Source organism: Dietzia sp. B32 (assembly GCF_024732245.1).
Lineage (GTDB): Bacteria > Actinomycetota > Actinomycetes > Mycobacteriales > Mycobacteriaceae > Dietzia.
The window spans coordinates 3,274,408-3,330,797 of sequence record NZ_CP093845.1; the positions used below are offsets into that span (position 1 = coordinate 3,274,408).

Genomic DNA, 56,390 nt, shown 5'->3' on the forward strand with positions numbered 1-56,390 from the left:
CGTGGCACCGGCTGACGGGCCGTGGATATGCTGACCGACATGGCCAAGGACATCGTCCCGATCGAGCTCGGTCTCCCGGAGGGAGACGTCACGACCCTCTGGGCACCCAGTTGGCGGGAGGACAACGACGACTGGGAGGCGTTCCTCGGACTGGACGAGGACCTCTACGCGTTCGACTCGACGGCCGAGCTCCTCGCGCTGGTCCGCAGCGGGGCGGAGCACGATCTGCAGGACCACCCGTCGTGGGAGGAGTTCGCCGGATCGGACGTGCTCGCCTTCCGCGCCGCCGAGGAGAACTGCTACGACCTCGTCGGCGTCCTCGAGCTCCTCGGGGACGATCCGACCGAGTCGTCGGTCGACGAGATCGACCAGTCCTTCGCGATCGCCCGCTCGATCGGCGAGGTGTGCGAGCTGGACACCGTCACCAAGTTCTTCAACGGCAACCCCGTACTCGCGTCCGTCACCCACGGCATGGACGAATTCTACGGCCGGGACGGACTCAAGCTGTGGAAGTCCATCCGGAAGACGGTCGCCAAGGGCTGGGACGACGTCCTCGACGCCATCCAGGACGTCATGACCACCCCGGAGATCGACCGCGCCGAGGTCGAGCGTGCCCGTCGCGACCTCGAGACCGCGGAGGCCGCACTGCCCGAACCCGAGCCGGAGCCCGAGCCGGAGCCCGAGCCCGCCCCGACCGGTTACCCCGAGGGCTCGCTCTGGGAGAGCGTGGGGATCGACCCCGTCAGGATCGTGTTCGCCGACCAGGAGTACCTGAGCCTGCGTTGCTACCTCGGCGACCGGCCGGTCTTCCTCGGCGACGGCGACCAGGTGTACGTGTTCACCAGCGCGCGCGGCCTGTCGCGCTTCCTGGCGGACAACGACGACGCGACGCTCAGCCGGGTCGCGACCTACGAACGCGTCAAGATGGCCGCGACCGACGGCAGCCTGGACGTCCACGTCACCGACGACAACGCCTACGTCCTGGCCGGCCTGGACCGCGACATCGAGGTCGGGCCGGACATGGTGGACTCCGAGCAGCTCGGCCTGGCGGTGGAACTCGTCACCGACCTGGCGAACTACGTCGGCGACGCCGAGCTCGAAGCCGCGGTGACCGGCCGCGGATCATCGCTGCGGCGGTACCTGCACTACGTGCTCAATCCCGACGACGCCAAGCTGCTCGAGCCCACCGCGCCGTACGACGACGAGGCGTCCGAGTGGCGAGATCTGGTCGACGACGTGGAGAAGCTCGTGACGACGCCCGACATCGCCTGAACCACGCGGGCCGCGCGGCGGCCGCGGGCAGCGCCGCGCGCAGGGTCATCCGCGCGGATACGACCGCGGCGCGCGCGTCACCAGCCGCGCCGGCGCCCGGTCACCGCGCCGGCGGGTCCGCGATCAGCGCCCGTCCCCAACGCCGCCGCCAGCTCGTCGAGCGCGGCGGGTAGACGTCCCTCGTCGCCGGCGTGCACGGTGGCCACCACCTCGCCCGCGTGGACGTGGTCGCCCTCGACGCGGTGCAGCACCACCCCGGCGGCCGGGTCGATAGCCTCCCCCGGGCGGGTCCGACCCGCCCCGGAGAGCCACGAGGCTCGCCCCACCCCGAGCGCGTCCCACCGGAGCGGGCCCGTCGTGGCGGCCCGGATCTGCTCGGTGTGGGCAGCCCTGGGCAGCGGTGCGTCCGGGTCCCCGCCCTGGGCGGAGATCATCGCCCGGTAGGAATCCATCGCCCGACCGTCGCCCAGCCGGGCCCGCGGGTCGGCGTCCGAGATCCCCACCGCCGCGAGCGCCTCGCGCGCCAGCTCACAGGTCAGATCGACCATGTCGTCCGGCCCGCCGCCGGCGAGGATCTCGAGGCACTCGGCCACCTCGAGCGCGTTGCCCACCGCCCGGCCCAGCGGGGTGTGGTTGGCCGTGACCAGCGCGCTGGTCCGGACCCCGGAGGCGGCGCCGATCCCCACCATCACCCGTGCCAGCTCGGCGGCCTCGGCGGGGTCGGGCAGGAACGCACCCGAGCCGTATTTCACGTCCAGAACCAGGGCCCCGGTGCCCTCGGCGATCTTCTTGCTCATGATGGACGCGGCGATCATCGGGATGGACGCGACGGTCCCGGTGACGTCCCGCAGCGCGTAGAGCGCGCGGTCGGCGGGCGCGAGATCGGCCCCGGCCGCGCAGATCACCGCCCCGGTCCGCGACAGCACGGACCGCATCTCGTCCGTGTCAAGGTCCGCTCGCCAACCCGGGATCGACTCGAGCTTGTCCAGCGTGCCACCGGTGTGGCCGAGACCTCGTCCCGACAGCTGGGGAACGGCCACGTCCCAGGTGGCCAGCAGCGGCGTCAACACGAGCGTGATCGCGTCGCCCACCCCGCCGGTGGAGTGCTTGTCGACCGTGGGAACCACCACGCCGCCGCGCGTGAGGCCGGACAGGTCCATCCGGGTCCCGGAGTCCACCATCGCCGTGGTCCACCGGGAGATCTCCCGGTCGGTCATCCCCCGGAAGCAGATCGCCATCGCGAGCGCCGACATCTGCTCGGGTGCGACCACCCCGCGGGTGAACCCGTCGACCATCCAGTCGATCTCGTCGTCGTCGAGCTCCCGCCCGTCCCTCTTGGCCTCGATGATCCGCACGGCGTCGTGGCGCGCGGTCACCTCAGGTCCTCCGGTCCGAAGGCATCCGGGAGGAGCTCGCCGAGACGCACCGCGCCGCGCGCGGTGTGGACCACGAGCCCGGGGCCGCCGTGTTCGTGGAGCAGTTGGCGGCAGCGCCCGCAGGGCGCGAGGGGTTCCCCGGTGTGGGAGACGACGACGAGCTCGAGCAGTCTCCCGCCGCCGGTGCGGTGGAGGTCGGAGACGAGAGAGCACTCTGCGCACAGGGTCAGACCGTAGGAGGCGTTCTCGACGTTGCACCCGACGACGATCCGCACCCGCCCGTCTGCTGCCCCGGCGGGTGACCCCGCGTCCGGGCCGATCGCCAACGCGGCCGCACCCACCCCCAGCCCCGAGTACGGACGGTAGGCGCCCCGGGCGGCCCCCACGGCGGCCTCGGTGAGGCTGTCGACAAGCGCGTTGCGTTGTGCTGCGGTTTCGTCGTCAGGCACCCTGTCCTACCCTTCGGTAACATCATTTAGGCTTCCCTAACTGGGAGAACCCGCTCGGATCACGGTACCCACCCTGCTTTCCCCCGGTCAGATCTCAGGTCTAAAGTCCTAGTAGGCGCCCGCTGTGCTCTAGGGCCGGAACGCGCGCCGATGGCATCAGGCCCAAGCGATTCGGAGGCACGACAAGCCCATGAGTACTGCGCAGGCGCCGGCGCGTCCGGCCCCCACAAAGAAGCTCAACCTCTACAAGGGTGACCCGGGGATGTGGTCCTGGGTCGCGCACCGCATCTCGGGCGTCGCGATCTTCTTCTTCCTCTTCGTCCACGTGCTCGACACCGCTCTCGTCACGGTGAGCCCGGAGAGCTACAACGCGGTCATCGACACGTACAAGTCCCCGATCGTCGGCCTCATGGAGATCGGCCTGGTCGCGCTCGTGCTCTTCCACGCACTCAACGGTCTCCGGATCGTCCTCATCGACTTCTGGTCGAAGGGTGCCAAGTACCAGCGCCAGATGCTGTGGGCGGTCCTGGCGATCTGGGTCGTGGTGTTCGCCGCGGCCACCGCCCGCCTCCTCTTCCTTCTCTTCCAGCACCTCTAAGGGGAACGATCACCATGGCAGACGCACCTGTTCTCCAGACGTCCTACGACCGGCCGGCCTCCCTGGCGCAGCCGCGCTCGCCCCGCCTGCGCTCGCGCGGCAACTTCGAACGCTCCGCGTGGATCTTCATGCGCTACTCGGGCGTCGCGCTGGTCATCCTCACGATCGGCCACCTCACCGTCGGCCTGATGATCGACGAGGGCGTCCACCGGATCGACTGGGCGTACGTGGCCGACCGCTGGCAGAGCCCGTTCTGGGCCGTGTGGGATCTCCTCATGCTCTGGCTGGCCATGCTCCACGGCGGCAACGGTGTCCGCACCGTCATCGCGGACTACTCGCGCAAGGACTCGACCCGGTTCTGGCTCAACTCGATCCTGTTCGTCGCCACCGGCCTCGTCCTGGTCCTGGGCACCTACGCCATCTTCGGCCTCGCCTACGACATCTGATCGCGGCTGAATTCGTCCGCGGACTTCACTTCTCCGAAAGCGAGCACTGAGTAACCCATGACCGATCGTCAGGTCCACCAGCATCAGTACGACGTCGTGATCGTCGGCGCCGGCGGCGCAGGCATGCGCGCGGCCATCGAGTCGGGCCCGCGTACCCGTACCGCGGTCCTCACCAAGCTCTACCCCACCCGCTCCCACACCGGCGCCGCCCAGGGCGGCATGTGCGCCGCCCTCGCGAACGTCGAGGAGGACAACTGGGAGTGGCACACGTTCGACACGGTCAAGGGCGGCGACTACCTCGTCGACCAGGACGCCGCGGAGATCATGGCCAAGGAGGCCATCACCGCCGTCATCGACCTGGAGAACATGGGCCTGCCGTTCAACCGCACGCCCGAGGGCAAGATCGACCAGCGGCGCTTCGGTGGCCACACCCGTGACCACGGCAAGGCGCCCGTGCGTCGCGCGTGCTACGCCGCCGACCGCACGGGTCACATGATCCTGCAGACCCTGTACCAGAACTGCATCAAGCACAAGGTCGAGTTCTTCAACGAGTTCTACGTCCTCGACCTCTGTCTGACCGAGACCCCGGAGGGCCCCGTGGCCACCGGTTGCGTGGCCTACGAGCTCGCGTCCGGCGACCTCCACGTGTTCCACTCCAAGGCCACGGTGTTCGCCACCGGCGGCTCGGGCCGCATGTACAAGACCACCTCCAACGCCCACACCCTCACCGGTGACGGCATGGCCGTGGTGTTCCGCAAGGGCCTGCCGCTGGAGGACATGGAGTTCCACCAGTTCCACCCGACCGGTCTGGCCGGCCTGGGCATCCTCATCTCGGAGGCCGTCCGAGGCGAGGGCGGCATCCTGCGCAACGCCGACGGCGAGCGCTTCATGGAGCGGTACGCGCCCACCATCAAGGACCTCGCGCCGCGTGACATCGTCGCCCGGTCGATGGTCCTGGAGGTCCGCGAGGGCCGCGGTGCAGGTCCGAACAAGGACTACGTCTACATCGACGTCACCCACCTCGGCGCCGACGTGCTCGAGGAGAAGCTGCCCGACATCACCGAGTTCTCGCGCACCTACCTGGGAGTCGACCCGGTCACCGAGCTCGTCCCGGTGTTCCCCACCTGTCACTACGTCATGGGCGGCATCCCCACCAACATCCAGGGCGAGGTGCTCCGCAACTCGAACGACGTGGTCCCGGGCCTGTACGCCGCCGGCGAGTGCGCCTGCGTGTCCGTGCACGGCTCCAACCGCCTGGGCACCAACTCGCTGCTGGACATCAACGTGTTCGGTCGGCGCGCCGGCATCGCCGCCGCCGAGTACGCGGCCGCCCACGAGTTCGTGGAGCTGCCCGACGAGCCCGAGAAGATGGTGCGCGACTGGATGGAGAGCATGCTGGCTCCCCACGGTTCGGAGAACGCCGCCGACATCCGTAGCGAGATGCAGGCCATGATGGACGACAAGGCGTCGGTGTTCCGCAACGAGCAGTCGCTCACCGAGGCCCGTGACGAGCTGCGCGCCCTCAAGGCCCGCTACGCCGACGTCACGGTCAGCGACAAGGGCAAACGTTTCAACACCGAGCTCCTGGAGGCCGTCGAACTGGGCTTCCTCCTCGAGCTGGCGGAGGTCACCGTCGTGTGTGCCCTCAACCGCGAGGAGTCCCGCGGCGGCCACTCCCGTGAGGACTTCCCGGACCGTAACGACGCCGACTACATGAAGCACACGATGGCGTACAAGGAGACCGGACTCGATCTGCTCTCCGAGATCCGGCTGGATTGGAAGCCGGTTGTGCAGACCCGCTACGAGCCGATGGAGCGTAAGTACTGATGAGTTCCGCAGTCGACACCACCAAGTCCACGGACGGCACCACCGACCGCCCGGTCCCCCCCGGCTCGACCATGGTCACGCTGAAGATCGCCCGGTTCAACCCGGAGGATCCGGACTCGGCCGGCTGGAAGGAGTACGAGGTCCCGGCCCTGCCGTCCGACCGCCTACTCAACCTGCTGATGTACGTGAAGAACTACATCGACGGCTCGCTCGCGTTCCGTCGGTCGTGCGCCCACGGCGTCTGCGGGTCCGACGCCATGCTCATCAACGGCGTCAACCGACTGGCGTGCAAGGTCCTCATGAAGGACATGCTCCCCAAGGACGGCAAGTCCATCACCATCACGGTTGCCCCGATCCGCGGGCTGCCGGTGGAGAAGGACCTGTACGTCGACATGGAGCCGTTCTTCAAGTCGTTCCGTGACGTCATGCCGTACCTCATCACCTCCGGCAACCAGCCGACCGCCGAGCGCATCCAGTCGCCGACGGACCGCGCCCGCTTCGACGACACCACCAAGTGCATCCTCTGTGCCTGCTGCACGACCTCCTGCCCCGTGTTCTGGGCCGACGGGTCGTACTTCGGGCCGGCGGCGATCGTCAACGCGCACCGGTTCATCTTCGACTCCCGTGACGAGGGCGCAGCCGAGCGGCTGGAGATCCTCAACGACGCCGAGGGCGTGTGGCGCTGCCGCACCACCTTCAACTGCACCGACGCGTGCCCCCGTGGCATCCAGGTGACCCAGGCGATCCAGGAGGTCAAGCGCGCACTGCTGTTCGCGCGCTGATCGACCAGACTGCTCACCCGTGGCGTTCCGGCGCCGCGACGCAGCACCGACAGGGGCCGCACCCTCCACTCATGGGGAGTGCGGCCCCTTCGCCATGTGCCCGGTTCGCCGAGCTGTGGCCGACCCCGAGCAGCCCCATAGCGCACCACCCCGCAGATGCGCTGCGTCGTTGTACGCCGTCGGCTGACGGGACCGGGCACCGCCGCCCGCCAGCAGGCCCGGACGCCTCGTCGACCAGCGAGTCCGACCTGACCCGGCGTCGGCCGGACGTAGACTCGACACCCGTGACCAGCATCCGACGACGGCCCGCCCAGCGAGCGGCCGGTCTCGTGATCGCAGCCCTCGTCGCTCTGGCGCCGCTGGCACTTGCAGGTCCCGTCACGGCGGTGGAGCCCGCAGCGGACCTCCCGCTGACCGAGCCGCCGCCGGCCGCGGTGTTGCCGTCGACCACGTCGCCCGAGTACTTCGACACCCCACGCGACCTCACCGGGTGCCCCTACCGCACCACGCCTCCCGCCCCCGTCGACGAGTCCGAGGTCCCGCTGCCCGGCCGGACGGCCCCGGCCCCTCCCCCGGTGCCCGACACTCCACCGGGTGGTGACGCACTCGCGGGCTGCGAGGTCGTGGCGCCCGACGGCTTCCGGATCCCGCAGGACGTCACCGCGAGCGCGTGGCTGCTCTCCGACCTGGACACCGGCGAGATCGTGGCCGCGAAGGACCCGCACGGCCGATACCGTCCGGCCAGCCTGATCAAGACGCTGCTCGCCGCTGTCGCCCTCGACGCGCTCGACGAGGACCGGATCGTCGAGGTCGCCGATGCGGACCTCGAGGGCGCCGAGGGCAGCCTCGTGGGTGTCGGTCCTGGGGGCGAGTACACCGTGGGGCGGCTCGTCAGCGGCCTGCTGATGGCCTCCGGCAATGATGCCGCCGTGGTGCTGGCGCACCAGATGGGCGGCATCGAGCGCACGCTCGCCGCGATGAACGCCCACGCCACCGCGCTGGGGGCGCGCAGCACCCATGTCGCCACCGTGAACGGGCTCGACGGCCCGGGGATGATGTCCACGGCCTACGACATGTCGCTGATCTTCCGCGACGCGATGACCCGCCCCGCGTTCGCCGAGATCGTCGCCACGCAGTCCACCGGCTTCCCCGGGTACCCCGCCGGGGAGGGTGCGGAGCCACCGGATCCCGCGGCGGCCCCTGCGAACACCGGCCCGACTCTCCGTGCGGACGGCGTCATGATCAATCCCGGATTCGTGCTGGGCAACGACAATCAGCTGCTCTTCAACTACCCCGGTGCGATCGGTGGCAAGACCGGCTTCACCGACGACGCCCGGCACACCTTCATCGGCGCGGCCGAGCGGGACGGGCGGAGGCTCGCGGTGGTCCTGCTCGACGGCACGCGCGTCCCCAGCTCGCCGTGGCAACAGGCGGCGGCACTTCTGGACGCGGGCTTCGCGGCGGGTGACGCGGACCCGGTCGGCGTACTCGAGGCCGGCCGACAGGACTCGACCGACGACGCGACCGAACACCTGGCGGGCGGGCTCGGCACGGTGGAAGGGCAGGAGGTGGCGACCGTCGGCGGCTCGGTGTTCGAGCGCTACGGCACCGTGCTGGCTCTGGGCGCGGCGGGACTCGTCGTGGTGGCCGGGGCGGCCCTCACGCTGCGGGCGCGAAACTGACCGGCGGGACCAGTCGCCGTCCCCCCGCCCCTCACGCTCCGGCTGCGGCTCCGGCCAGGATGACCCTCAACCGCCCGGAGCACTCGTCGACCGCGGTGCGGGGGTCGTGGCCGTCCGCCATCTCGATGAGAGCGCGGAGGAGCACGACGACGACGAGGTCGGCCGCGATGTCGATGGAGGCGCCGTCCGCTCCGGCGAGCGTCTCGAGCCGGCCCAGGCTGATCCCCAGCCGTCGGCGGGCGGAGTCGACGGCGGCCGCGAGGACCCGGTGGTCGGGGTGCCCGGTGTCGACCAGTCCGCGTGCGAGCATCGCCCAGGTCTGCGGATCCCTGGTGGCGGCGACCGAGGCGAGGCGGGGCCAGTCGTCGGCCGGGTCGCTGGTCGCTGGGGAGATCAGCTCGTCGATGAACGACCCGAGGGTGTCGGCCGCACCGGACGCGAGTTCCGAGGCGAGGTCATCGACTGACTCGAAGTGCCGGTAGAAGGCCGTGGGAACGATGCCCGCCTCGCGCGCGAGCTCACGGACGACGAGCCCCGTGAAGCCGCGCGTGGCCACCCCGTTCCGGCCCGCCTCGACGATGAGTGCACGGGTGTGCCGTTTCTGTTCCGCGCGGGTCCTGGAGGTCGTCACAGTCGTCATCCTATCCCCGAGCAGCACTTACGGACGCCCATCACCCACCGACCGGGTGTAACCGCGGCCACAAACCGGCCCTCTTCCCATTTGAGAGAACAGCTGTACACTCAGAAACGTCCGGTGGTCGAACCGGACGGACGCGGATCCCGACACGCGACGGCACCGACCCGGTGCGAGGCGCGACGAACACCACCGAGTGACCGCGTCCGACGGCGTCCGACCACACCGACCCACATCCTCATCGGAGGTCCCCATGACCGCTCCGCCCGTTCGCCGACTCTTCTCCCGCCGGCTCACCCGCACCCTGCTGACGCCCCACCCGGTCGAGCACTACGTCCGCTCCCTGGGCGTGGACTGGTCCGACGACCCCACCGGGGCGACCGTCGTGGCCGTCGACCGGCCGGTCCGCGACGTCACGGTCCTCACCCTGCGGCTACCCGCCGGGGTCGACCGGCCCGCACCCGGCGCCGCGCTCGAGATCGGGGTCGTGGTGGACGGCGTCGTCCACCGCCGCCACTACTCCCCCGTCGATCCCGCGTCCCGCCGTGACGGGCTGGCGACCATCGCCGTCCGCCGCCACCCCGACGGCGTGGTCTCGAACCACCTCTGGGACCGGGCCGAGCCCGGGATGCGGCTCCTGCTCGGCAACCCGGTGGGTGAGATGGCGCTGACCGAGGCCCGCCCGGCCGACGTGCTGCTCGTCAGTGGCGGCAGCGGCATCACCCCGATGCTGGCGATCGCCTCGACTCTCGCGGCAGACGGCCACTGCACCGGCACCGGCACCGGCACCGGCACCGCGCCCGGCCGCGTCGCGTGGCTCCACTACGTCCGTCGCGTGCAGGACGCCCCGTTCCGTGACCAGCTCCGCGACCTGGCCCGGGCCGGCGTGTCGGTCCGCGTGATCCCCACGGCCGAGGGGACGACCCCGGATGGTCTGGCCGGCCATCTCACCCCGGACCATCTCGAGGCGGCGGCACCCTGGCACCGGGACGCCGCGGTCTTCCTGTGCGGCCCCGAGCCCCTGGCCCGTGGCCTCGAGGAGGCCCTCGGTGCCGAGCGGTTCTCCGGCGTCCTGCGCGAGCGCTTCACCTCCGCGACCGGGCCGGTGCCCGACGGCGACGGCGGCACCGTGACCCACCTGCGCAGCGGCGTCACCGCCCGGAACGAGGGCACCACCTTGCTCGAGGGTGCCGAGGCCGCCGGCCTGAGCCCCCAGCACGGCTGCCGGATGGGCATCTGCCACACCTGCACGGCCGTGCGCGTCTCCGGCGCCACCAGGGACCTGCGCACCGGCGAGATTGACTCCACGCCCGACTGCCACGTCCAGATCTGCATCAACGCGCCCGTAGGCGACGTCGAGATCGAGCTCTAGACCTGCCTCCCCACCCGCCCGGAACGACCCGGAAGGACCCCGTCATGACACTCCTGCAACTTCCCAGCCTCCGCCCGAAGAAGAAGTCGTCCACCGCGAAGGCCGCGAAGGCCGCGAAGGGCACCGGCCCGGACCCGATCGTGTTGTCGGCCGAATCCGTCGAGATCATCGGCCGCGAACTCGATGCCATCCGCGACCGCGTGGTGGCCGACCTCGGCACCGCCGATCGCGACTACATCCTGCGCGTGGTCCGCACCCAGCGTCGCCTCGAGCTGGCCGGCCGCGGGCTCATGTTCCTCGGCTTCCTGCCCCCGGCCTGGCTGGCCGGCGTCGCGGCGCTGAGCGCGTCCAAGATCCTCGACAACATGGAGATCGGCCACAACGTCATGCACGGCCAGTACGACTGGATGCGCGACGACATGCTCCACTCCTCGAGCTTCGAGTGGGACAACGTGTGCCCGTCCGACCAGTGGCGGCACTCGCACAACTACATGCACCACACGTACACCAACATCCTCGACCTCGACCGCGACATCGGCTACGGCCTGCTGCGGATGGAGTACGAGCAGAAGTGGAACCCGCTACGTCTGGGCAACCCCTTGTACGCGTTCGCGCTGATGATGCTGTTCGAGTGGGGCGTGATGATGCACGACCTCGAGTACGACAACGTCCTCAAGGGCAAGCGCAAGTGGTCCGACGTCAAGGGGCTGCTGACCGGCTGGTGGAACAAGGTCCGCGGCCAGGTGGCGAAGGACTACATCGTGCACCCTGCGCTGACGGGGCCGCTGTTCCCGCTGACGTTCGCCGGCAACCTCACCGCCAACCTCGTGCGCAACGTGTGGGCGTTCTCGGTGATCTTCTGCGGCCACTTCCCGTCCGGCGCCCAGGTGTTCACTCAGGAGGAGACGGCCGAGGAGACCCGCGGCGAGTGGTACGTCCGGCAGATGCTCGGTTCGGCCAACATCTCCGGGAGCCCGTTCATGCACCTGGCCACAGGAAACCTCTCGCACCAGATCGAGCACCACCTGTTCCCCGACCTGCCCGCACACCGCTACCCGGAGATCGCGGACGAGGTCCGCGCGATCTGCGAGGAGCACGGTCTGCCGTACACGACGGGCCCGTTGTGGAAGCAGGTCGCGAATGTGTGGTCCAAGATGTTCCGCCTCGCGCTGCCGCTGCCCCCCAAGGCGGAGGATGCACCGGCCGTCATCATCGAGCGCAGGAAGACTCCCGTCGCCGCCTGAGCCGCGGGTACCGTCTAAGGGCATCACCGACGAAGGGAGCGGTCCATGAGCGACTTCGAACGCAATAAGGACCAGGTCCAGGCAGGTGTCCAGGCGGGCGCGTCACTGGTGGGACGCATCGCGGTCATCATCACCGACGCGATCGGGTCGATCGCCAAAGAGGTCGGAGACTTCGTCACCGAGGGCATCGAGATGCGCGAGGCGGCCAAGATCTCCCGGCGCGAGGAACAGCAGCGCGGCGGTCGACCCGGCGGCGAGAAGGACTCCTGGCCGATCGATCTCGACGACATCGAGGACGGCGAACTCCAGGGATAACCGCCTCCCCGCGAGCCGGATTCGGGCGCCCGGGCCGTGGCCGGTGCCGTGTGGCGCCGGCCACGGTGGCAGGATCGTCGACCGTGACGATCATCGCCGCCGCGGACGGCTCCGCCCTCGGAAATCCCGGCCCCGCCGGCTGGGCCTGGTACATCGACGACTCCACGTGGCGTTGCGGCGGGTGGAAGCGCGGCACCAACAACCAGGGCGAGCTCACCGCCGTGCTGGACCTGTTGCGACAGACCGCGCACACCGACGAGCCGTTGCACGTCCTGTGCGATTCGCAGTACGTCATCAACTCCATCACCAAGTGGATGGCGGGGTGGAAGCGCAAGGGCTGGAAGAAGGCCGACGGCAAGCCCGTGCTCAACGTCGGGGTGATGAAGGCCCTCGACGAGGCCATGCAGGACCGCACCGTGACGTTCGAGTGGGTCAAGGGCCATGCCGGTCACGACCTCAACGAGAAGGCCGACGTCCTGGCCAACGGCGCCGCCAAGGCGCACTCCGCGAAGAAGGAGCCCGAGCCCGGGCCCGGCTTCCCGGGCGCGCAGGATGTCGGTGCGGGTGAGGACCCGGCCGCTCCGCCCGCCGCGGGTGGCGCGGGTCAGCGGTCGGCGTCCGCATCGGGGTCGGCGTCCGCCCCGGCACGCGAGGGTAGGACGAGGACGACGACGAGGGCCTCCTCGGCCGCCGAGCCCGATCTGTTCTCCCTCGACGACGACGCCGACGAGGCGCCGGGGCGGACGGACCTCGATCTGGTCGTGGAGCTCGAGAGATCGCTGCTCACTCAGACGGTGCGCGGAGACCGCGCACGGCTCGAGGCGCTGCTGGATCCCGAGTGGAGCCACGTGTGCGCCCGGGGCGAGGTGTGGTCCCGCGCGGACAGGCTCGCCGCGGCCGGAGCATCCGGTCCGTCGACGGTCGAGCCCACGATGGACCTCATCGAGGCCCGCCGGATCGGGGCGGATTCGATCCTGCTGGTGTGGCGGGAGCGGTCGGGTGACGGCGCCACGCTGCGCAGTTCCGTCTGGGTCCGCTCCGGTGGTTCCTGGCGTCAGACGTTCCAGCAGGGGACGCCGGAGGCCTGAGCCCCCTCCTGCCACAGAGATGGTGCCCCTCACCGCGTCCGGTGAGGGGCACCATCTCTCGGCGCAGTTGCGCGCCTACAGGCCACCGAGAAGCAAGTGGAGGAGATCGCCGACAATTCCGATCAGACCGGCAACTAGACCCATGAGTGTGACTGCTTGTCAGGTGGTGGGATACGACTGCTCGTCGGTTCTTCCTGTCCGATGAGCTGGGCCCGACTCTAAGGACGTAGTGTGACGCTGACGTTTCTGTCGTCGATCGAGATCGTGAACTCGGTCGCCAGCGAATTACTACACCTGACTAGATGTTTCTCAAGCTATCGTCGCTGGTCAGCCGCGGCGCGGTGCGGTGAAGCCCACGGCCTGGTAGACCTGCGAGAGGACCGGGCTGGCCACCGCGCGGGCACGGTCCGCGCCGTCGGCGAGGATCCGTTCGAGCTCGGCGCGGTCTGACATGTACTCGTCGAACCGGCCCCGCAGTGGGGTCACGAACGCCTCGAGCGCATCGGCGGTGTCGGTCTTCAGCGCCCCGTATCCCGCGCCGGCACTCTGGTAGTCGGCCACGATGTCGGCGATCGGCCGGCCGGTGAACGCCGACTGGATCGCCAGCAGGTTGGACACGCCCGGCTTCATCTCGCGGTCGTATCGGATGCTGCCGTCGGAATCGGTGACCGCGCTGCGGATGCGCTTGGCGGAGACCCTGGGATCGTCGAGCAGGTTGACGATGCCCTTCGGGTTCTCTCCGGACTTGCTCATCTTGGCGGAGGGGTCCTGGAGGTCGTAGATCTTGGCCGAGCCCTCGAGGATCTTGCCCTCCGGCACCACGAAGGTCTTCTTGTATCGGGAGTTGAACCGCATCGCCAGATCGCGGGTCAGCTCGAGGTGTTGACGCTGGTCCTCCCCCACCGGCACCAGGTGCGGGCGGTAGAGCAGGATGTCGGCGGCCATGAGCACCGGGTAGGTGAACAGGCCCACGGTCGTGCCGTCGGTGCCCTGCTTGGCGGCCTTGTCCTTGAACTGGGTCATCCGGGCGGCCTCGCCGTAGCCGGTGATGCACCCCAACACCCATGCCAGCTCGGCGTGCTCGGGCACGTGCGACTGCACGAAGAGCACCGAGCGTGCGGGGTCGACGCCCAGCGCGAGCAGCTGCGCGCAGCCGCGGTACACGCGCTCGCGCAACTCCTTGGGGTCCTGCTTCACGGTGATCGCGTGCAGGTCGGGGATGAAGTAGTACGCGTCGTAGTCGTCCTGAAGCTCGACCCACTGCCGCACGGCACCCAGGTAGTTGCCGAGGTGGTACGAGTCGGCGGTGGGTTGGATGCCGGACAGGACACGCTGGCGCTTGGCGGGAACTGCGGAGGAGGACTGCTCAGACATGGCGTTCATCTTCCCACGTCGCCGACCACCCACCGCTCACGCCCTCGCGCGGGCGGTCGCCGCGGCGTCAGCGGCCGGAGGGCGGCGCCATCTCCGGCGGAAAGCCTCCCGTGGCGATCGGTCCCCAGTCATCGATGGCCACGCGGATGAGGCACTTGCCCTGCCGCACCATCGCCGCCCGGTACTCGTCCCAGTCGTCGTGCTCCCCGGCGATGCTGCGGAAGTACTCCACCAGCGGCTCGACGGCCTCGGGCAGGTCGACGATCTCCGCGGTGCCGTCGAGGTGGACGTACGGGCCGTTGAAGTCATCGGAGAGCACGCACACGCTCACGGCCGGGTCGCGGCGGATGTTGGCCACCTTCGCCCGCTGCGGATAGGTGGCCACGACGAGTCTGCCCTCGGAGTCGACACCGCAGGTCACCGGCGAGGTCTGCAGACCGCCGGACGAGCGGCGCGTGATGAGGACGGCGCGGTGCCGGGGGCGGACGAAATCGTCGAGGCCGGCTCGATCGGGACGTTCGGCGGTCGCATACTTCGGCATGGTGCCGAGGTTACGGACCCGTCCCCCTCGCGGCATCCGCGAACGCGGGCCCGGACGCAGTGGTCGACCTCGTCGTCGTCGTCGCCTTCTCGCCCGTCCCTACTCGTAGACGACGGTGACCGGCGCATGGTCGGACCACCGTTGGTCGTAGGCGCCCGCCCGGTCGACGCGATCGGACACCGCCCGGTCGACGAGCCCGTCGGAGACGACGTGGTAATCGATGCGCCAGCCCGCGTCGTTGTCGAACGCCTTGCCTCGCTGACTCCACCACGAGTACGGGCCGATCTCGTCGGGGCGGCGATACCGCACGATGTCGGTCCACCCGCTGCCGTCGGCGAAGACGTCGGTCATCCACTCCCGCTCGTGCGGCAGGAAACCGGAACTCTTGTGGTTGCCCTTGTGGTTCTTCAGGTCGGCCTCACGGTGGGCGATGTTCCAGTCGCCACAGATGATCATCTCGTGACCGTCGCGCCCCTTCAGGTGCCCGGCCCGCTCGGCGAGATACTCGCGGAAGGTCGCCAGGAACCGGTCCTTCTCGTCCTGCTTGGGCGTGTTGGCCGACCCGGACGGCAGATAGAGGCTGGCGACGGTGACGGTCTCACCGTCGACGGCCCCGGGGTAGACGGCCTCGATGTACCGGCCGGACTCGTCGAACTCCGGGTCCCCGTGGCCGATGCGGGTCTCCGACGGTTCGTGCCGGGACAGGATCGCCACGCCGGCCCGGCCCTTGAGCGAGGACGGCGCCCCCACGAGATGCCATCCGGCGTCGAGGGCGGGAGCGAGCGCCTTGCGGGTCTGGTCCTCGTCGGCGCGCACCTCCTGTAGTGCGACGACGTCCGCCCCGCTGCTCTCCAGCCAGGGCAGGAACCCGAGGTTGGTCTCCGACCGCTGCTTGACGGCGGCGCGGATCCCGTTGACGTTGACGGTGCTGACGGTGAGGCTCACGGCCCACAGGCTACCGATCGCCGGGAACGTGACCGTTGACACACTCGGCCGCCAATCATACATTTGAACGATCAATGTATGAATGAAGGGAACTCGGGATGCACGGAGCGACAGCGGTGGTCCTCGGCGGGAGCGTGGCGGGCCTGTGCTCGGCCGGCGTCCTGGCCCCGCACTTCGACAGGGTGATCGTGCTCGAACGCGACGAGCTGCCGCCCGGCGCCGAACACCGGCGGGGGGTCCCCCAGAGCAAGCACCCGCACTTCGTCCTCAACGCGGGTCGCCGGGCGATCGGCGCGATCTTCCCCGGGTTCGAGGAGTCGCTCATCGAGGCGGGCGGGATGCTGCTCATGCCCTCGATGGAAGCCGCCTACGGCGAGATGGACGGGTGGGGACCCCGCAAGGCCAGCACCATGACGATGATCTACTCCTCCCGGATCCTCATCGAACGCGTCCTGCGGGACAAGGTCCGCGACCTGGCGAACATCGAGATCCGTGAGGGCGCGACCGTGTCCGGCCTGTCCACCAGCGGCGGCGGGACGGCCGCCGGGCGCGTCACCGGGGTCGAGTACCGCGATGCCGGCGGCGAGACCCGGATCCTCGACGCCGATCTCGTCGTGGACGCCCTCGGTCGCGGGTCCTCCGTCCGGGACTGGCTCGCGGCCGCCGGGTGGGCCACCGTGCCCGAGAAGACCCTCGATGCGAAGGTCACCTACACCTCCCGCTGGTACCAGCTCCCGGACGCCTCGGAGCGGCCGGCGCACTGGTGGTGGAAGCACCTGGTCCTCACCCCCACCCAGGACACCGGGCCCCATCCGCAGGAGCACGAGTTCCTCTCCAACTTCTTCCCCGTGGAGGGAGACCGCGCGATCGCGTGCATGGGCTCGTGGGGACTGGAGATGCCGCGCAAGCCCGAGACGTTCGAGGCGGCCGCCGGCCGCCTCCGCGCACCCACCTTCGCCGCCGCCATGAGGGCCAGCACCCCGATCTCGGAGGTGCACCTCACCCGCGCGACAGGCAACAAGTGGCGCCGCTACGACGAGCTCGCGCACCCACCGTTGGGCCTGGTGGCCATCGGCGACGCGGCCTGCGCATTCAACCCGTTCTACGCGCAGGGCATGAGTTCGGCCGCCCGCTCGGCCGTCGTGCTCTCCGACGTCCTCGCCGAGCGCCGGGCACTCGACTCCTCGTTCACCCGCGCCTTCCTCGACCGGCAGCGCACGTCCCTCGAGGTGCCGTGGATGCTCGCCATGGCCCGCGACCAGGGCTACGACTTCGCCGAGGGCACCGAGGTCGCGCCGGCCTGGCGCCGCAAGATCATGGCGAAGGTGTCGTGGCCGGTGTTCAACGCCATCACCTCCGCCTCCCGCGAGGACGACTACGTGGAGCAGACCTTCACCGCGGTGTTCAACCTCGACAAATCCCTCAAGGAGATGATGACCGACCCCCGGTTCGTCACCGGGCTCCTCCGGCACAAAGTCCGCGAACTGTTCGGACGCACCCGCGTCCCCGGCGGGTTCGACATCCGCCTCGACCCGCCCGGCACCGACTACTCCGACCCGGCCAACCCCGTCGAGCTCGCGGCCTCCCCGCAGGGCGCGACCCGACAGAATCTGGGCTGACCCATGGCGTACACCTGTGAACCCCACGCCCGGCAGGTGGCCGACTTCCTCGGCTTCGTCTGCGACGACGCGAACCCCGTGGGCGCGGTGCGCTCCCCGTTCGCCCTCGAACACTGGACGATGCCCCTGCTCGAGGTGCTCATCATCGCCGGCGCCGTCTTCGCCCTCGTCCACGCGTGGCGGCGCTGGCGACGCGACGGCGACCCGATCAACCTCGGTCTGTGGTTCGCCTCGCTGGTCTACCTCGCCGTCATCGAACCACCGCTGTACTTCCCCGAATGGTTCGGTCTGCAGGACTACGTGGGCTTCATCTTCTCCCACAACGTCTTCACCGTGCAGTTCATGTTCGACCGGCTACCGCTGTACATCGTGGCGTTCTACCCGGTCATCTCGCAGATCACCTACGAGCTCGTCCGCGCACTGGGGATCTTCGCCCGACGCGGTGCGGCGATCGGCGCGATCGCCACGGCGTTCGCCAGCCAGGTGTTCTACGAGATCTTCGACCAGCTCGGGCCGCAGCTCAAGTGGTGGGCCTGGAACCCGGAGAACATGATCAACACACCGATGTTCGCTTCCGTGCCGATGAACAGCATGTGGGTGTTCGCCTCGGTCTCGTTCGGCGTCATGGTGTGGCTTGTGGTCAAGCTCCTCGGCGGCCCCGCGCGCACCGGGACCCCGATGGGCGGCGGCTCGGTGGCCTGGCGGACGCTGCTGGCGGGCGTCCTCACCCCGGTGCTCATGGTCATCCTGGCCGCGCCCACCAGGGTGGGGGTCGACGCCGAGGGGGAAGGCACCCTCCAGAAGGTGATCCTGTGGACGTTCCTCGGAATCCTGTGGCTCGTGGGCCTGTGGTTGCTGGCCGAGGCCACCCGCCGGACGTGGCGGGGCTCCACGCAGCCGGTCGCCTCACCCGCCTTCGTCCGCCTCTACCCCGCCGCCTACGTGGTGGTGCACGCGGTGTTCTGGATCGCGGCACTCCCGGCCTTCGTCGGCGCGACGGGGGGCGTCACCGAGGCGGGCACGCCGATCGGGAACGGGTGGTACGCGCTCGCCTGCTTCGCGGTGGCCGTGTGGTTCGTCGTCGCGGCGATCCGGGCGACCCGCTCCCCGGCCCGGTCCGGGAGGGTCCCGGGCGGCGCTCCCGCCGCGACCGAGGGGCCGTCGACCCGCGAGGCCGATATGACACCCTGACCTCATGGCCAGACACGGGTGGGGCGGCCGGCCCCCGGCGGACGAGGAGGAGGCGCGTCAGCGCATCATCGACGCCACCGCTGCACTCATCGACCGTCAGGGGGTCGCCAAGACGACCCTGTCCGACGTGGCGGCCGAGCTCGGTGTGACCCGCCAGACCGTGTACCGGCATCTCGGCAACATCAGCGAGATCGTCAGCGTGGTGGCCGCGCGCGGGGCCGAGGACTTCGTGGACCGGCTCGTCGTTCACCTCGAGGGCAGCAGGTCCCCCGCCGAGGCCGTGGTCGAGGGCATCCTCTACTGCCTCCGCACGGTGCCGCACGACCCGCGCCTGAATCTGCTGCTCCAACTCGGGGACACCGCCACGTTCAACCGCGCCGCCACCTCGCCGCTGATGCTCGGGTACGGGTCGGCGATGCTCCGCCGGTTCCCGGTGCGGTGGTCCGATGCCGGGGTCGACGATGCCGACCTCGACGGTCTCGCCGAGGTCATCATGCGTCTGCTCATCTCGCTTCTCGACTCGTCCACCGATGTCCCGCGGCCGGAGGACGAGGTCCGTGCGCTGGTCGAGCGCTGGCTCGTGCCGGCGCTCACCCCGTCGTGAGTGCACACCGCGCTGAGTTCCCCGAGTCCACGCCGCGCTGAGTCCCTACTGTCCCGGGCTCACACCGTCCCCGGCTCACACCTGTTCCGACTGGTCCCGCGCCGTCCGACGCGCCGCCCAGACCGCGCCCACGAGAATCGTCAGACCGGCCGCCGCCAGCGCCGCGCCCGCGAGGGCCGGGGACGTGTACCCGAAGCCGAGTGCGATCACCGCCCCGCCGAGCCACGCACCAAGGGCGTTGGCGGCGTTGAGCGCCGAGTGGTTGAGCGCTGCCGCCAGGGTCTGTCCCCGGCCCGCGTACGTCATCAGGCGGGACTGCAGCCCCGGCACCAACGCGGACCCTGATGACCCGACGAGGAACAGCCCCACCAGCGCGGTCACGGGGTGCAGTGCGGCGACGGAGAACAGCACCAGCACCACGGTCATGGCGGAGGCGATCACGACCAGGCCCCGGTCGAGGTCCCGGTCCGCCACCACGCCCCCGAGCAGATTGCCGGCCACCATGCCGAGTCCGTAGACGGCGAGTACCGCGGGCATCCATCCGGGGTCGACCCCCGCGACGTCGACCATCGTCCACTGGATGTAGGTGTAGACGGCGAACATGCCGCCGAACCCGACGCAGCCCACGGCCAGCGTGGCCAGGATCTGAGGCCGGGCGAGCGCCGCGAGCTCCTCGCGCGCCCTGACCACGACCGTTCCGGTGGGTTCGGGGACGACGACGAAGATCGCCGCCACGGTCAGTGCGCCGATCACCCCGACCGCGAGGAACGCCGACTGCCAGCCGATCGCGTCGCCGAGCCAGGTCGCCGCGGGGACACCGATCACGGTCGCGACCGACAGACCGAGCAGGACCTGGGACACCGCCCGCGCCTGCCGACCGGGTCCGGCGAGTGAGGCGGCCACCAGGGAGGCCACCCCGAAGTACGCCCCGTGCGGGATGCCGGCGATGAACCGGGCCGCCACCAGGATCTCCGCGGACGGGGCGAAGGCCGCCGCCGCGTTGCCCGCCGTGAACAGCGCCATGAGGACGAGCAGAAGGGTGCGCCGCCGCCAGCGCGATGTCCACACGGTGAGCAGGGGCGCGCCCACCACCACGCCGAGCGCATAGGCGGTGATGACGTTCCCTGCCTGCGGCTCGGTGAGCCCGAACCCGTCGGCGATCGAGCGCAGCAGACCCATCGCCGCGAACTCGGTGACGCCGATGCCGAACCCTCCCAGCGCGAGCGCGAGGATCGCCAGCGTCACTCGCCGGGGGGTGGGAGCGGCGGGCTCGGTCACGGGCTCGGCGGCGGGGCCGGGGGTCGTGGTCACCGGAGCAGGTTACGCCCACCAGCCGGGCGGGCCATGCCGTACCAGCCCGATCAGGGGGCGGTACGCATGAGGCGCCGACCGCCGTAGACCAGCAGGAACGCGGTGACGTACATGACGATGCTGTAGACCGCGGCCGCGAGCCCGACCTCCTCGTCACCGATCACCGTGAAGGCGATGAGCAACGTGAGGGTGGTGTTCTTGATGCCGAACTCCACCGCGATCGCGATCTGCTCCGCGCGCCCCAACCCGGACAGCCACGCCAGGAGGCCGCCGAGGACGATGAGCGCGAGGTTGAGGACGATCACGGCGGGTCCGACCGTGGCGACGAGGTCGACGATCCGGTCCCGTTCGCCGAGGACGATCCCCACGATGAGGAGCACGAGTACGACGAGCCCGACCAACCCCACGAACCGCTCGACCCGGGCGGCGAAACCCGGTGTCCTGGCGCGCAGGACCATGCCGATCGCCACTGGGATGAGGATGACGCCCAGCAGGAGCCCGAAGGTCTGGCCGAGCGGGACGCTCACCTCGGCCTCGGCTGCCCCGGGGATGATCCGCGCACCGATGTCGAACCACAGCGGCAGGGTGAGGATCACGGCCACGGAGGTCAGGGCGGTGAGGATCACCGAGAGAGCGACGTTCCCCCGCGCCAGGTAGGTGATGAGATTCGACGTCGCCCCTCCCGGCGTCGCCGCCACGAGGACGACGCCGAGGGCCAGCATCGGCGAGAGGCCGAAGAGCAGGGCCACACCGACACCGACCATCGGGACCAGGACGAGCTGACCGAACAGACCCACGATCGTCGCCCACGGCGATCTGGCCTGGACCGCGAAGTCGTCCTTGGTCAGGCTCAGGCCGATGCCCACCATGATGATCGCCAGGGCGATCGGCAGGCCGATATCGACCAGGGGACTCTGATCCACGGGAACTCCTGGGGTCGCGTCGCGAGGGAGGTCCACCCCTGTGATGTGGACCACTGTCCGGTTACGCTAACCCATCGCGGTCGCCGCGGCGGCTCCGACGGGACGGGACCGTCGGAAACCCCCGGCGCGGCGTCAGCCCTCGCCGCGGGTGCGCTTGAGGTTCTCGTCCAGCGCGGCGAGGAACTCCTCGGTGGTGAGGTAGTCCTGGTCCTCCCCGACGAGCAGCGCGAGGTCCTTGGTCATCTGGCCCCCCTCGACGGTCTTGATGACGACGTCTTCGAGCTGGTGCGCGAACTCGATCACCTCGGGGGTGTCGTCGAGCTTGCCGCGGTGCTCGAGGCCGCGGGTCCACGCGAAGATCGACGCGATCGGGTTGGTGGAGGTCGGCTTGCCCTGCTGATGCTGGCGGAAGTGCCGGGTAACGGTGCCGTGCGCGGCTTCCGCCTCGCAGGTCTTCCCGTCCGGCGTGAGCAGGACGGAGGTCATCAGACCGAGGGAGCCGAACCCCTGGGCCACGGTGTCGGACTGCACGTCACCGTCGTAGTTCTTACACGCCCAGACGTAGCCGCCCTCCCACTTGAGCGCGGAGGCCACCATGTCGTCGATGAGCCGGTGCTCGTAGGTCAGACCCGCCTTGTCGAACTCCTCCTTGAACTCACGGTCGAACACGTCCTGGAAGATGTCTTTGAACGCGCCGTCGTAGGCTTTGAGGATGGTGTTCTTCGTGGACAGATACACCGGGTAACCGCGGTCGAGGGCGTAGTTGAACGAGGCGCGCGCGAAGTCCTCGATGGACTTGGTGAAGTTGTACATCCCCATGACCACGCCGCCCTCGTCAGGCATGTCCACGATCTCGTGCTCGATCGGTTCGGAGCCGTCGGTCGGCGTGTAGGTGATGGTGACCTTGCCCGCACCGGGGACCCTGAAGTCCGTGGCGCGGTACTGGTCGCCGAAGGCGTGGCGGCCGACGATGATCGGCTTGGTCCACCCCGGGACCAGGCGCGGCACGTTGGAGATGATGATCGGCGCGCGGAAGATCGTCCCGCCCAGGATGTTCCTGATGGTACCGTTGGGCGAGCGGTACATCCGCTTGAGTCCGAATTCCTCGACGCGGGCCTCGTCGGGAGTGATGGTGGCGCACTTGACGCCCACGCCGTGCTTCTTGATCGCGTTCGCGGCGTCCACGGTGATCTGGTCGTCCGTGGCGTCGCGGCTCTCGATCCCGAGGTCGTAGTACTCGAGGTCCACGTCCAGGTAGGGGTGGATCAGCTCCTCCTTGATGAACTTCCAGATGATGCGCGTCATCTCGTCGCCGTCCAGTTCGACGACGGTTCCCTGGACCTTGATCTTCGACATCGGACCCTCTTCTCCCGCCCGGCCCTTGTGGGGCCGACGTGTCGGCTCATACGTGATGTAGGTCTCACTTTACTGCCCCGACACGGTCCGGAGCGGCCTCCGCGACGGGTAACCCCTCGTTGCAGCCGTCGAGCGGCTTAGGCTAGCCTGACCCCAGGTCATGAGTTCCAGCGACAAGCCCCGGCTCGCTGGACGGCAACCCTCCACCGCGGTGGGGTGCCCCGGGAGACGACCTGGCCCCCACCCGACCGGGTGACGGGCAAGCGCGGGTCCGCTGACGGTAAGCGGGCGGACCCTTTTCGATGAGAGGAGGGGCTCCGCCCCTATGACCTACGACAACAGCAACACGGACTGGGCCTTCGAGACCCGTCAGGTCCACGCCGGACAGCCCGTCGACTCCGACACCGGCGCCCGGAATCTGCCGATCTACCAGACCACCTCCTACGTGTTCGCCGATGCCAAGCAGGCGGCCGACCGTTTCGCGCTGGCGGAGATGGGGCCGATCTACACCCGTATCACCAACCCCACCGTGGCGGCGGTCGAGGACCGCATCGCCTCACTGGAGGGCGGCGTCGCGGGACTGCTGTTCGCGTCGGGCCAGGCGGCAGAGACCGCCGTCATCCAGGCAATCGCCCAGTCCGGCGGCCACGTCGTCGCCTCTCCCCGCCTGTACGGCGGGACCGACACCCTGCTGCGCCACACCCTGCCCAAGTACGGCATCGAGACCACGTTCGTCGAGAACCCGGACGACCCCGCCTCGTGGGAGGCGGCCGTGCGTCCCAACACGAAGCTCTTCTACGGCGAGTCGATCTCGAACCCGCTCAACGACATCCTGGACATCCCGGCCATCGCCGAGGTCGCGCACCGCAACCAGGTCCCGCTCGTCATCGACAACACCGTGGCGACCCCCTACCTCATCCGCCCGCTGGAGCTGGGTGCTGACGTGGTGGTCTCCTCCGCCACCAAGTACCTCGGCGGGCACGGCTCGTCCCTCGCCGGCGTCCTGGTCGACGGCGGGAAGTTCGACTGGCGGGTGCAGCGCGACGGCGAGGACGTCTTCCCGTCCTTCACCACCCCGGACCCGGCCTACCACGGCCTGGTCTACGCCGATCTCGGCGCGCCCGCTCTCGCGCTCAAGGCCCGGGTGACCCTCCTGCGTGACACCGGCGCGGCGGCCTCCCCGTTCAACGCGTGGACCCTCGCCCAGGGCATCGACACGCTGAGCCTGCGGGTCGAGCGCCACGTGGAGAACGCGCAGCGGATCGCCGAGTGGCTCGAGGCCCGTTCCGACGTGGCCAAGGTCCAGTACGCGGGCCTGGCCTCCTCGCCCTACAACGAGCTCCAGAAGAAGCTGGCCCCCAAGGGCGCCGGCGCGATCGTCACGTTCGACCTGGCCGTGCCGGAGGGCACGTCCGACGACGACGTCAAGGCCCGCGCCTGGGCGTTCATCGACGCCCTCAAGCTGCACTCGTGCCTGGTCAACATCGGTGACGTGCGGTCGCTCGTGTGCCACCCCGCGACTACCACCCACTCGCAGGGCACCCCCGAGGCCAACGCGATCGCCGGGGTCACCCTCGCGACCGTCCGCCTGTCGGTGGGCATCGAGTCCGTCCAGGACATCATCGGCGACCTTGAGCTCGGTTTCGCCGCGATCTCCTGATCCGTCCCCCATGGTCCGCTCCTCCGATCCGCTCGCGCTGTTGCCCCCGGGCGACGGCACCCTCGGCCACGTCGCCCTCGGCGACATCACGCTGGTCACCGGTGTCGTCCTCCCGGGGGTGACCCTCGCGGTCCAGCGGTGGGGGCGGATCGCGGAGGACCGGTCCAACGTCGTCCTGGTCGAGCACGCGCTCACGGGCGACTCGCACGTCGTGGGTCCGGTCGATTCCCTGCACCCCACCCCGGGATGGTGGAACGGGCTCGTCGGGCCCGGACTCCCCCTGGACACCGACCGCTACTGCGTATTGTCGGTCAACGTCCTGGGGGGCTGCCGGGGATCGACCGGGCCGAGCTCGCTCCACCCTGACGGCCATTACTGGGGAGCCCGGTTCCCCGCCGTCTCGGTGCGCGACATGGTCGAGTCCGAGCGCGTCCTGGCAGACCTCCTGGGGATCGACCGCTGGGCGGCCGTCATCGGTGGATCGATGGGCGGGGCCCGGACGCTGGAGTGGATGGTCACCCACCCCGACCGCGTCCGAGCGGCCTGCGTCCTGGCCGTCGGTGCCCGCGCCTCGGCCGACCAGATCGGCATCCAGACCGCCCAGATCATGGCCGTGACCTCGGACCCCCACTGGCAGCAGGGCGGGTACCACGGGACCGGCCGCACGCCGGTCACCGGCCTGGGCATCGCGCGGCGCATCGCGCATCTCTCCTATCGGGGTGAGGTGGAACTCGACGAGCGCTTCGCCAACCGGCCCCAGCCCGGTGAGGATCCGCGGGGTGAGGACCTGTCCATGTCGGGCCGGTTCGCCGTGCAGTCCTATCTCGATCACCAGGCGGGCAAGCTGGTCTCCCGCTTCGACGCCTGCACCTACGTACTGCTCACCGACGCGCTCAACCGTCATGACGTCGGGCTGGATCGGGGTGGCGTCGATGAGGCGCTGCGGTCCTGTCCCGTCCCGTGCGTGATCGGCGGCGTCACCACCGACCGCCTGTACCCGCTACGTCAGCAGCAGGAACTGGCAGATCTGCTCCCCGGCGCGGACCCGCTCGTCGTGATCGAGAGTCCCGCGGGCCACGACGGCTTCCTCACCGAGGACCACGTGGTGGGACCGATGCTCGAGCGCACTCTCGAACTGGCCGAGCAGGACACCACAGACCGCACCCGAGGACACGCGTGACCGAATTCGACCACACTCCCCGCCCGGCCGTGATGGGCCTCGCCGGCCTCGCGGCGGGCTTCGGCGTCATCGGGATGGCGATCGGCTTCGCCACCCTCCTGGGCCTCACGGCGACAGCGACCGGCGGTCACGACACGATGGGTTTCGGACCCGCCGCCGCCACCGCCGCGTCCTCGTTCGTCATGGGCACACTGCTCGTCGTGGGGGCCGTGCTGTTGTGGCGGGCCCACCGCAGTTCGCGCGTGGTGATCGGGACGGCCGTGGCCCTGCTCGCCCTCAGTTCGTTGGCGCGGATGGTGCTGGACAGCGTCACCTTCATCTCCGTCGTCGGTACGGTGCTGTCCCTGCTCGCCCTGACGGCGATGGGGTATCTCCTCGTCTCCGACTCGGTTCGTGAGCACGTCCGTGAGGGCGTACCGCTCAGGCTCCGCTGACTCGCTCTCCTCCGTCGCGCCGCCCCTCCAGAACGCCACCCATCGAACGTCGCGCCACCCATCGGACATCGCGCCACCCATCGGACGTCGCGCCACCCATCGGGCGCCATGGGCAGCGCGTGATCCGATAGGTGATCCGCACCGGCGCGGAGGAAATCGGGCCGCGGAGGGAATCTGCTCTGCGGCGATGCGCTGGTCGCGAGATCGTCCCCCGTGGATCGCGACAGACGCCGTTCTCGCTGCTCCGCGCGGGGTACGTAAAGGGCGGGCCCTCTTACCCCAGACCCTCCGTTGTCCACAGGCGGCCGTCGTCAGACGGCACTGAGCCGGTCTCCCTGCGAGATGGCCGTGATCATCGGGGTATGAACACACCAGACGATCTGATCCCTCTGCTCCTCACCACCGATCGGCTGCTCAGCCGGGGAATGACGAGCCACAGCCTGAGCCGCGCTGTGAGGTCCGGCGATCTGATCCGGCTCAGACCCGGATTCTTCGTAGAGAAGAGAGCACGCGATCTCTGCAGGCGTGACCGCCACCTCTTGTCGGTTCTGGCCACGAAAACTGCACTTGACTCGCTGGTGTTCTCTCACGCATCTGCGGCTCTCATCCACGGTCTTCCGGACTGGGGTCTGCCGCTGCGAAAGGTCGCGGTGTGCGACGAGGGGGCGTCGCCGCGATCCCGCACCACCGATCTGACGACCTTCCGCTTTGTGCCTGATCTCGCCGGTGAGGTCACGACGGTCAACGGATTGCGGGTCACCACTCCGGCACGAACAGTGACGGATATCGCGATCTCGACGAACAGGGATGCCTGCGTCGCGGTTGCCGATGCTGCGCTCCACGGCGAACTCGTCACCGGGATCGCGCTCGAAGAATCTCTGGAGAAGTCCGCGGGCCGTCGCGGGATCAGGCGCGCCCGACACTCGCTGAGCCTCGCGGACGGGCGGAGCGAGAGCGTGGCAGAGACCCTGAGCCGGCTGACTTTCCGTGACCACGGCCTGCCGGAGCCGGAGATCCAGGTCGACATAGTCAACTCCCGCGGCATCAGAGTGGCTCGCGTGGATTTCCTGTGGCCCGAGTACGGCGTGGTCGGAGAATGTGACGGTTTCGGTAAGTACTTCGAGGGGCTGACCCCCGCAGAGACACGGCATCGATTGGGGATGGAGAAGGATCGCGATGCCGAACTCATGGCACTCGGCTATCGAGTCTTACATTGGCGGTGGCGTGATCTCGAGGAGCCTCATGTCCTGGCTGCGCGCATCAAGCGGGTGCTCTTCTCCGCAGCCGCGTGACCAGCCCACCTGCCCTCGCGTGAGCGGCCTCGGCCCCGACGTGCTTGATCGCCGACCGGGTTGCCGGCCGACGATGGCCAGATGCAACGCCACGTGATCGCCACCTATCGAATCGCCCGTCACCTATCAGATCGCCCGCCACCTATCGGACCCGCTGGGTGACTCGCCATCCGATAGGTGGCGCTGGGGTTCGGCGGATGCGGCAGGGCACGCGCGTGAAGGAACACAGGCGCGCGACGGCTACGGCCCGCGATAGCAACTGCGCGCGACGGCTACGGCCCGCACTAGCAACGGCGCGCGACGGCAGGCCAGTGCAGACCCGGCCGACTCGGCGTAGGCGTCCGCGCAGACCCGGCCGCCGTCAGCCGGTGCCGAGCGAGTCGATCGACGTGGCCAGCCACAGGATGACGGCGCCGAGCGCGGTGTAGAAGGCGACGTCGAACCCCCTGCCGCGAACCCCGAGCAGCCGGGCCCGCTCGTCCGGCACCACCGCCCGCAGGATCGCCGCCGCCAGTGCCACCACGCCGAGCAGGAACGCCCCGCGCCGCCATCGCTCGAGGATCACGAACCCCAGTGCGACCGCCACCCCCGCCAGCACCAGGGCGAGCGGCCACTGCGCCCGCACCTGCGCCCACGTCAGGCGCGAGGGCCGCGTACGGCGGGGCCGCGCGTCGGTCGTGCCGTTCAGGGGCCGGTCGGGAGCCGGGTGTGTCATCGGGGGTCTCAGTTACCGGAGTCGAGCCGCTCGCACCGCTCGACCACGTTGCTCAGCAGGAATGCCCTGGTGAGGGGCCCGACGCCACCCGGGTTGGGAGAGACCGCGCCCGCGACCTCCCACACGTCCGGGTGGACGTCCCCGGCGAGCTTGCCGTCCAGTCGGGACACGCCCACGTCCAGTACCGCGGCTCCGGGCTTGACCATGTCGGCGGTGACCATGTGCGCGACCCCCGCCGCGGCCACGATCACGTCGGCCCGACGCGTCTCGGCGGCGAGATCGCGGGTACCGGTGTGACAGAGGGTCACGGTGGCGTTCTCGCTGCGGCGCGTGAGCATGAGCCCGATCGGACGTCCGACGGTGACGCCGCGTCCGATCACCACCACGTGCGCGCCGTCGAGCTCGACGCCGAAGCGGCGCAGCAGGTGGATGCTGCCGTTGGGGGTACACGGCAGTGGCGCCGGCTCGTTCAGCACGAGCTTGCCCAGGTTGACCGGGTGCAGGCCGTCGGCGTCCTTGACGGGGTCGATCCGCTCGAGGATCGCGTTCTCGTCGAGGTGCTTCGGCAGCGGCAACTGCACGATGTACCCGGTGCAGGCGGGATCGGTGTTGAGCTCGTCGATGACGGCCTCGAGCTCGGCCTGGGAGGTGTCGGCGGGCAGATCGCGACGGGTGGAGGCGATGCCGACCTGCTCGCAGTCTCGGTGCTTCATCTTCACGTAGGAGTGGCTGCCGGGATCGTCCCCGACCAGGACGGTACCCAGTCCCGGGGTGATGCCCTTGTCGCGCAGCGCGGCCACGCGTGCGGTGAGGTCGGCGACGATCTCGTCGCGGGTGAGCTTTCCGTCCAGCTTGATCGCGGTCACGGGGACCAGTATCCCACTCCCGGTCCGTCCCGTCGGCACGGCGCTGCGAGAATGGCCCCATGACCGGTGTGGGTGTGCGTGTGCTGTTCGACCGTCCGTGCATCCCGCCCAATACGGGCAACGCGATCCGGATGGCCGCGGGTGCGGGCTGCGAACTGCATCTCGCCGGCCCGCTCGGCTTCGACCTGTCCGCGCCGCAGTTGCGACGCGCGGGACTGGATTACCACGATCTCGCCCACGTGGAGGTGCACGAGGATCTCGAGGCCGCGTACGCGAGCCTCCTGCCCGCGCGGGTCTGGGCCTTCAGTGCGAGGGCGGACCTGGCGCTCCCGGAGGTGCGGTTCTCCCCCGGCGACGTACTGCTCTTCGGCCCCGAGCCCACGGGCCTGTCCGAGGAGGCGTTGTCCGACGATCGGGTCACGGCGACGGTGCGCATCCCCATGCTGCCGGGGCGCCGGTCGATGAACCTGTCCAACGCGGCCGCGGTGGCCGTCTACGAGGCCTGGCGGCAACAGGGGTACATCGACGGCTAGGAAATTTCTGCTCATTTGATTTAGGATTTCGGCATGCCGAAATTCGATGTACGAGGCGGCCGCAAAGCGCGCGGCGCCCGGTGGCGGAACGCCGCGGTCGCCGCGACGGTCGCCTGCGCGACGATCGTCTCGTCCGCGTGCACGGTCGGCCCCTCGGGTGCGACGGACGTGGACGACCGGCCCCGGTTCATCGATCCCGCGGACCGGGTCGTGGTGGCCACGACGTTCACGGTCCTGGCGGACATGGTCCGCCGGGTGGGCGGGGACCGCGTGCAGGTGGAATCCGTCACCACCCCGGGCGCCGACGTGCACCAGTACGAGCCGACCGTCGAGGATCTCAAGCGTGTCGAGGGCGCGGACCTGGTGGTGAGCAACGGGCTCGGGATGGACGACTGGCTGTTGCGCTTCATCGACGGCACCGACGCGCGCCACGTGGTCACCTCCGCCGGGGTCGACCCCCTACCCGTGCGGTCGGGCAACTACACCGGTCGGCCCAACCCGCACGCCTGGATGTCCCCCCTCGAGGGGGCCGAGTACATCCGCACGATCGCCGCCGCTCTCACCGACGTCGACCCGGAGGGCGATCGCGAGTACCACGCCCGCGCCGCGGACTACATCGGTGAGCTGGAGGAGATGGCGGACCGGGCCCGCGCGGCCGTGGAGACCGTCCCGGAGGACCGTCGCGTCCTGGTCACCTGCGAGGGCGCGTTCTCCTACCTCGCCCGCGACCTGGGTCTGGAGGAGCTGTACCTGTGGCCGGTGAACAGTGAGAACCAGGGCCTGCCCCGCCAGATCACGGCCCTGATCGACGAGATCCGTCAACGGGAGCTCCCCGCGGTGTTCTGCGAGTCGACGGTCTCCGACGCCGCGATGCAGCAGGTCGCGGCCGAGACCGGTAGTCGCCTGGCCGGCGTGCTGTACGTCGACTCGCTCTCCGCCCCCTCGGGCCCGGTCCCCACCTACCTCGACCTCCTCGACCACGACCTCGAGACCATCTCCCGGGAGCTGACGACATGACGGACCGGCCACTGCCCTACTCGCCCTTCACCGGCCCGTCCCCCGTCGTCGTCTCCGACCTGACGGTGGACCGCGGACAGGTACGCGCCCTCGACTCGGTCTCCCTCTCGGTACCCGCCGGGGAGATCACCGTCCTGCTCGGCCCCAACGGTTCCGGCAAATCCACCCTCCTGCAGGCGCTGCTCGGCCTGGTGACGCCCACCACCGGTACCGTCCGCATCCTCGATTCATCCGTGCGTCGCGCCCTGCGCAGCGGGCGGGTGGCCGCGGTCCCCCAGGCGGACGGCCTCGACGAGGGTTTCCCCGTCACGGCCGCCGAGGTGGTCATGCAGGGTCGCCGTCACTTCACCGGCCCGTGGCGCCGACCGTCGGCCACCGATCGCGCCGCCGTCGCCGCCGCCCTCGACCGCGTCGGACTGTCCGGGCTCGCAGCCCGGCGCGTCGGTGAGCTCTCCGGCGGTCAACGCCGCCGCGTCCTCCTGGCCCGTTGTCTGGCACAGGAGGCCGACCTGTTGTTGCTCGACGAGCCGTTCAACGGGATGGACGCCGGCAGCGAGGAGGTGTACATCGACGTCCTGCGCGCGCTCACGGCAGAGGGGCGTACCGCGCTGGTCTCCACCCATCACCTGGGGACCGTCGAGCGTCTCGCGGATTCGGTGGCCCTGCTCAACGGTCGCCTCGTCGCCCACGGTCCGGTCGCCGAGACCACCACTCCCCAGATCCTGTCCACCCTGCTCGGCGCCCGACTCCCCGCATCCACGGACGGCACGGGCGTCGACCGCACCATCCCCGAGGGGGCCCTGCCGTGATCGACCTGCTCACCGAGCCGATGAGCTACGACTTCATGCTCCGCGCCCTGCTCGTCGTGACGGCCTCCGGGATCGCCGGTGCCCTGCTCAGCTGCTGGCTCGTCCACATGGGCTGGTCGCTCATGGGAGACGCCGTGTCCCACGCCGTCCTGCCCGGGGTGGTGATCGCCGCGATGACCGGCATCCCGTTCGCGGTCGGCGCCCTGCTCGCCGCCCTGATCGCCGTCACGCTGATCGGCGCGGTGCGCGAGAGCGGGACGGTCCGTGAGGACGCGGCGATGGGCATCGTGTTCACGGCCCTGTTCGCCCTCGGCCTGGTCCTCATCGCCCGCTTCCCCACCGAGCAGGACCTGCACTCGATCCTGTTCGGCAGCGTGCTGGGCGTGCGTGACTCCGACCTCGTCCAGGTGGTGGTGGTGTCGGCGTTCACCGTCATCGTGCTGCTGGCGTTCCGCCGCGACCTCATCATGTTGGCGTTCGACCGTCTCCACGCCCACACCCTGGGTCTGCGGACCCGCACACTGACCGCCCTGCTGTTGGCGACGCTCGCCACCGCGACCGTGGCCGGGGTCCAGTCGGTGGGGGTGATCCTCGTCGTGGCCACGCTCATCATCCCGGGCGCGACCGCCCAGTTGGTGGCGGACACGATGCGGGGAACGATGATCCTCGCCGTCGTCGTCGCCCTCGTCGGCGGCGTCACCGGCCTGTACGTCGGCTACTACGCCGACCTTCCCCCGGGCGCGGTGGTGGTCCTCACCCAGGCCGTGATCTTCGCGGCGGTGCAGTTGCTCGCGCCCCGGCGCGGGGTGATCCCCCGGGCGGCGGCGGGCCGACGCGCGCGGCGGTCGGGGATGATGGCGGCATGACCGTCGACCCGCCGCACGTCGATCCACGCGGAACCGTTCCACCCGGGGTGGTCCCACCCGGAGTCGTCCCACCCACCGGCCTCGCCGACCTGACACCGACGATCCAGGCCTATCTCATGGCCGCCCACGCGTTGGGGTCGGGCGGCGACCCCGTCACCTCCGGCGCGCTGGCCGAGCGCCTGGGCGCGTCCCCCTCCTCCGTCAGCGAGGGGGTGCGCAAGCTCGTGACGATGGGCCTGGCCGAGCACCGTCCGTACGCGCCCGTCGAACTCACCGGTGCCGGGCGGTCGTTCGCGGTGGCGATGGTGCGGCGCCACCGGATCATCGAGACGTTCCTGGCGCGGTGCCTGGACTACCCGTGGGACGAGGTCCACGCCGAGGCCGACGCGCTCGAACACGTGGTGTCGGACCGGTTCGTCGACGCCCTGGACGCGTTCCTCGACCACCCTCGCCGAGACCCGCACGGTGACCCCATCCCCACGCGCGACGGCCGCGTCGATCCGCTCGGTGACGTGCCGCTGGACCAGGCCCCGGAGGGTGCTACAGGTGTCGTGACCCGGGTGTCCGACCGTGACAACGCCGTCCTCCGCCACCTCGCCGAGATCGGCCTGCGCCCCGATTCGCCGGTGGAGGTGGTCTCGCGCCAGGTGGAACTGGGGATCATCACCGTTTCGCTCAACGGCCGCACCGTGCCGATGGGCACCCCCGTGGCTGCGGCGGTGCGTGTCCGGGTCACCGGCGCGACGGGATCGGACACTGTCGACCAGGAGTGACTGCGGTCAGGAACAGGACCGGTCAGGTCCGATCACGGCCAGGACCGACGACGACGACGACGACGATTGCGGTTGCACCCCGGCCCGCGATCGCTCAGACCGCGCGGGAGACGGTCGCCGGAGCGCTCGTGCGGGCAGCGGTGACCCGCGCCGAGCGGTCGGGGTGGGCGGCCCGCGAGGCCGGCCATCGCAGGCCGAGTGCGACGAGGGTGGCCAGGGCGATCGCCCCGTCGACCGCGGCCGCGGTGGGCGCTCCGGTCACGTCGTGCCGTAGAAGGAGCACCGCGGTCATGGTCATGGACGCCTTGTGGAAGATCACGACCAGCCACAACACCGCGGCCCCGGGCGGGGTGGCACCGAGGTAGGCGGTCAGGGCGGAGAAGACGAGCAGGCCGTAGGCCCGCCAGTAACCGGTGAGCTGGTATTCCGGGGTGATGGTAGGCGCCTCGAGTCCGGCGGCGACCCCCAGGCCCAGTGCCACCGCGGCGGTCGACAGGAGCAACGCCCGGTAGAGCAGGAGGCAGAGTCGGTCGGTGGCCATGGATCCGATACTCGCCGACCGGTGACGGCCGCACATCGGGGAGATCCCCGGGATCGGACCTGATTCCCGCGGCCCGCACTCCCCGCGCGGCCGCTACAGCATCGTCCCCGGGTTGAGGATGCCCTGTGGGTCGAGGGCCGACTTGATGCGTCGGCTCAGCTCCATGACGTCGTCTCCCAACTGGGCTGGCAACCACGGCGCCTTGAGTCGGCCCACGCCGTGCTCGCCGGTGATCGTCCCGCCCATCCCGATCGCCAGGTCCATCACCTCCCCGAACGCGATCCGGGCCCGCTCGGCGCGGGCGGGGTCGTCATCCTCCAGCACGATGATCGGGTGGGTGTTGCCGTCCCCGGCGTGCGCGACCAGCGCGATCGGGATGTCTCGGCGGGCGGAGATCTCCTCGATCCCGGCGACCAGGTCGGGCAGCGACGGCAGCGGCACGCCCACGTCCTCGAGCAACAGGGTGCCGGTCTTGCCGAGGCTGGTGAACGCGGCCCGGCGGGCCATCGTGAACTGCTCGCCCTCGTCGGGGTCGTCGGTGGCGAACACGTCGGTCGCACCGTGGGTGCGGAACGCCTCGGCCATGAACTCGGTCTCGGCCGCACGGTCGGGGCCGGTGAGGTCGGACTGCGCGAGCAGCATCGCCCCGGCCGTGGTGTCCAGGCCCATCCGCAGGTCCGCCTCGACCGCGCGGATGGAGACGGTGTCCATGAACTCGAGCATCGCCGGGCGGATCCGCCGGGTGATGGCCAGGACGGCCTCGCTGCAGGCGACCACGTCGGGGAAGATCCCCACCACCGTGGAGCGCGGTGGCTGCTGCGGGATCAGCCGGAGGATGATCTCGGTGACGATCCCCAGTGTCCCCTCGCTGCCGACGAACAGCTTGGTCAGGCTCAGCCCGGCGGTGTCCTTGAGTCGCGGCCCGCCCAACCGCACCGCGGTGCCGTCGGCGAGGACGACCGTCATCCCCAAGACGTAGTCGGTGGTCACGCCATACTTCACGCAGCACAGTCCGCCGGCGTTGGTGGCGATGTTGCCGCCGATCGAACAGATCTCGTATGACGACGGGTCCGGCGGGTACCAGAGACCGTGCTCGGCGACGGCCTGTTTGACCTCGGCGTTGTAGAGCCCCGGTTGGACGGTGGCCGTCCGCGTGACGGGGTCGACGTCGATGTCGCGCATGAGCTCGGTGGACAGCACGATCCCGCCGTCGACCGCCGTCGCTCCGCCGGACAGGCCGGAGCCGGCACCCCGTGGGACCACGGGGACTCCGTGCGCGCTCGCCCAGCGCAGGACCTCCTGCACGTCCTCGGTGGTGCGGGCCCGGACCACGGCAAGGGGCATGCCCGGGTCGGGGGCCTTGGCCCAGTCCTGGCGGTAGCCCTCCAGAAGGTCCGGGTCGGTGAGTAGTCGGGAGGCCTCGAGTCGGGCACGGAGGTCGTCCAGCGGGGTGGCCGGATCGGGGCCACGGGCGGGGGTCGTAGCACTCATGTGACCGAACGTACGGTGCCGTGCGCGTGGGCGTCGGGGGATCCGCCCACTCCCCTGCCGGGCGCCGAGGTGGGGCGGTTGTCGTTGTCCCCCCGTGTTTTCGACGACGGCGACGAGGGCAGGCATAGTGTCCTGGTGACCACGAGCCAGGGACCCGGATCCGCGCCCGCGGCCCCGGCCGTCCCGGGTCCCGGTCCCGCCTGGTTCGGCGCCGTGATGGGCACCGGCGGACTGGCCACACTGCTGCAGATCCACTCGGATCTGGTCCCCGGTTTCGCCTCGGCCGCGGCGGTCATGCTGATCCTGGGCTGGGTTCTTCTGTTGGGACTCGGCGCGGGGTTCGCGCGCTCGGTGGCCCGTGTCCCCGACATGTGGACGTCCTCGGTCCGGGACGCTGCGATGCTGCCGCTGTGGGGAATGGTCTCGATGGGCCTGGCTGCGGTGGGATCGGCGACCTTCGTCGTCGTGGATGCCCGTGTCCCGACGCTGTCGCGCATCGCGTTCGGGGTGGATGTGGCCTTGTGGGCCGCGGGCACGGTGCTCGGGTTGGCGACAGCGCTGGGGTTCGCGGTGTGGTTGTTCTCCACTCGTCCCGACCACCCGCTGCCCACGTGGGCGTTGCCGATGGTGCCACCGATGGTCTCGGCGACCGCGGGTGGTCTCATCGCTCGTCAGATCGAGTCGGACTCCGTCCGTACGGTGCTGGTCGCGGCGTGTGTGGTCTGCTTCGTCCTGGCGCTGGCGCTGGGCGGGGCGGTGATCGCGATGGCGTATCACCACGCGTGGTTCCGCACACCGGTGCCGGTGGCCCTGGCGACCTCGACGTGGATCCCGCTGGGGATCGTGGGGCAGTCCGCGGCGGCGGCACAGGTGCTCTCGGGGCAGACGCTGTCCGGGGTCGCGCGGGCCTACGGGGCGACCGTGTTGATCGCCGGCGCGGGACTGGGGGCGTTCGCGGTGGTCACCACGATCAAGGGGTTCCTGGCGCGGATGCCGTTCAGCCCGGGCTGGTGGGCCATGACCTATCCGCTGTCGACGTGTGGACTGGGTGCCTACTATCTGCGCTGGCAGGAGGCGAGTCTGCTGACGGTGGCGGTACTGATCGCCATCTGGGTGCTCTGTGCGGTCGCCAGCGTGCACGCGATCGCGAGGTCGCGGACGCGGTCCGCCTGACCCGGGCCACCTGACCCGGGCCACCCGGCTCCGGTCGCCTGACCCGGGCTGGACGGTCATCGGAAGTCCCGACTGCGACCGATGGCCATGCCCAGGTGCAGGCGTTCGATCTTGTCCGCCACCACGCTGACCGCACCCGAGCGGTTCTCCACCGTGCCGCGGACGATGAGCGCCGGGGAGGAGGAGACGATCGGCCGGTAACGCGCCCACAGGCCCACCGAGCACACGACGTTCGTCATTCCCGTCTCGTCCTCGAGGCTGAGGAAAGTCACGCCCTCCGCGGTGGCGGGCCGTTGCCGGTGGGTGACGGCTCCGGCGACCTCGACGCGGCTGCCGTCGGGGACATGGGCGAGCCCGGCCGTGGTGCACACGCCACGTGAGTCGAGCCACGGTCGGGCGTGGACGGTCGGGTACTCCTCCGGACTGATCCCGGTGGCGGCCAGGTCCGCGGAGGTGAGTTCCAGGACGCTCATGCCGGGCAGGGCCGGGGCGTCGACCTGGCTGAGCCCGGGCAGCATGCCGGGCTTCTCGCGGGCCGCGGTGGCCGCCGACCACAAGGCCGACCGACGGCCACCCGTGCCGAGGCAGTCGAGCGCCCCGGCCGTGGCGAGTGCCTCCATCTGCCGGACGGACAGGCCGGTGCGCCCGGCGAGGTCGGCGGCGGAGGTGTAGGGGCCGTGGGTATCGCGTTCGTCAGCGATCGCCGTGGCCAGGTCCTCGCCGATCGCCCGGACCGACTCCAGTCCGAGGCGCACCTCGGTGCCCTCGTTCTCACAGGTGGCGCCGCCGATCGAACGGTTGACACACGGTCGGTGCACCGTGACGCCGTGCCTGCGGGCATCCGCGACGAGGGACTGGGGCGAGTAGAAGCCCATGGGTTGGCTGCGCAGCAGCGCCGCGCAGAAGATGGCCGGGTGGTGGCACTTGAACCACGCGGAGTAGTAGACGATCGCGGCGAAGGACTGGGAGTGGCTCTCGGGGAAGCCGTAGTTGGCGAACGCGCACATCTTCTCCCAGATCCGCTCCCCGACCTCCGGGCCGGTGACCGGCGTCCCGGGCGGGCTGGCGCCGATCCCGTGCAGGTCGCGCATCCCGTCGAAGAACCGCTCCTTCAGTCGGGCCATCCGCTCGGGTGACCGCTTGGCCCCCATGGCTCGGCGCAGCTGGTCCGCCTCCGCCCCGGTGAAGCCCGCGATCACGGTCGCGATCTGCATGAGCTGCTCCTGGAACAGCGGGATCCCCAGGGTTCGACCCAATACCTCTTCCAGCGCCGGGTGGTCGAACACCACCTTTTCCCGGCCGTTGCGGCGGCGGATGTAGGGGTGCACGGACCCGCCCTGGATGGGGCCGGGGCGGATGAGCGCCACCTCCACCACCAGGTCGTAGAACGTCCGCGGTCGCAGCCGGGGCAACGTGGCCATCTGCGCCCGGGACTCCACCTGGAACACACCCACCGAGTCGCCGCGGCACAGCATCTCGTAGACCTGCGGATCCGCGAGGTCCAGCTGCGCCAGGTCCACGTCGAGATCCTTGTGTTCGGCCGCCAGGTCGATGGCGTGGTGCAATGCGGTGAGCATGCCCAGGCCCAGCATGTCGAACTTGACCAGGCCGACCGCCGCGCAGTCGTCCTTGTCCCACTGCAGTACGGTCCGCCCCGGCATGCGCGCCCACTCGACGGGCACCACGTCGGCCACCGGGCGGTCGCAGATCACCATGCCGCCCGAGTGGATCCCCAGATGGCGGGGCAACCCGACGAGTTGTCGTGCCAGCGCGAGCACATCGGACGGGACGCTGTGCTCGGTGGCCTCCCGCTCGTGGTTCTTCAGTCCCGACCACCGGTCGACGCTCTTGGACCACGCGTCCTGCTGCCCCGGGGAGTAGCCCAGCGCCCGGGCCACGTCCCGCACGGCCGAGCGGCCGCGGTAGGTGATGACGTTGGCCACCTGCGCGGCGTGGTCCCGCCCGTACCGGGAGTAGACGTACTGGATCGCCTCCTCCCGGCGGCCGGACTCGATGTCCACGTCGATGTCCGGCGGGCCGTCGCGCTCCGGGGCCAGGAATCGCTCGAACAGCAGCTGGGCGCGCACCGGATCGACGTTGGTGATCCCCAGCGAGTAACAGACCGCCGAGTTGGCGGCCGAACCGCGGCCCTGACAGAGGATGCCCTCGCGGTGGCAGAACTCGACGATGTCGTGCACGACGAGGAAGTACCCGGGGAAGCCCAGCTCGGCGATCACCTGCAGCTCGCGGTCGATCTGTGCGTACGCCTCCGACGCCTCCTCGCGCGTCCCGTAGCGCCGGGCGGCACCCGCGTAGGCGAGCTCGGCGAGCATGGTGTTCTCGGTGTACCCCTCCGGGACATCGAACGGCGGCAGCTGCGGGGCGATGAGTTGGAGGTCGAACGCGCACTCCCTGCCCAGCCGGTCGGCCCCGGCCACGGCGTCGGGCCACCGCTCGAACAGCTCCGCCATCTCCTCGCCCGAGCGCAGGTGCGCCCCGCCCGCCGCGGGCAGGTGCGCTGCATGGGCCTCCAGCGCGTCCCGCGCCCCGAGCGCCGCCATGACCGAGGCCAGTCGCGCCTCCTCGGGTCCGGCGCAGTGGGCGGCGGTGGTCGCCACGACGGGCAGGCCCGCCTGCGCGGCGAGGCCCGCCAACGCATCGCACCGTTCGGTGTCCTCGGGCACCCCGTGACAGGTGAGTTCCACGACGACCCTGTCGCGCCCGAACAGCTCGACGAGCTGGTCCAGTGCCGTGCGGGCGGCGGCGGTGTCGAATGCGGACGCCCCCGTCCCGCCCCGCTCCAGGGCCCGACGGACCCGCCCACGACGGCAACCGGTGAGCACGTACCAGTGGCCGCCGGCAGCCTCCGCGAGCTCGGCGATCTCGTAACGCGGTTCGCCCTTGGCCCCGCCCCGCAGGTGGGCACGGGCGATCGAACGCGACAGCCGCCGGTATCCCTCCTCCCCTCGGGCCAGGACCAGGAGGTGCTCACCGCCCGGTAGCGAGAGCTCCGCCCCGAACACCGTGGCCAGCCCCAGTTCGGCGGCCGCCTCGGCGAAGCGCACGACCCCGTACATCCCGTCGTGATCGGTGATCGCGAGCGCCGTGAGACCCAGTTCGGCCGCGGTCTCCGCCATGGCCTCGGGCGAGGAGGCGCCGTCGAGGAAGCTGAACGCGGTGTGGGAGTGCAGCTCCGCGTACGGCACGCGCCCCCGGGCGCGCGGCCGCTGCGGGGGCGTGTACTCGTCACGCTTGCGCGACCAGGCGGGTGCGTCGCTGCCGTCACCGGGGTGCGGGTTCTCGGACCCGCGCGGACCCGGGCGCCCGGAGAGCACCCGTTCGAGTTCCGACCACGTGGTGGGCCCGTGGTACCAGTTCACAGGTGCTCACCCGCCCGGTGCCGGCGGGCCCGTTCAGAGCAGGGTGAGGGACTCCACGACCCACGCCGAGGCCTCGCCGGCGGGCTTACGGCAGCTCTGCGGGCGTGGCGGTAGCGGGTGTCTGGCCGCCTGGACGCGCCAGGCGCGCCCGTCGGTGTGTCGGACGACGGCCACGAGCGGGTCATCCGGATCGATGTCGACGACGAGATCGTCGATCCCCGCCTCCACGCCCGAGTCGCGGACGGCGACCTCCGCCACCTGCCCGGCCGGTGGCCACGTGCTGCGACCCCGCAGGTGCTCGGTGACGACCCGCCCCTCCAGCTCGGCCTCGACGATGCGGGCCGCGAGGTCCGACTCCGCCGGCCCGTAGGTGTAGCCGGTGCCGGGCAGCAACAGGACCGGGGCGAAGCGGTGACCGCCGGTGTGGGAGCACTCCCACACCGCGGCGTCCGGGTCGAGCGCGGACAGGCGGGCTCCGACCCGGTCCTCCAAGTCGGCCACGACCGGACGCCCCCGGACCGCACAGCACTGGTCACGCTTGGCGTGGGTACACACCAGCGGCACCGGCGCCGCGACCTCGCGGACGCCCTCCACGTGCCCGCCGGGCGAGAGGTCCAGGCCGAGCATGTCCGCGGGGCGGTCGACGCGACCGACCCGGATGCTCCGCCGGCCGGGCCTGGTGTCGCACAGGTAGAAGCGGTGGCGGTCGATGCGTTGGCCCTCTCGGCCGGGGCGTCGGATGAAGAGCATCCGGGCCCCGCAGGCCGTGACGTGGTCCTTGAGTTGCTCGGACAATTCCTCGCCCAGCGCCTCGCCGTCGAAGATGTCGCGTCCCCAGCGCGCGGGAACCTCCAGCAGGACCCACGATTCCTCGTGGGCCGCGGTCCCGGCCGGCGGCTCATCGGCCGACTGGAGGGAGCACCAAGAAGTGAGTGGGGTGGGATCGGTGACTGACACGCCCCCATGGTGCCCCACCACGTGCGGTGGTGTAACTGTAGCCACCTTGTGGGACAAAAGTGATGAGAGGGACTTAGGCTGGGGGCATGCGTACCCGACATCGCCGCCTCGTCGCGGCCGCCGCCCTGACCGCCACCGCATCCCTGGCCATGGCGGGTTGCGGGACCGACACCTCGACCGATGCCCCCGCCACGAGCCAGACGACCACCGCGGGGTCCTCCCCGGCCGCCCTCGCGCAGGCCCTGTCGCCGGAGGAGACCGAGGCCGCCGACCCCACGGCCGGCCCCACGGATTCCGCCCCCAAGCGCGAGGAGCCGGACGCCGCCGAAGGCCGTGCCGAACTGGTGGTGTCCGAGATCCGGATGGGCAACTTCCAGGGCAAGGACCGCGTGGTCTTCGAACTCGACGGCCGCGGCACCCCGAGCTACTCGGTGGACTACGTCGACACCCCCGCCCAGCAGGGCAGCGGCTTCGCGGTGGACGTGCCGGGCGACTCCTTCCTGCAGGTGATGATCGGCGGCCAGGTCCTGCCCACCCAGACCGACCTGAAGGAGGTCCCCGTGGGCACCGTGGCCGGTGACGACGCGACCGGGGTGGCCGGCGTGGCGTTCACCGGGCAGTTCGAGGGACAGGCGCAGTCCGTGATCGGCCTCGAGGGTTCCGACCGCGCCTTCTCCGCCTTCCTGCTGCAGGACCCCACCCGCCTGGTGGTGGACATCGAACGCTGACCCCGACGCGGGGGCGGGCGCGTCCGACTGCGCGCCGCACCGCGTGCGGCCCGTCCCCGGCCCGACTGATCGTGGACGGCTCATTCGTAGACTCCTTCGACGATCCAGCGGCCCTGCTCGTCCCCGAGCACGCCGCAGAGCAACAATGCGGCCGCGCGCTCGGGGACGACCTGCATGCGGGCCCGAGGTCTGCGGGGCGCGCCGTCGGGCGTGGGCTCCCACCAGGCCTCGTCGATGGGCCACGGCCGTGACCAGCCGAGCAACGCACACCGACGGCCGCCCACCTCGATGACGGCGGGCCGGCCACCGAGCAGGCCCCGCAGGGTCACCCCGACGGCCTCCCCTGCCGCGCTCCGCAGTACGACGCCCCCGGTGAGAGACACCCGTGCCACCACCGCGGCCCCGGGGTCGACGCTCTCGCGGATCTCCAACCGATAGCCCGGGCCCGGCCACACCACCGACGGCGAGGGCGCGGGCAGCGCTCCCGGCCACGGACCGCGGGCGGCGGGCTCTGCCGGGGCGTCGCCGTACGGCAGGGACCGGACGCGGTCGGTCGGGCCGCGGCCGCCCACCTCCACGGGGACACGGACCGCCTCGGGTCCGAGCAGTCCCTGGACCCGGACGAGCGCACGGTGGACGCGGGCCTCCGCGAGCCCGGCCTCACCCCACAACCCCTCCTGGACACGGCCCGCGGGGACGACCTCCACAGGCTCCAGCACCAGGGCGGTGACCGCTCCCCCTGCCCCGCCGGCGATCGCGGTGCCGGTGAGCCAGCCCTCGAGCTGCCAGCGGAGCCGGTCAGCGGTGCCCTCCGGGGTCAGCGGCGACGAGCACCGCCACACCCGGTTGACCTCCGCCCCGCCCTCGACCCGGGCGGTGATGGACAACCGCAGGCACGAGACCCCGGCGGCGGCGAGCACGGCGTGCAGCTCCCCCGCCAGCCGACGGCCGAGGAAGGCGGCCTCGTCGACCCGCTCCAGGGGCGGATCGCACCGGTGCTCGACCGCCGAGCCCGTGGGCACCGCGGACACCGAGGGAGGCCGCCACGGGACGGCGCGGGCGATGCGGTGCGCCACCGCACCGGCCTCCCCGAAGCGGGTGGCCACGTCCCGCGGCGGGAGCGCGGCGAAGTCACCGAGCGTGCGGACCCCGAGGCGGTGCAGCAACCCGACCAGCTCGGACAGCACCTCGGGCTCACCCAACGCGGGTTCCACCACGAGCGCGTCCACGGGCAGCCCGGCCAGGTAACCCGCATCCCCGCCCGGCTCGAGCAGTGCCGACCCGCGGGCGCCGAGCACCGCCGTGGGCAACTCGTCCGCGAGCCCCACCTGACACTCCGCACCGGCGGCCGCCACCGCGTCCACGACCCGGGTGACGACCTCCTCGACCCCACCGTGGAAGCGCAGGGCCCCGGCTGCGGAGAACACGAACAGTCCGGGACGCAGGACCTCGATGCCCGGGACCACGGCGTCGAGCGCCTGCACCACGGGCTCGAACCACGCGGCGTCCCGGGCCGGATCGGCCTCGACCACCACGAGTTCGGGGCAGCGGAACTGCGCTTCGCGCCGACGCAGCCCGCGGCGCACCCCGACCGCCCGGGCGACGGCGTTGCACGCCAGCACCCCACGGGGCCCGACGACCGCCAACGGCAGATGCAGCCCGTGCCCCTCGGCCCGGGCCGCCGCGACCGTCGGCCAGTCCGGGCACCACACCGCCATGACCCGGGCGCTCATCCCGCCGCCACCCACTCCGCGGTCCGGCCGGGCGCCGCCCGGCCGGAACAGCGCACCAGGGTGGAGACCGAGGCCAACCGACCCGCGCCCGCACCCAGGCCGCCGTAGCGACAGTGCCGACCCGCCAGCGTCAGCTCCGCCCCGGGCCACCCCGCACCCACGAGCAACACCGCGCCGGCCGCTCGCACCCGACCGGCGAGCACGCGGGCTCGCGACGGGGCCACGGCCGCGACACCGGGCCCGAGCAGGACCAGATCCAGGCCGTCGAGCAGCACGGACACCACCGCCGCGGGATCCGGCCCGGGGTCCGGGACCAGCGCCAGGCAGTCCAGCCGGCCCCCCTGTTCGGCCACCGCGGCCACCCCGAGCTCCGGCCATCCGACCACCGCGCATCTCGCGCCGGCGGCCGTGGCCGCGGCGAGCAGGCCCACCCGGAGGGTCGCGCTACCGGAGACCGCCGTGACGCGGCCAGCGGGCAACACCCCGCCCGGCAACAGGTGCGCCACGGAGGCCGGCACTGCCACACCCGGCGCGACCACATCCGGCGCGGCCACACCCGGCACAGCCACCGCGGACACCGCGGACACCGGGGCCCCAGGGACCGCAGTGGCCCCAGGGACCGGAACGGAGACGGGTGCGCCGGACCCCGTAGGCTCAGCAGCCCCGACAGGGGCGGGGACGACGGACGCTCCGCGACCGGCGCCGACCACCGGGGCAGTCGCCGCGGGCACCGTCGAGCGGGCGGCCGCGGACGGGCCCCCGCCCGGCATCGCGGCCAGGCGTCGCCGCAGCTCCGCGACCCGCGCGGCCGTGTCGAGATCGGACAGATCGGCAACAGCAGCAGCGTCCACTACCATCGTCAGAACCTCCCGTCATGCACGACACGCCGTCGACCATGTGAATCGAACTATTTTTCGATCACGGGAACAGTGAACACCACGGGTACGACACCACGCAAGAACACCTGTTCGAGACGGGTGATCCTCGTCGTCGTCCCCGCCATCCGCCCGACCGCCTACCCTCGGTGACCATGAGAGCCTCCGTCGGGAACCGCATCGTGCTCATCGGCGCCGGGGACGTGGGCATCGCCTACGCCTATGCGCTCGTCAACCAGGGGCTGGCCGACCACCTGGCCATCATCGACATCGACCACGACAAACTCGTCGGCGAGGTCATGGACCTCAACCACGGGGTCGTGTGGGCGCCCTCCCCCACCCTCGTCACCGAGGGCACCTACGCCGACTGCACCGACGCCACCATGGTGGTCGTCTGCGCCGGCGCAGCCCAGCGACCCGGCGAGACGCGTCTCGATCTGGTGGGCAGGAACATGGCGCTGTTCGAGAGGATCGTCGGCGACATCATGACGACGGGTTTCGACGGCATCCTGCTGGTGGCGACCAACCCCGTCGACATCCTCGCCCAGGCCTCGTGGCGCTACTCCGGGCTACCGTCCGCGCAGGTCATCGGCTCCGGCACGATCCTCGACTCGGCACGCTTCCGGTTCATGTTGGGCCAGTACTACGACGTGGCCCCGATGAGCGTGCACGCCTCCATCATCGGGGAACACGGGGACACCGAACTGCCGGTCTTCTCCTCCGCCAACGTCTCCGGGGTGCCGCTACGGGGCGACCTGGAGGGCGACCCCGCCACACGGGAACGGCTCACGCAGATCTTCGACGAGACCCGGGACGCCGCCTACCGGATCATCGACTCCAAGGGGTCGACCAGCTACGGCATCGGGATGGGCCTGGCCCGCATCACCCGGGCCGTGGTGCGCAACGAACAGGTCTCGCTGCCGGTCTCAACCCTGCTGCGGGGCGAGTACGACCAGGACGGGATCTACATCGGGGTGCCCGCGGTGATCGGGCGGACCGGCGTCCAGCGGGTGGTGGAGCTGGAGCTCGACACCACCGAACGCGAACAGTTCGCCCGCAGCGCGAGCGCGCTGCGGGCGGTGTCCGAACAGTTCGAGATCCTGCGCTGACTCAGAGCGCGCCGGGGGGATCACTGGCCGGGAACGACTCCTCGCCCAACTCGTCGACGAGCTCGTCCTTGGAATCCGGGCGGTTGTCCCTCTCGTCCGGGTCGGCGGACGCGTCGTCGGTGTGGTCAGAGTTCTGCGGGTTGGTCATTCCTCGTTCTCCTCCCGCCGCACGGGGCGTACGGCGAGAATCAGATTACCGGACACCATCACCGCACCGCCGGGACGACCGGACGCGCGGAACCACTACAGGAACAGAGGGTCGTCGTGCACACCACCCACTACACCGACACGCTGATCCTGCCCGCCCCCGACACCAGGGCCGTGACGGCGACCGCCCCGCCCTCCGGGAAGGGATCGGTCGCCGAGCTGCAGTACGAACGCCTCTCGGGCGAGGACTACACGTGGACGAGCGACGACCTGATCTTCGACGTGCACTGCCGGCGCCGGGGCGTAGCGGAGGCCGACCGCGCCGCCGAACGCGAACGGTTCTTCTCCAAAGGCCAGCCGTGCCTGCGCACCTCCCCGCTGGCCAAGACCTACGGCTGGGCCCTGCACTTCGACTCCGACGGGCGCATCGCGCTGCTGCCCATGGGCTCCGAGCGCGTGGCCGAACTCGAGGCCGACCCGACGGTGACGGTCAGGGCCGCCATGAAGAGTTCCCGCTAGTAGCCCGGCTCGACGTCCGGGAGGAGGCGTAACCACTCCAGGACCGGACCGGAGATCACCTGCGCGAACTGTTCGTACCCGCCGGGCCCGGGGTGGGCGCCGTCGCCCGCGGCGACCTCGCGCATCCACGCCCCACCCGCCACCAGCACGTCGAAGGTCGGCACGAACGGCACCCCGGCCTCGTCGCACACCTGCGCCATGACCTCGGCCCGGGCGGCGATCCGCTCGTTGACCTCATCCCACACGACCGGCGGCGGCCCCACCACGAGGAACCGCCCCTCGGGGGCCCGGTCGATCATCCCGCGCAGCGCCGCGGCGGTGCCCGCCTCCCCGACGCGCAACCCGCCCCCGTGCTCCATGACGTCGTTGACGCCGAACTCGGCGATCACCGCGGTGGTGGGGAAGGCCGCCCGCCGACGGTCGACCTCGTCCCAGCGGGCCAGGATCATCTCGGAGGTGTCACCGCCGATCCCGGCGACCGCGGCGAGGATGTGCAGCCCGGCCCCTGGACCCGCCTCGACCAGGTGCGCGGTCCAGCCGCGACCCGTGTCATCGCCGTAACCTGCCACGAACGAATCGCCGATGATGCAGACGGGCAGGTCACGCAGTTCGCTCACCCCCGCCACGGTATCGGTCCGGGCAGGTGCGCGGAGCCGACCCGGACGAGAAGTCACCCCGGTCGGCCGGGTCGGCGCGGGCGATCAGTCCAGGTGCCGGGACTGCGCCCAGCGGGTCAGCGCGTGCCGGTTGGACTGCTGGGTCTTGCGCAGGACGTTGGAGGCGTGGGTCTCCACGGTCTTGACCGAGATGAACAACTCCTCGGCGATCTCCTTGTAGGTGTACCCGCGGGCCAGCAGCCGCAGCACCTCCTTCTCGCGCGGGGTGAGCGAGTCGACCTCGGGGTCGTGGACCGGTTCACCGCGCTCGGCGGGCCCGGGGGCGGCGCGGGCGAACGCGTCCAGCACGAACCCGGCCAGCCGCGGGGAGAACACCGCGTCCCCGTCGGCGACACGACGCACGGCGTCGGCCAGGTCCTCGCCGGTGATCGTCTTGGTGACGTACCCGCGGGCACCGGCGCGGATCACGGCGATGACGTCCTCGGCGGCGTCGGAGACGCTCAACGCGAGGAAGGTCGGTTCCGGGGCGCGGGCGGGATCGGCGACGCCGCCCGGGTCGGAGCCCAGGACCGAGCGCAGCACGGCCACCCCGCCGCCGTCGGGCATGTGCACGTCGAGCAGCACCACGTCGGGACGCACCCGGCCGATACCGGCCACGGCCTCGGCGACCGACCCCGCCTCGCCGACGACCTCGATCGCCGACTGCCCGGCGAGTTCGGCACGGACCCCGCTGCGGAACACCGCGTGGTCGTCCACGAGGAACACCCGGCACATCCCGCCGGCACCCGCCGCCGACTCCCCCGACCCGTCCCGTGGCCCGTCCGTCATGCGCCCTCCAGCGGCATCTCAATCCCGATCTCCGTCCCGCGCCCGAGCGTACTGCGCACACGCACCGTCCCACCGCGGCTCTCCACACGATGCCGGATGGACTGGGCCAGCCCGTGGCGGTCGCCGTCCACGGCGTCCGGGTCGAAACCGCACCCGCGGTCGCGGACGAACGCGCTGAGCGTGCGGCCGTCGTTCTCCACGAACACGTCGGCGGTGTCGACGCCCGCGTGCTTGGCGACGTTGACCAGGGCCTCGCGGACCGCGCCCAGGACCGCCTCCCCGGCATCGCCCACCGGGCCGTCGCCACCCACCACGACCTGGTCCACCCGCAGGCCGTAGACGTCCTCGACATCCCCGACCATCACCTCGACCGCCCCCGCGAAGGTCGTCGCGCCCGAGGACATGCGGGAACCGGCACCGAACAGCCACTGCCGCAGCTCACGTTCCTGGCGGCGGGCCAGCCGCGCCACCTGGCCCGGGTCGTCGGACCGCTTCTGGATGAGTGCCAGCGTCTGCAGGACGGAATCATGCAGGTGGGAGGCGATGTCGCTGCGCTCGGCCTCCCGGATACGCGCCGCGCGCTCCTCCTCCAGGGACCGCCACAGACGCAGTCCGACGGGCACGCTGAGCAGTCCCACGCCGACGAGGGTGGCCACGACCGCGAGGAGGGACGAGCGCAGGGCTGCCAGCTCGACCTGACCGAGCACGACGACAGCGAGGCCGACGACGACGAGGGTGGCCCCTGCGGTGACCCTGGCCCAGTCGAAGACCGACCGCGGCGCGACTCGTCCCCCACCGTCGTACTGCTGCCAGACCAGCCCGGCGCCCAGGGCCACGACGAGGACGGGAACGATGACGCTCAGGCCCGTGGCGGTGGTCAGCATGAACGACAGCACCGCGCCCGCCACCGCCATGACGGCCAGCGCCATGCCCCGTCTGCGCTCGCGCTCGTCCACCGGGCCCGCGCCGGGCCGCGTGGGCGCGGAGGGCCCGGTGGGGGTGAGCGCCCACAGCGCCGAGTACAGGGCCACGCCGGCACCCGAGAGCGTGGCCAGCAGGACCATGACCAGGCGCACGTGGGTGACCCGCACCCCGAGGTGGTCGGCCAGGCCCGTGCACACGCCGGCGACCACGGACCCGTCGGTGACCCGGGTCAACCGCGGGTACCAGCGGAAATCGATCGCCGGCACCGCTGCGGGCCGCGCCGGCGGTCGGGCGACCGGGGACGGCGGCCGGGCCTCGGCCGCCGGCGCGGGATCGGTCGCGTTCTCACTCATGGACGCCATCGTCACAGATCACCCCCCGGGGGCGCATCGGGGTCCGACCCCGAGATCCGCGGGGTCCGGATATCAGGGTCGGACCCCGATGTGCGACGGGCGCCCGCCGAGCACGATGGAGGCATGTCCAGAACGAGCACCACCGACCTCCCATCAGAGCTCCGCTCACTGTGGCGGACCCGACCCGTCCGGACCCCGGACGATTCCAAGATCGCCGGTGTCTGCGGCGGCTTCGGTCGGCGCTACGGCATCGACCCGGTCCTCTTCCGCGTCGCGTTCGTCGTCGCCGCCCTGTGGGGTGGGGCGGGAGTGTTCCTGTACGCACTGATGTGGCTGCTCCTGCGCTCCGCCGGGGACGAGGTCTCCTCCGGCGAGGCGCTCCTGGGGAAGGGCCGGGCGTCGGGCTCCAAGGTGACCGCGGTGGTCCTCGTCGTCGTCGTCCTCCTGTCCGCCCCCACCTTCGGCGGTTCCGGGGAGACCCTCCTCGTCGGCGCCGGGTTCCTCATGATCGCGGCGATGCTCGCCGGCTGGTACGGCCTGCACCGGCGCACCCCCGTCCCGCCCACCGGATGGGCGGAGGTCTCCGCGGTGCGGCCCCCCGCGGCGCGCGACACCCGCGCGGCCACCGGCACCGGCCCCTGGCGCGCCCCCGGGGCGTCCCAGGAGCCCGGTTCCGGACCCGACGCCCCGTTCGGCCCCCCGGTCCCGCCCTCGTGGGACCCCCTCGGCGCCGCACCGTTCGCCTGGGATCTGCCCGAGCCGGGCGTCGCCCCCGCCCCGGCCGCACCCACCCGACCCCGCTCGCGCCTGACCAAGGTCACGCTCGGCCTGGCGCTCATCGCGACCGCCGTCAGCGTCGGCCTGTCCACATTGGGCGGACTGACCTGGCTCGACGCCACCCGGATCGCCGCGATCGCCCTCTCGGTGGTGGCCGGCGGACTGCTCGTGGGCGCCGTCACCCGCCGCGGACACGGGCTGCTCGTGGTGGCCGGCCCGCTCGCCGGGTTCGTGCTGCTGGCGTCCCTCGTCCAGGTGCCCACCGGCGGTTGGGAGAACATCGGCGAACATCGCGTGGAGATCACCTCCCCCACGCAGCTCGACACACCGGTCACCCACGAACTGGGCACCGTCACCGTGGACATGCGGGGCCTCGAACTGGACGAGGACCGCAGCTACAGCATCACCAACGAGGTCGGTGAGGTGCGGGTGCTGCTGCCCGACGGCCTCGCCGTGGACGCCACCTGCCGGACCGACGTCGGCTCCGTCGACTGCCCCGACCGCCCCGCCGACACCGACGGGCCGGTCCTGACCCTGGACATCACCAACGACATGGGAAACGTGAAGGTCACCCGATGAACACGAACACACCCACCGGCGACACACCCGCCGCCGACGGCAACCGGGCCCACGGGGACGCGGAGTCCGCGCCCGGCCACCGGTCCCCGTCCCTGCACCCGCTGTACGAACCCCTGCCCTACGGCACCGGGTTCACCGACCCCGAGCCCCTCGGCTTCGGCATCGCCCCGGCCGCCGCGCGGACCGGCACCGTCGAGGTGTCGGACAGGCGGCGGGCCGGATCACCGGTCCTCGCGGTGGCCGGCCTGGCTTCCCTGGGCGTCGCCGCGTGGGCGATCCTCGGCGCGCCCGTGATCACCCCGACCGTACTGCTGGCCGCGGCACTCGTCCTCACCGTGCTCGTGGGACTGATCATGGTCGTGCGTCGCTGACAGTCGAGTTCACGACCCGGGCGGGGGTGGGGTCACTCCCACTCGATGGTGCCCGGCGGCTTGCTCGTCACATCCAGCACGACCCGGTTGACGTCCGGGACCTCGTTGGTGATGCGGTTGGAGATCAGCGCCAGCGTCTCGTACGGCACGCGCGTCCAGTCGGCGGTCATCGCGTCCTCGGAACTCACCGGTCGCAGGACGATCGGGTGGCCGTAGGTCCGGCCGTCGCCCTGGACACCGACCGAGCGGACGTCGGCCAACAGCACCACCGGGCACTGCCACACGGTCGAGTCGAGGCCGGCGGCGGTCATCTCCTCGCGCACGATGGCGTCCGCCGCGCGCAGGGTCTCCAGCCGGTCGCGGTCCACGGCGCCGACGATGCGGATCGCGAGCCCGGGGCCGGGGAACGGGTGGCGTCCGACGATCGCCTCGGGCAGGCCGAGTTCGCGGCCCACTGCGCGGACCTCGTCCTTGAACAGCAACCGCAGGGGCTCGACGAGGGTGAACTCCACGTCGTCCGGCAGACCGCCCACGTTGTGGTGGCTCTTGATGTTGGCCGTGCCCGCACCGCCGCCGGACTCCACGACGTCCGGGTAGAGGGTGCCCTGGACGAGGAAGTCGACGGAGGAGGCGGCAGACTCGCCGGAACCCTGGAGCTCGAGCGCCTGCGTCACCGCCCGCTCGAAGGACCGGATGAACTCGCGGCCGATGATCTTGCGCTTGGTCTCCGGATCGGTGACGTCGGCGAGGTGCCCGAGGAAGACGTCGGAGTCGTCCAGCGTGATGAGGCGCGCGCCGGTGGCCGCCACGAAGTCGTTCTCGACCTGCTCGCGCTCGCCCGCACGCAACAGACCGTGGTCGACGAACACGCAAGTGAGGCGATCACCGATCGCACGCTGTACCAGGGCGGCCGCGACGGCCGAATCGACGCCACCGGACAGTCCGCAGATCGCGTGGCCGTCGCCGATCTGCTCCCGGACGGCCTCCACCAGCTGGTCGGCGATGTTCGAGGCGGTCCACGTCGGCTCGAGCCCGGCGACCTCGGTGAGGAAGCGGCTCAACACCTGCTGACCGTGGGGCGAGTGCAGGACCTCCGGGTGGTACTGCACCCCGGCCATCCGGCGCTCGGTGCACTCGAACGCCGCCACCGGGGCCCCGGGCGACGACGCCGTGACGGTGAACCCCTCCGGCGCGGCCGTGACCGCGTCGCCGTGGCTCATCCACACCGGGTGGTGCTCCGGTAGCCCGGCGTGCAGGACGCCACCGGAGACGTTCACGTCGGTGCGGCCGTACTCGCGGCTGCCCGTGTGCGCGACCTCGCCCCCGAGGGCACCGGCCATCGCCTGGAAGCCGTAGCAGATGCCGAACACCGGAAGGCCCAGATCGAAGACCGCTGGATCGAGCGAGGGCGCGTCCTCGGCGTAGACGCTGGAGGGCCCACCGGACAGCACCAGTGCCACCGGGTCCTTGGCGCGGATCTCCTCCACCGTCGCCGTGTGCGGGATCACCTCGGAGTAGATGCGCGCCTCGCGCACGCGGCGAGCGATGAGCTGCGCGTACTGGGCGCCGAAGTCCACCACGAGTACCGGTCGGGGTGCCACCGCCTCGGCGGCGAGCTGGGAGTCGGTCTGTGCGTTCTCGGCCACGGGGTCGAGTCTAGGCCCCGCGGCCCATCCGCCGAACTCGACCACATCCCCCGTGCTGCGGTTCACAATGAACTCCACCATGACCCCGGCCGGCCCGGGCCCGACAGAGCGAGAGGGCACCGATGGAACGAATGACCGGTTTCGACGCGAGCCTGCTGTACCTGGAAACCGCCCAGCAGCCCCTCGTGGTGGGCGGGATCCTGTTCATCGACGTCGCCGACCTCGAGGTCGAGTACTCCTTCGAGTGGCTCCGGACAGAGCTCGGCCGCCGGATCAAGGAACTGCCCGAACTGCGCCGCAAGATCTACGATTCCCCGCTCAACCTCGGACACCCCGCGTGGGTGGAGGAATACGACCTCGACATCACCGCGCACGTCCGCCGCGTCGACGTGGACCACCCCGGAGACGACCGCGCGGTGTTCGAGATGTGCGGCACCCTCGGCAGTCGCCCGCTCGACAGGTCACGCCCGCTGTGGGAGATGTGGATCCTCGAGCGGCTCGCCGACCCGGACACCGTCGTCGTGTACTTCCGCGCCCACCACGCCATCCTGGACGGCGCCAACGGCGCCTCCATCCTCCGCAAGTTCGGCGCCGCCGGAAAGCGACCCTCCGCCCGCGACCTCGACCTCGTGCGCGTCCAGGCGGGCAGCGCCAACCCCATCCGGCTCCTGGCCGGCGGGTGGTGGGACTTCTCCGTACGCCGCCCGCTGACCCTGGCCCGGCTCGTCCCCGAGGTCGTCGGGCTCCCCTTCGCCCTGCGCAGATCCACGGCGACAAAGAAGAAGTCGGCGGAGTCGGCCGCGGACGCGACGGGCACGGTCGCGGAGACCGACGACCTCGTCGTCGTCCCCAAGGCCGCACCGTTCACCGCCCCCCGCACCCGGTTCAACGCCACGATCACCCCCCACCGGGCCGTCTGGGGCGCCTCCCTCGACCTCGGCGAGATCACCGAGATCAAGGACGCGTTCGGCGTGACCGTCAACGACGTCTACCTCGCGGTGATGGGCGGCGGACTCCGACGGTATCTGCGCTCCCACGACGACCTGCCGGACAAGTCGCTCGTCGCGGTGGTCCCCGTCTCCACCCGCGATGTCGAGGGAACCCAGGGCAACAACCGGGTGACCGTCCTGTTCGCGTCCCTGGGGACCGACATCGCCGACCCGCTCGAGCGCCTGCGCGCCATCTCCGCCCGCACCAGCCGGGGCAAGAAGCAGTCGAAGAACGGCATGCGTCCGGACCTCATCCAGGACGTCGCCACGCTCGCCCCCGCCCGGACCCTGCAGCTGCTGATGCGGATCTACGGAGACTTCCACCTGGCGGACCTCCACCCGGTCGTGCACAACCTCGTCGTGTCGAACATCCCCGGCCCCCGCGAGGGACTGGACTTCCTCGGGGCCCGGGTCACCCACATGTACCCGCTCGGCCCCCTCATGCACGGCTCCGGGGTGTCCGTCACCGCCATGTCCGTGGACGGTCAACTCGACGTGGGGATCAACGCCTGCGAGCACCTGGTGCCCGACCCCGACCTCCTCGCCACCGGGATCCGCGAGGCCATGGACCGGTTGCTCGAGCTCACCAGGGCGGCCGGGACGGACGAGGAGGGTTGACGCGTGCAACGGATGACCGGGCTCGACGCGAGCTTCCTCTACCTCGAGACCGCCGAGCAGATCATGGTGATCAACGGCCTGGTCCACCTCGACGTGACCACCATCGAGGAGGGGTACTCCTTCGAGCGCCTCCGGTCCGGACTCGCCCGACGGGTCAAGTCCGTCCCCCCGTTCCGCCGCAGGATCCACGACTCCCGGTGGAACCCCGGTCACCCGGCCTGGGTCGAGGACTTCGACTTCGACATCTCCCACCACGTCCGCCTGATCCGGCTCGGCCCGGACGGCACCGAGGACCAACTGCTGGAGGAGTGCGGCCGTCTCGCCTCCACGCCACTGGACCGAACCCGGCCACTGTGGCAGGTCTGGGTCATCGAACGGGGCGAGCCCCACGCACCGATCGTCAGCGCGTTCTGCCGGGTCCACCACTCCCTGATCGACGGCATGCTGGGCGCCGAGTTGCTCTCCACCCTCGCCGCGACGGACGCCACCACTCCCGAGCAGGATCCCGCGCTCGTGCGCACGCATGTCGGGCGGGCCAACACCCTCCAGCTGATAGCCGGCGGCGCCCGCGATCTGCTGGGCCGTCCACTCACGCTCCTGCGTCTACTCCCCGAGACCCTGTCGGTGCCCGCGGTGATCACGCGGGCACGCGGACCGGCGGGCGCCGGGGAATCCATGCCCGCCCCGTTCACAGCGCCCCGCACGCTGTTCAACCACTCGCTCACCCCGCACCGCGCCCTGGCCACCGCGTCGCTCGATCTGCAGTCCGTCAAGCTGGTCACCGCCCGCCTGGGCGGGACGGTCAACGACGTCCTGCTCACCGTGGTCGGCGGGGCGGTCCGCTCCTATCTCGAGGCACACGGCGACGCCCCCGACCCTCCCATGGTGGCGATCGTCCCCATGTCCACGCGCGACGATCTGGCCACCGGCGGCGCCAACCAGGTGTCGGCCATGTTCGCGTCCCTGGCCACGGACGTGGCCGACCCGGTCGAACGGTACGAGCGGATCTCCGCCGCGGCGGACACCACCAAGCGACAGGCCGCGAGCATCCGACCGGCCCTGCTGGACAACTGGGCCCGGATGAGCCCCCGCTGGGTCCTCGATGTGGGAATGCGGGCGTACGAGTCGCTCAGGCTCGCCGACGTCCACCCGGTGATCTACAACCTCATCATCTCCAACGTGCCCGGCCCCCGCCACGCCCTCTACTTCCTCGGCGCGCGGATCACCCACATGCACCCCTTCGGCCCGCTGCTGCACGGTGCGGGGTTGTCCGTGACCAGCCTGTCGACCGACGGGCGCCTCGACCTAGGCGTGATCTCGTGCGAGCACCTCGTGCCGGACCCGGACGCGGTGGCCCGCGGCATCACCGCCGCGCTCGATGAGCTGGTCGAGCTCACCGCGCCCTGACCGACGGGGCGTCCGTCAGCTGACCTCGACGATCGGCAGCCGCAGCGCTCCCGGGGCGGCCTCCGGAACCATCGGCGACACGGGCGGGACCGGCGAGAGGCGGCGGTACTCCTCACCCTGGACCGGGCGCGGGTCCGCCTCACCCTTGTTGGGCCACAGCGACATGGCACGTTCGGCCTGGGCGGTGATGCTGAGCGCCGGGTTCACGCCGAGGTTGGCGGAGATCGCCGAGCCGTCCACGATGTGCATCGTGGGGTAGTTCCACACGCGGTGGTACGGATCCACCACCCCGGTCTCGGGCGAATCCGAGATCACGCACCCGCCGAGGAAGTGGGCGGTGAGCGGGATGTTGGCGATCTCACCCCAGGTGCCCCCGGGTAGGCCGCCGATCTCCTCGGCGATCTTCCGGGTCGCCTCGTTGCCGGCGGGGATCCAGGTGGGGTTGGGCTCGCCGTGGCCCTGCTTGCTGGTGACGTACCTGAACGGGCCGACGCGCTTGACGTAGGTCTGCAGCGAGTTGTCCAGATTCTGCATCACGAGCGCGATCACCGAACGCTGGCTCCAGCGGCGCAGGTAGAACAGCTGGAGGAACATCCGGGGCTCGCGCCGGACCTCGTTCAGCAGGGTGCGCCACCGCGGGAGCGGCCCGTCACCGTCCGTCAGCAGGGTCTGCAGGATGGCGATGGCGTTGGAGCCCTTGCCGTACCGGACCGGTTCGATGTGGGTGTCGGGGCGGGGATGGAACGACGACGTGATGGCCACGCCCTCGGAGAAGTCCTGCTCCGGCTTGTAGTTCGGTCGCATCGCCCCGAGGATCGCCTCGGAGTTGGTGCGGGTGAGCCGACCGATCGCATCCGAGAGCCTGGGAAGTGAGCCCGAGTCCTTGGCGTAGTGGAGCAGGTGCTGGGTGCCCCAGGTGCCGGCCGCCACGACGACCTGACCGGCGGTCACCGTCGTGGTGCGCTTCCCGCGGCGCGTCCAGGCGCCCGTCCGCTCGAGGGTGATCTCCCACGTGCCGTCGCCCCGCTCGCGCAGGTCGCTGACCGTGGTCCGGTCCAGGATGCGGGTTCCCGCACGCTCGGCCAGGGCCAGGTAGTTCTTCATCAGCGTGTTCTTGGCGTTGTGACGGCAGCCGGTCATGCACTCGCCGCACTCGATGCACGCGTTACGGTCCGGACCCACCCCGCCGAAGTACGGATCGGGGACCCGCTCGCCGGGTTTGCCCTGCCCGCCCGTCTTCTCCCCGAAGAACACGCCGACCGGGGTGTAGACGAAGGTGTCCTCGGCGCCCATGTCGCGGGCGACCTTCTTCATGACCTCGTCCGAATGGGTGTGCGTGGGGTTGGTGACCACGCCCAGCATGCGGCGGCCCTGGTCGTAGAACGGGGTGAGTTCCTCCTCCCAGTCCGTGATGTGGCCCCACTGCCGGTCCTTGAAGAACTGACCGGTCGGCTTGTACAGGGTGTTGGCGTAGTTGAGGGACCCGCCGCCGACACCCGCGCCGGCGAGGATCATCACGTCACGCATCATGTGG

General features: G+C 70.9%; 54 protein-coding genes and 1 riboswitch (2 of these 55 only partly in view). Of the genes, 31 read left to right on the forward strand and 23 right to left on the reverse strand.

Features of this window, described 5'->3' with window-relative positions; translation table 11 throughout:
• Positions 1–15 carry the 3' end of a YbaB/EbfC family nucleoid-associated protein gene (locus L8M95_RS15460; protein WP_260486968.1) on the forward strand. It extends 366 nt beyond the left edge of the window, so only the last 15 of its 381 coding nucleotides appear in the window; the start codon falls outside the window, past its left edge; its stop codon occupies positions 13–15.
• Positions 16–39: 24 nt separating this feature from the next.
• Positions 40–1,272, forward strand: coding sequence for a primosomal protein (locus L8M95_RS15465; RefSeq protein WP_260486970.1), 1,233 nt, complete (start codon positions 40–42; stop codon positions 1,270–1,272).
• A gap of 77 nt (positions 1,273–1,349) precedes the next feature.
• Here the strand turns inward: L8M95_RS15465 and L8M95_RS15470 are convergent, their stop codons facing one another.
• Positions 1,350–2,648 carry a thymidine phosphorylase gene (locus tag L8M95_RS15470; protein ID WP_260486971.1) on the reverse strand — a complete coding sequence of 433 codons (1,299 nt, stop codon included), beginning with the start codon at positions 2,646–2,648 and terminating at the stop codon, positions 1,350–1,352.
• Positions 2,645–3,097: a cytidine deaminase gene (locus tag L8M95_RS15475; protein WP_260486972.1), complete on the reverse strand. Its 453-nt coding sequence runs from the start codon at positions 3,095–3,097 to the stop codon at positions 2,645–2,647. Before L8M95_RS15475 ends, L8M95_RS15470 begins: the two co-directional genes overlap by 4 nt.
• A 190-nt stretch (positions 3,098–3,287) precedes the next feature.
• Between L8M95_RS15475 and sdhC the strand changes: the two genes are divergently transcribed.
• The 5 genes from sdhC (at position 3,288) to L8M95_RS15500 (ending at position 8,432) form a co-directional block, all read left to right on the forward strand.
• Complete coding sequence (gene sdhC / locus L8M95_RS15480) at positions 3,288–3,695, forward strand: succinate dehydrogenase, cytochrome b556 subunit (RefSeq protein ID WP_260486973.1); 408 nt, start codon at positions 3,288–3,290, stop codon at positions 3,693–3,695.
• Between the two features lie 14 nt (positions 3,696–3,709).
• Positions 3,710–4,141, forward strand: coding sequence for a succinate dehydrogenase hydrophobic membrane anchor subunit (locus L8M95_RS15485; RefSeq protein ID WP_260486974.1), 432 nt, complete (start codon positions 3,710–3,712; stop codon positions 4,139–4,141).
• A 57-nt stretch (positions 4,142–4,198) separates the two neighbouring features.
• Positions 4,199–5,968: a succinate dehydrogenase flavoprotein subunit gene (sdhA, locus tag L8M95_RS15490; protein WP_260486975.1), complete on the forward strand. Its 1,770-nt coding sequence runs from the start codon at positions 4,199–4,201 to the stop codon at positions 5,966–5,968.
• Complete coding sequence (locus L8M95_RS15495; protein WP_260486976.1) at positions 5,968–6,750, forward strand: succinate dehydrogenase iron-sulfur subunit; 783 nt, start codon at positions 5,968–5,970, stop codon at positions 6,748–6,750. The genes sdhA and L8M95_RS15495 overlap by 1 nt, the downstream gene beginning before the upstream one ends.
• Before the next feature lie 284 nt (positions 6,751–7,034).
• Positions 7,035–8,432 (forward strand): D-alanyl-D-alanine carboxypeptidase family protein, encoded by a 1,398-nt coding sequence (locus tag L8M95_RS15500; RefSeq protein WP_260486977.1) that lies wholly within the window; start codon positions 7,035–7,037, stop codon positions 8,430–8,432.
• A gap of 31 nt (positions 8,433–8,463) precedes the next feature.
• Here L8M95_RS15500 and L8M95_RS15505 read toward each other — a convergent pair whose 3' ends face one another.
• Positions 8,464–9,063 carry a TetR/AcrR family transcriptional regulator gene (locus L8M95_RS15505; protein ID WP_260486978.1) on the reverse strand — a complete coding sequence of 200 codons (600 nt, stop codon included), beginning with the start codon at positions 9,061–9,063 and terminating at the stop codon, positions 8,464–8,466.
• Between the two features lie 256 nt (positions 9,064–9,319).
• On the opposite strand from L8M95_RS15505, the gene L8M95_RS15510 reads away from it, so the two are divergent.
• The 4 genes from L8M95_RS15510 (at position 9,320) to L8M95_RS15525 (ending at position 13,085) form a co-directional block, all read left to right on the forward strand.
• Positions 9,320–10,438 carry a flavin reductase family protein gene (locus L8M95_RS15510; protein ID WP_260486979.1) on the forward strand — a complete coding sequence of 373 codons (1,119 nt, stop codon included), beginning with the start codon at positions 9,320–9,322 and terminating at the stop codon, positions 10,436–10,438.
• A 44-nt stretch (positions 10,439–10,482) separates the two neighbouring features.
• Positions 10,483–11,682 carry an acyl-CoA desaturase gene (locus L8M95_RS15515; protein ID WP_260486980.1) on the forward strand — a complete coding sequence of 400 codons (1,200 nt, stop codon included), beginning with the start codon at positions 10,483–10,485 and terminating at the stop codon, positions 11,680–11,682.
• Between the two features lie 45 nt (positions 11,683–11,727).
• A complete protein-coding gene (locus L8M95_RS15520) occupies positions 11,728–11,997 on the forward strand; it encodes a hypothetical protein (protein ID WP_260486981.1) in 270 nt (89 codons plus the stop codon).
• Positions 11,998–12,080: 83 nt separating this feature from the next.
• Positions 12,081–13,085 (forward strand): ribonuclease HI family protein, encoded by a 1,005-nt coding sequence (locus L8M95_RS15525; RefSeq protein ID WP_260486982.1) that lies wholly within the window; start codon positions 12,081–12,083, stop codon positions 13,083–13,085.
• A 327-nt stretch (positions 13,086–13,412) separates the two neighbouring features.
• Here L8M95_RS15525 and trpS read toward each other — a convergent pair whose 3' ends face one another.
• The 3 genes from trpS to L8M95_RS15540 all read right to left on the reverse strand — a co-directional run bounded on the left by trpS (position 13,413) and on the right by L8M95_RS15540 (position 15,945).
• Positions 13,413–14,459: a tryptophan--tRNA ligase gene (trpS, locus tag L8M95_RS15530; RefSeq protein WP_396119022.1), complete on the reverse strand. Its 1,047-nt coding sequence runs from the start codon at positions 14,457–14,459 to the stop codon at positions 13,413–13,415.
• Positions 14,460–14,526: 67 nt separating this feature from the next.
• Positions 14,527–15,000, reverse strand: a complete 474-nt coding sequence (locus L8M95_RS15535; protein ID WP_260486985.1) for a PPOX class F420-dependent oxidoreductase — start codon at positions 14,998–15,000, stop codon at positions 14,527–14,529.
• A 99-nt stretch (positions 15,001–15,099) separates the two neighbouring features.
• Positions 15,100–15,945, reverse strand: coding sequence for an exodeoxyribonuclease III (locus tag L8M95_RS15540; RefSeq protein WP_260486987.1), 846 nt, complete (start codon positions 15,943–15,945; stop codon positions 15,100–15,102).
• A gap of 98 nt (positions 15,946–16,043) precedes the next feature.
• On the opposite strand from L8M95_RS15540, the gene L8M95_RS15545 reads away from it, so the two are divergent.
• The 3 genes from L8M95_RS15545 to L8M95_RS15555 are packed head-to-tail and all read left to right on the forward strand — an operon-like array spanning position 16,044 to position 19,359.
• Positions 16,044–17,564, forward strand: a complete 1,521-nt coding sequence (locus L8M95_RS15545) for an NAD(P)/FAD-dependent oxidoreductase (protein WP_260486988.1) — start codon at positions 16,044–16,046, stop codon at positions 17,562–17,564.
• A 3-nt stretch (positions 17,565–17,567) separates the two neighbouring features.
• Positions 17,568–18,755, forward strand: coding sequence for a hypothetical protein (locus L8M95_RS15550; protein WP_260486989.1), 1,188 nt, complete (start codon positions 17,568–17,570; stop codon positions 18,753–18,755).
• A gap of 4 nt (positions 18,756–18,759) precedes the next feature.
• Positions 18,760–19,359, forward strand: a complete 600-nt coding sequence (locus L8M95_RS15555; protein ID WP_260486990.1) for a TetR/AcrR family transcriptional regulator — start codon at positions 18,760–18,762, stop codon at positions 19,357–19,359.
• Positions 19,360–19,434: 75 nt separating this feature from the next.
• Here L8M95_RS15555 and L8M95_RS15560 read toward each other — a convergent pair whose 3' ends face one another.
• From L8M95_RS15560 to L8M95_RS15570, 3 genes are all read right to left on the reverse strand, one after another.
• Complete coding sequence (locus tag L8M95_RS15560; protein ID WP_260489281.1) at positions 19,435–20,592, reverse strand: MFS transporter; 1,158 nt, start codon at positions 20,590–20,592, stop codon at positions 19,435–19,437.
• Between the two features lie 128 nt (positions 20,593–20,720).
• A complete protein-coding gene (locus L8M95_RS15565; RefSeq protein WP_260486991.1) occupies positions 20,721–21,593 on the reverse strand; it encodes a bile acid:sodium symporter family protein in 873 nt (290 codons plus the stop codon).
• Between the two features lie 132 nt (positions 21,594–21,725).
• Positions 21,726–22,949, reverse strand: a complete 1,224-nt coding sequence (locus L8M95_RS15570) for an NADP-dependent isocitrate dehydrogenase (protein WP_260486992.1) — start codon at positions 22,947–22,949, stop codon at positions 21,726–21,728.
• Positions 22,950–23,105: 156 nt separating this feature from the next.
• Positions 23,106–23,221: riboswitch (SAM riboswitch) on the forward strand.
• Between the two features lie 53 nt (positions 23,222–23,274).
• On the opposite strand from L8M95_RS15570, the gene L8M95_RS15575 reads away from it, so the two are divergent.
• The 4 genes from L8M95_RS15575 (at position 23,275) to L8M95_RS15590 (ending at position 27,515) form a co-directional block, all read left to right on the forward strand.
• Positions 23,275–24,609 carry an O-acetylhomoserine aminocarboxypropyltransferase/cysteine synthase family protein gene (locus L8M95_RS15575; RefSeq protein ID WP_260486993.1) on the forward strand — a complete coding sequence of 445 codons (1,335 nt, stop codon included), beginning with the start codon at positions 23,275–23,277 and terminating at the stop codon, positions 24,607–24,609.
• 10 nt (positions 24,610–24,619) lie between these two features.
• Positions 24,620–25,789 (forward strand): homoserine O-acetyltransferase, encoded by a 1,170-nt coding sequence (locus L8M95_RS15580; protein ID WP_260486995.1) that lies wholly within the window; start codon positions 24,620–24,622, stop codon positions 25,787–25,789.
• Positions 25,786–26,223 (forward strand): hypothetical protein, encoded by a 438-nt coding sequence (locus L8M95_RS15585; RefSeq protein ID WP_260486996.1) that lies wholly within the window; start codon positions 25,786–25,788, stop codon positions 26,221–26,223. Before L8M95_RS15580 ends, L8M95_RS15585 begins: the two co-directional genes overlap by 4 nt.
• A 362-nt stretch (positions 26,224–26,585) precedes the next feature.
• Positions 26,586–27,515: a type IV toxin-antitoxin system AbiEi family antitoxin domain-containing protein gene (locus tag L8M95_RS15590; protein WP_260486997.1), complete on the forward strand. Its 930-nt coding sequence runs from the start codon at positions 26,586–26,588 to the stop codon at positions 27,513–27,515.
• Between the two features lie 361 nt (positions 27,516–27,876).
• Here the strand turns inward: L8M95_RS15590 and L8M95_RS15595 are convergent, their stop codons facing one another.
• Both L8M95_RS15595 and L8M95_RS15600 read right to left on the reverse strand, forming a co-directional pair.
• A complete protein-coding gene (locus L8M95_RS15595; protein ID WP_260486998.1) occupies positions 27,877–28,230 on the reverse strand; it encodes a DUF3017 domain-containing protein in 354 nt (117 codons plus the stop codon).
• A gap of 8 nt (positions 28,231–28,238) precedes the next feature.
• On the reverse strand, positions 28,239–29,096 hold the full coding sequence (locus tag L8M95_RS15600; RefSeq protein WP_260486999.1) for a bifunctional methylenetetrahydrofolate dehydrogenase/methenyltetrahydrofolate cyclohydrolase: 858 nt from the start codon (positions 29,094–29,096) through the stop codon (positions 28,239–28,241).
• 59 nt (positions 29,097–29,155) lie between these two features.
• Between L8M95_RS15600 and L8M95_RS15605 the strand changes: the two genes are divergently transcribed.
• Genes L8M95_RS15605 through L8M95_RS15625 form a run of 5 tightly spaced genes read left to right on the forward strand, consistent with a single transcriptional unit; the run spans position 29,156 to position 33,094 of the window.
• Entirely contained in the window at positions 29,156–29,629 is a 474-nt protein-coding gene (locus L8M95_RS15605) for a tRNA (cytidine(34)-2'-O)-methyltransferase (RefSeq protein WP_260487000.1), read from the forward strand.
• A 33-nt stretch (positions 29,630–29,662) separates the two neighbouring features.
• Positions 29,663–30,646, forward strand: a complete 984-nt coding sequence (locus L8M95_RS15610; RefSeq protein WP_260487001.1) for a metal ABC transporter substrate-binding protein — start codon at positions 29,663–29,665, stop codon at positions 30,644–30,646.
• Positions 30,643–31,455, forward strand: coding sequence for a metal ABC transporter ATP-binding protein (locus tag L8M95_RS15615; protein ID WP_260487002.1), 813 nt, complete (start codon positions 30,643–30,645; stop codon positions 31,453–31,455). Before L8M95_RS15610 ends, L8M95_RS15615 begins: the two co-directional genes overlap by 4 nt.
• Entirely contained in the window at positions 31,452–32,321 is an 870-nt protein-coding gene (locus L8M95_RS15620) for a metal ABC transporter permease (protein WP_260487003.1), read from the forward strand. The genes L8M95_RS15615 and L8M95_RS15620 overlap by 4 nt, the downstream gene beginning before the upstream one ends.
• Positions 32,318–33,094: a metal-dependent transcriptional regulator gene (locus L8M95_RS15625; protein WP_260487004.1), complete on the forward strand. Its 777-nt coding sequence runs from the start codon at positions 32,318–32,320 to the stop codon at positions 33,092–33,094. The genes L8M95_RS15620 and L8M95_RS15625 overlap by 4 nt, the downstream gene beginning before the upstream one ends.
• Positions 33,095–33,188: 94 nt before the next feature.
• On the opposite strand, the gene L8M95_RS15630 is transcribed toward L8M95_RS15625, so the two are convergent.
• Both L8M95_RS15630 and L8M95_RS15635 read right to left on the reverse strand, forming a co-directional pair.
• Positions 33,189–33,635, reverse strand: a complete 447-nt coding sequence (locus tag L8M95_RS15630; RefSeq protein ID WP_260487005.1) for a hypothetical protein — start codon at positions 33,633–33,635, stop codon at positions 33,189–33,191.
• 93 nt (positions 33,636–33,728) lie between these two features.
• Positions 33,729–35,126, reverse strand: a complete 1,398-nt coding sequence (locus L8M95_RS15635; protein WP_260487006.1) for an FAD-binding oxidoreductase — start codon at positions 35,124–35,126, stop codon at positions 33,729–33,731.
• 135 nt (positions 35,127–35,261) lie between these two features.
• Between L8M95_RS15635 and L8M95_RS15640 the strand changes: the two genes are divergently transcribed.
• A complete protein-coding gene (locus L8M95_RS15640) occupies positions 35,262–36,299 on the forward strand; it encodes a C4-dicarboxylate ABC transporter (protein WP_260487007.1) in 1,038 nt (345 codons plus the stop codon).
• 56 nt (positions 36,300–36,355) lie between these two features.
• Here L8M95_RS15640 and L8M95_RS15645 read toward each other — a convergent pair whose 3' ends face one another.
• Together L8M95_RS15645 and L8M95_RS15650 are read right to left on the reverse strand one after the other, a co-directional pair.
• Positions 36,356–39,679 (reverse strand): error-prone DNA polymerase, encoded by a 3,324-nt coding sequence (locus L8M95_RS15645; protein ID WP_260487008.1) that lies wholly within the window; start codon positions 39,677–39,679, stop codon positions 36,356–36,358.
• Positions 39,680–39,712: 33 nt separating this feature from the next.
• Positions 39,713–40,636, reverse strand: a complete 924-nt coding sequence (locus tag L8M95_RS15650) for a sucrase ferredoxin (protein WP_260487009.1) — start codon at positions 40,634–40,636, stop codon at positions 39,713–39,715.
• A gap of 86 nt (positions 40,637–40,722) precedes the next feature.
• Between L8M95_RS15650 and L8M95_RS15655 the strand changes: the two genes are divergently transcribed.
• On the forward strand, positions 40,723–41,364 hold the full coding sequence (locus L8M95_RS15655) for a hypothetical protein (RefSeq protein WP_260487010.1): 642 nt from the start codon (positions 40,723–40,725) through the stop codon (positions 41,362–41,364).
• An 80-nt stretch (positions 41,365–41,444) separates the two neighbouring features.
• Here the strand turns inward: L8M95_RS15655 and L8M95_RS15660 are convergent, their stop codons facing one another.
• Positions 41,445–43,097, reverse strand: coding sequence for a DNA polymerase Y family protein (locus L8M95_RS15660; protein WP_260487011.1), 1,653 nt, complete (start codon positions 43,095–43,097; stop codon positions 41,445–41,447).
• Positions 43,094–43,666: a hypothetical protein gene (locus tag L8M95_RS15665; RefSeq protein ID WP_260487013.1), complete on the reverse strand. Its 573-nt coding sequence runs from the start codon at positions 43,664–43,666 to the stop codon at positions 43,094–43,096. Before L8M95_RS15665 ends, L8M95_RS15660 begins: the two co-directional genes overlap by 4 nt.
• Before the next feature lie 461 nt (positions 43,667–44,127).
• On the opposite strand from L8M95_RS15665, the gene L8M95_RS15670 reads away from it, so the two are divergent.
• A complete protein-coding gene (locus L8M95_RS15670) occupies positions 44,128–45,081 on the forward strand; it encodes an L-lactate dehydrogenase (protein ID WP_260487014.1) in 954 nt (317 codons plus the stop codon).
• 1 nt (position 45,082) lies between these two features.
• Here L8M95_RS15670 and L8M95_RS15675 read toward each other — a convergent pair whose 3' ends face one another.
• Positions 45,083–45,229 carry a hypothetical protein gene (locus tag L8M95_RS15675; protein WP_260487015.1) on the reverse strand — a complete coding sequence of 49 codons (147 nt, stop codon included), beginning with the start codon at positions 45,227–45,229 and terminating at the stop codon, positions 45,083–45,085.
• Positions 45,230–45,345: 116 nt separating this feature from the next.
• On the opposite strand from L8M95_RS15675, the gene L8M95_RS15680 reads away from it, so the two are divergent.
• Positions 45,346–45,747, forward strand: a complete 402-nt coding sequence (locus L8M95_RS15680) for a DUF6157 family protein (protein WP_260487016.1) — start codon at positions 45,346–45,348, stop codon at positions 45,745–45,747.
• Here the strand turns inward: L8M95_RS15680 and L8M95_RS15685 are convergent.
• The 3 genes from L8M95_RS15685 to L8M95_RS15695 all read right to left on the reverse strand — a co-directional run bounded on the left by L8M95_RS15685 (position 45,744) and on the right by L8M95_RS15695 (position 48,469).
• Positions 45,744–46,364, reverse strand: coding sequence for a GDSL-type esterase/lipase family protein (locus L8M95_RS15685; protein WP_260487018.1), 621 nt, complete (start codon positions 46,362–46,364; stop codon positions 45,744–45,746). The genes L8M95_RS15680 and L8M95_RS15685 overlap by 4 nt on opposite strands.
• 84 nt (positions 46,365–46,448) lie before the next feature.
• Complete coding sequence (locus L8M95_RS15690; RefSeq protein WP_312027421.1) at positions 46,449–47,192, reverse strand: response regulator transcription factor; 744 nt, start codon at positions 47,190–47,192, stop codon at positions 46,449–46,451.
• Positions 47,189–48,469, reverse strand: a complete 1,281-nt coding sequence (locus L8M95_RS15695) for an ATP-binding protein (RefSeq protein ID WP_260487019.1) — start codon at positions 48,467–48,469, stop codon at positions 47,189–47,191. Before L8M95_RS15695 ends, L8M95_RS15690 begins: the two co-directional genes overlap by 4 nt.
• 123 nt (positions 48,470–48,592) lie before the next feature.
• Here L8M95_RS15695 and L8M95_RS15700 point away from each other — a divergent pair, with 123 nt between their 5' ends.
• Both L8M95_RS15700 and L8M95_RS15705 read left to right on the forward strand, forming a co-directional pair.
• On the forward strand, positions 48,593–49,825 hold the full coding sequence (locus L8M95_RS15700) for a PspC domain-containing protein (RefSeq protein ID WP_260487020.1): 1,233 nt from the start codon (positions 48,593–48,595) through the stop codon (positions 49,823–49,825).
• Complete coding sequence (locus L8M95_RS15705; protein WP_260487021.1) at positions 49,822–50,196, forward strand: hypothetical protein; 375 nt, start codon at positions 49,822–49,824, stop codon at positions 50,194–50,196. The genes L8M95_RS15700 and L8M95_RS15705 overlap by 4 nt, the downstream gene beginning before the upstream one ends.
• Before the next feature lie 32 nt (positions 50,197–50,228).
• On the opposite strand, the gene guaA is transcribed toward L8M95_RS15705, so the two are convergent.
• On the reverse strand, positions 50,229–51,842 hold the full coding sequence (guaA, locus tag L8M95_RS15710; protein ID WP_312027422.1) for a glutamine-hydrolyzing GMP synthase: 1,614 nt from the start codon (positions 51,840–51,842) through the stop codon (positions 50,229–50,231).
• Positions 51,843–51,964: 122 nt separating this feature from the next.
• On the opposite strand from guaA, the gene L8M95_RS15715 reads away from it, so the two are divergent.
• Entirely contained in the window at positions 51,965–53,449 is a 1,485-nt protein-coding gene (locus L8M95_RS15715; RefSeq protein ID WP_260487022.1) for a wax ester/triacylglycerol synthase family O-acyltransferase, read from the forward strand.
• 12 nt (positions 53,450–53,461) lie between these two features.
• On the forward strand, positions 53,462–54,856 hold the full coding sequence (locus tag L8M95_RS15720) for a wax ester/triacylglycerol synthase family O-acyltransferase (protein ID WP_260489284.1): 1,395 nt from the start codon (positions 53,462–53,464) through the stop codon (positions 54,854–54,856).
• Positions 54,857–54,871: 15 nt separating this feature from the next.
• Here L8M95_RS15720 and L8M95_RS15725 read toward each other — a convergent pair whose 3' ends face one another.
• Positions 54,872–56,390, reverse strand: the 3' portion of a protein-coding gene (locus L8M95_RS15725; RefSeq protein WP_260487023.1) for an FAD-dependent oxidoreductase. 245 nt of this gene lie beyond the right edge of the window; the window shows 1,519 of its 1,764 coding nt (coding positions 246–1,764); its start codon lies beyond the right edge, outside the window — the gene reads right to left on this strand; the stop codon is at positions 54,872–54,874.

What these genes read in the sequence shown, in the direction of transcription:
- L8M95_RS15465 (WP_260486970.1), top strand. Translation starts at nt 40, where the DNA reads ATGGCCAAGGACATCGTCCCGATCGAGCTCGGTCTCCCGGAGGGAGAC.
- sdhC (WP_260486973.1), top strand. Translation starts at nt 3,288, where the DNA reads ATGAGTACTGCGCAGGCGCCGGCGCGTCCGGCCCCCACAAAGAAGCTC.
- L8M95_RS15485 (WP_260486974.1), top strand. Translation starts at nt 3,710, where the DNA reads ATGGCAGACGCACCTGTTCTCCAGACGTCCTACGACCGGCCGGCCTCC.
- sdhA (WP_260486975.1), top strand. Translation starts at nt 4,199, where the DNA reads ATGACCGATCGTCAGGTCCACCAGCATCAGTACGACGTCGTGATCGTC.
- L8M95_RS15495 (WP_260486976.1), top strand. Translation starts at nt 5,968, where the DNA reads ATGAGTTCCGCAGTCGACACCACCAAGTCCACGGACGGCACCACCGAC.
- L8M95_RS15510 (WP_260486979.1), top strand. Translation starts at nt 9,320, where the DNA reads ATGACCGCTCCGCCCGTTCGCCGACTCTTCTCCCGCCGGCTCACCCGC.
- L8M95_RS15515 (WP_260486980.1), top strand. Translation starts at nt 10,483, where the DNA reads ATGACACTCCTGCAACTTCCCAGCCTCCGCCCGAAGAAGAAGTCGTCC.
- L8M95_RS15520 (WP_260486981.1), top strand. Translation starts at nt 11,728, where the DNA reads ATGAGCGACTTCGAACGCAATAAGGACCAGGTCCAGGCAGGTGTCCAG.
- trpS (WP_396119022.1), bottom strand. Translation starts at nt 14,459, where the DNA reads ATGTCTGAGCAGTCCTCCTCCGCAGTTCCCGCCAAGCGCCAGCGTGTC.
- L8M95_RS15535 (WP_260486985.1), bottom strand. Translation starts at nt 15,000, where the DNA reads ATGCCGAAGTATGCGACCGCCGAACGTCCCGATCGAGCCGGCCTCGAC.
- L8M95_RS15545 (WP_260486988.1), top strand. Translation starts at nt 16,044, where the DNA reads ATGCACGGAGCGACAGCGGTGGTCCTCGGCGGGAGCGTGGCGGGCCTG.
- L8M95_RS15550 (WP_260486989.1), top strand. Translation starts at nt 17,568, where the DNA reads ATGGCGTACACCTGTGAACCCCACGCCCGGCAGGTGGCCGACTTCCTC.
- L8M95_RS15555 (WP_260486990.1), top strand. Translation starts at nt 18,760, where the DNA reads ATGGCCAGACACGGGTGGGGCGGCCGGCCCCCGGCGGACGAGGAGGAG.
- L8M95_RS15570 (WP_260486992.1), bottom strand. Translation starts at nt 22,949, where the DNA reads ATGTCGAAGATCAAGGTCCAGGGAACCGTCGTCGAACTGGACGGCGAC.
- L8M95_RS15575 (WP_260486993.1), top strand. Translation starts at nt 23,275, where the DNA reads ATGACCTACGACAACAGCAACACGGACTGGGCCTTCGAGACCCGTCAG.
- L8M95_RS15580 (WP_260486995.1), top strand. Translation starts at nt 24,620, where the DNA reads ATGGTCCGCTCCTCCGATCCGCTCGCGCTGTTGCCCCCGGGCGACGGC.
- L8M95_RS15590 (WP_260486997.1), top strand. Translation starts at nt 26,586, where the DNA reads ATGAACACACCAGACGATCTGATCCCTCTGCTCCTCACCACCGATCGG.
- L8M95_RS15595 (WP_260486998.1), bottom strand. Translation starts at nt 28,230, where the DNA reads ATGACACACCCGGCTCCCGACCGGCCCCTGAACGGCACGACCGACGCG.
- L8M95_RS15605 (WP_260487000.1), top strand. Translation starts at nt 29,156, where the DNA reads ATGACCGGTGTGGGTGTGCGTGTGCTGTTCGACCGTCCGTGCATCCCG.
- L8M95_RS15610 (WP_260487001.1), top strand. Translation starts at nt 29,663, where the DNA reads ATGCCGAAATTCGATGTACGAGGCGGCCGCAAAGCGCGCGGCGCCCGG.
- L8M95_RS15615 (WP_260487002.1), top strand. Translation starts at nt 30,643, where the DNA reads ATGACGGACCGGCCACTGCCCTACTCGCCCTTCACCGGCCCGTCCCCC.
- L8M95_RS15625 (WP_260487004.1), top strand. Translation starts at nt 32,318, where the DNA reads ATGACCGTCGACCCGCCGCACGTCGATCCACGCGGAACCGTTCCACCC.
- L8M95_RS15630 (WP_260487005.1), bottom strand. Translation starts at nt 33,635, where the DNA reads ATGGCCACCGACCGACTCTGCCTCCTGCTCTACCGGGCGTTGCTCCTG.
- L8M95_RS15635 (WP_260487006.1), bottom strand. Translation starts at nt 35,126, where the DNA reads ATGAGTGCTACGACCCCCGCCCGTGGCCCCGATCCGGCCACCCCGCTG.
- L8M95_RS15655 (WP_260487010.1), top strand. Translation starts at nt 40,723, where the DNA reads ATGCGTACCCGACATCGCCGCCTCGTCGCGGCCGCCGCCCTGACCGCC.
- L8M95_RS15660 (WP_260487011.1), bottom strand. Translation starts at nt 43,097, where the DNA reads ATGAGCGCCCGGGTCATGGCGGTGTGGTGCCCGGACTGGCCGACGGTC.
- L8M95_RS15670 (WP_260487014.1), top strand. Translation starts at nt 44,128, where the DNA reads ATGAGAGCCTCCGTCGGGAACCGCATCGTGCTCATCGGCGCCGGGGAC.
- L8M95_RS15675 (WP_260487015.1), bottom strand. Translation starts at nt 45,229, where the DNA reads ATGACCAACCCGCAGAACTCTGACCACACCGACGACGCGTCCGCCGAC.
- L8M95_RS15690 (WP_312027421.1), bottom strand. Translation starts at nt 47,192, where the DNA reads ATGACGGACGGGCCACGGGACGGGTCGGGGGAGTCGGCGGCGGGTGCC.
- L8M95_RS15695 (WP_260487019.1), bottom strand. Translation starts at nt 48,469, where the DNA reads ATGAGTGAGAACGCGACCGATCCCGCGCCGGCGGCCGAGGCCCGGCCG.
- L8M95_RS15700 (WP_260487020.1), top strand. Translation starts at nt 48,593, where the DNA reads ATGTCCAGAACGAGCACCACCGACCTCCCATCAGAGCTCCGCTCACTG.
- L8M95_RS15705 (WP_260487021.1), top strand. Translation starts at nt 49,822, where the DNA reads ATGAACACGAACACACCCACCGGCGACACACCCGCCGCCGACGGCAAC.
- L8M95_RS15715 (WP_260487022.1), top strand. Translation starts at nt 51,965, where the DNA reads ATGGAACGAATGACCGGTTTCGACGCGAGCCTGCTGTACCTGGAAACC.
- L8M95_RS15720 (WP_260489284.1), top strand. Translation starts at nt 53,462, where the DNA reads ATGACCGGGCTCGACGCGAGCTTCCTCTACCTCGAGACCGCCGAGCAG.